The organism is Akkermansia sp. KLE1798, from assembly GCF_001580195.1.
Lineage (GTDB): Bacteria > Verrucomicrobiota > Verrucomicrobiia > Verrucomicrobiales > Akkermansiaceae > Akkermansia > Akkermansia biwaensis.
Map to the genome: position 1 here is coordinate 58,030 of NZ_KQ971097.1, position 44,277 is coordinate 102,306.

33 protein-coding genes and 1 other RNA gene (1 of these 34 only partly in view) are annotated in these 44,277 nt (G+C 58.2%); 12 read left to right on the top strand and 22 right to left on the bottom strand.

Annotated features, from left to right (window positions below; translation table 11 throughout):
* The 3 genes from nagA to HMPREF3039_RS11945 all read left to right on the top strand — a co-directional run.
* Positions 1–509, top strand: partial view of an N-acetylglucosamine-6-phosphate deacetylase gene (nagA, locus tag HMPREF3039_RS11935; protein WP_067572258.1) — the 3' end only. It extends 640 nt beyond the left edge of the window; 509 of the gene's 1,149 nt are visible here — the last part of the coding sequence; its start codon lies beyond the left edge, outside the window; it ends in the stop codon at positions 507–509.
* An 84-nt stretch (positions 510–593) separates the two neighbouring features.
* Complete coding sequence (locus HMPREF3039_RS11940; RefSeq protein ID WP_067572256.1) at positions 594–1,637, top strand: biotin/lipoyl-containing protein; 1,044 nt, start codon at positions 594–596, stop codon at positions 1,635–1,637.
* Between the two features lie 51 nt (positions 1,638–1,688).
* On the top strand, positions 1,689–2,252 hold the full coding sequence (locus tag HMPREF3039_RS11945) for a DJ-1 family glyoxalase III (RefSeq protein ID WP_067572254.1): 564 nt from the start codon (positions 1,689–1,691) through the stop codon (positions 2,250–2,252).
* A gap of 73 nt (positions 2,253–2,325) precedes the next feature.
* Here HMPREF3039_RS11945 and HMPREF3039_RS11950 read toward each other — a convergent pair whose 3' ends face one another.
* From HMPREF3039_RS11950 to HMPREF3039_RS12040, 18 genes are all read right to left on the bottom strand, one after another.
* Positions 2,326–3,432, bottom strand: a complete 1,107-nt coding sequence (locus tag HMPREF3039_RS11950; RefSeq protein ID WP_067572253.1) for a glycosyltransferase family 2 protein — start codon at positions 3,430–3,432, stop codon at positions 2,326–2,328.
* On the bottom strand, positions 3,419–4,579 hold the full coding sequence (locus tag HMPREF3039_RS11955) for a glycosyltransferase family 2 protein (RefSeq protein ID WP_067952154.1): 1,161 nt from the start codon (positions 4,577–4,579) through the stop codon (positions 3,419–3,421). The genes HMPREF3039_RS11950 and HMPREF3039_RS11955 overlap by 14 nt, the downstream gene beginning before the upstream one ends.
* Before the next feature lie 21 nt (positions 4,580–4,600).
* Positions 4,601–5,686: a glycosyltransferase gene (locus tag HMPREF3039_RS11960; protein WP_067572249.1), complete on the bottom strand. Its 1,086-nt coding sequence runs from the start codon at positions 5,684–5,686 to the stop codon at positions 4,601–4,603.
* A 693-nt stretch (positions 5,687–6,379) separates the two neighbouring features.
* Positions 6,380–7,675, bottom strand: coding sequence for a hypothetical protein (locus tag HMPREF3039_RS11970; protein WP_067572245.1), 1,296 nt, complete (start codon positions 7,673–7,675; stop codon positions 6,380–6,382).
* Positions 7,676–8,003: 328 nt separating this feature from the next.
* Entirely contained in the window at positions 8,004–10,094 is a 2,091-nt protein-coding gene (ppk1, locus tag HMPREF3039_RS11975) for a polyphosphate kinase 1 (protein WP_067572243.1), read from the bottom strand.
* Between the two features lie 33 nt (positions 10,095–10,127).
* On the bottom strand, positions 10,128–11,684 hold the full coding sequence (locus HMPREF3039_RS11980) for a Ppx/GppA phosphatase family protein (RefSeq protein ID WP_067572241.1): 1,557 nt from the start codon (positions 11,682–11,684) through the stop codon (positions 10,128–10,130).
* 164 nt (positions 11,685–11,848) lie between these two features.
* Positions 11,849–12,916 carry an acyltransferase family protein gene (locus HMPREF3039_RS11985; protein WP_067572240.1) on the bottom strand — a complete coding sequence of 356 codons (1,068 nt, stop codon included), beginning with the start codon at positions 12,914–12,916 and terminating at the stop codon, positions 11,849–11,851.
* A 21-nt stretch (positions 12,917–12,937) separates the two neighbouring features.
* On the bottom strand, positions 12,938–13,735 hold the full coding sequence (map, locus tag HMPREF3039_RS11990; protein WP_067572238.1) for a type I methionyl aminopeptidase: 798 nt from the start codon (positions 13,733–13,735) through the stop codon (positions 12,938–12,940).
* 13 nt (positions 13,736–13,748) lie between these two features.
* The gene (locus HMPREF3039_RS11995) at positions 13,749–14,399 is read right to left on the bottom strand and encodes an adenylate kinase family protein (protein ID WP_067572374.1); all 651 of its coding nucleotides are present in this window, start codon (positions 14,397–14,399) and stop codon (positions 13,749–13,751) included.
* A gap of 35 nt (positions 14,400–14,434) precedes the next feature.
* Positions 14,435–15,913, bottom strand: coding sequence for a preprotein translocase subunit SecY (gene secY, locus HMPREF3039_RS12000; protein WP_231863928.1), 1,479 nt, complete (start codon positions 15,911–15,913; stop codon positions 14,435–14,437).
* 164 nt (positions 15,914–16,077) lie between these two features.
* Positions 16,078–16,536 (bottom strand): 50S ribosomal protein L15, encoded by a 459-nt coding sequence (gene rplO, locus HMPREF3039_RS12005; RefSeq protein WP_067572234.1) that lies wholly within the window; start codon positions 16,534–16,536, stop codon positions 16,078–16,080.
* Positions 16,537–16,599: 63 nt separating this feature from the next.
* Positions 16,600–17,271, bottom strand: a complete 672-nt coding sequence (rpsE, locus tag HMPREF3039_RS12010) for a 30S ribosomal protein S5 (RefSeq protein WP_082770119.1) — start codon at positions 17,269–17,271, stop codon at positions 16,600–16,602.
* A 16-nt stretch (positions 17,272–17,287) separates the two neighbouring features.
* Positions 17,288–17,650, bottom strand: coding sequence for a 50S ribosomal protein L18 (gene rplR / locus HMPREF3039_RS12015; RefSeq protein ID WP_067572232.1), 363 nt, complete (start codon positions 17,648–17,650; stop codon positions 17,288–17,290).
* Between the two features lie 35 nt (positions 17,651–17,685).
* The gene (rplF, locus tag HMPREF3039_RS12020; protein WP_067572230.1) at positions 17,686–18,225 is read right to left on the bottom strand and encodes a 50S ribosomal protein L6; all 540 of its coding nucleotides are present in this window, start codon (positions 18,223–18,225) and stop codon (positions 17,686–17,688) included.
* A 22-nt stretch (positions 18,226–18,247) separates the two neighbouring features.
* A complete protein-coding gene (gene rpsH, locus HMPREF3039_RS12025) occupies positions 18,248–18,649 on the bottom strand; it encodes a 30S ribosomal protein S8 (protein WP_067572228.1) in 402 nt (133 codons plus the stop codon).
* A 12-nt stretch (positions 18,650–18,661) separates the two neighbouring features.
* The gene (rplE, locus tag HMPREF3039_RS12030; protein WP_067572227.1) at positions 18,662–19,243 is read right to left on the bottom strand and encodes a 50S ribosomal protein L5; all 582 of its coding nucleotides are present in this window, start codon (positions 19,241–19,243) and stop codon (positions 18,662–18,664) included.
* 62 nt (positions 19,244–19,305) lie between these two features.
* The gene (rplX, locus tag HMPREF3039_RS12035; protein ID WP_067572226.1) at positions 19,306–19,533 is read right to left on the bottom strand and encodes a 50S ribosomal protein L24; all 228 of its coding nucleotides are present in this window, start codon (positions 19,531–19,533) and stop codon (positions 19,306–19,308) included.
* A gap of 268 nt (positions 19,534–19,801) precedes the next feature.
* Entirely contained in the window at positions 19,802–20,674 is an 873-nt protein-coding gene (locus tag HMPREF3039_RS12040; RefSeq protein WP_067982108.1) for an NAD(+)/NADH kinase, read from the bottom strand.
* 149 nt (positions 20,675–20,823) lie between these two features.
* On the opposite strand from HMPREF3039_RS12040, the gene HMPREF3039_RS12045 reads away from it, so the two are divergent.
* The 3 genes from HMPREF3039_RS12045 (at position 20,824) to HMPREF3039_RS12055 (ending at position 25,749) form a co-directional block, all read left to right on the top strand.
* Positions 20,824–21,333 carry a septal ring lytic transglycosylase RlpA family protein gene (locus HMPREF3039_RS12045; protein WP_067982105.1) on the top strand — a complete coding sequence of 170 codons (510 nt, stop codon included), beginning with the start codon at positions 20,824–20,826 and terminating at the stop codon, positions 21,331–21,333.
* Between the two features lie 41 nt (positions 21,334–21,374).
* Entirely contained in the window at positions 21,375–22,829 is a 1,455-nt protein-coding gene (locus HMPREF3039_RS12050; RefSeq protein WP_067572221.1) for a bifunctional metallophosphatase/5'-nucleotidase, read from the top strand.
* Positions 22,830–23,028: 199 nt separating this feature from the next.
* The gene (locus HMPREF3039_RS12055; RefSeq protein WP_067572219.1) at positions 23,029–25,749 is read left to right on the top strand and encodes a DEAD/DEAH box helicase; all 2,721 of its coding nucleotides are present in this window, start codon (positions 23,029–23,031) and stop codon (positions 25,747–25,749) included.
* Between the two features lie 138 nt (positions 25,750–25,887).
* On the opposite strand, the gene HMPREF3039_RS12060 is transcribed toward HMPREF3039_RS12055, so the two are convergent.
* Positions 25,888–27,309, bottom strand: a complete 1,422-nt coding sequence (locus tag HMPREF3039_RS12060) for a Gfo/Idh/MocA family protein (RefSeq protein ID WP_067572217.1) — start codon at positions 27,307–27,309, stop codon at positions 25,888–25,890.
* A gap of 165 nt (positions 27,310–27,474) precedes the next feature.
* Here HMPREF3039_RS12060 and HMPREF3039_RS12065 point away from each other — a divergent pair, with 165 nt between their 5' ends.
* From HMPREF3039_RS12065 to HMPREF3039_RS12090, 6 genes are all read left to right on the top strand, one after another.
* Positions 27,475–28,491, top strand: coding sequence for a hypothetical protein (locus HMPREF3039_RS12065; RefSeq protein WP_067572215.1), 1,017 nt, complete (start codon positions 27,475–27,477; stop codon positions 28,489–28,491).
* A gap of 51 nt (positions 28,492–28,542) precedes the next feature.
* Positions 28,543–28,636: signal recognition particle sRNA small type (ffs, locus tag HMPREF3039_RS12070), an RNA gene on the top strand.
* A gap of 62 nt (positions 28,637–28,698) precedes the next feature.
* On the top strand, positions 28,699–29,913 hold the full coding sequence (locus tag HMPREF3039_RS12075; protein WP_067572213.1) for a bifunctional folylpolyglutamate synthase/dihydrofolate synthase: 1,215 nt from the start codon (positions 28,699–28,701) through the stop codon (positions 29,911–29,913).
* A 19-nt stretch (positions 29,914–29,932) separates the two neighbouring features.
* A complete protein-coding gene (locus HMPREF3039_RS12080) occupies positions 29,933–32,437 on the top strand; it encodes a U32 family peptidase (protein WP_231863929.1) in 2,505 nt (834 codons plus the stop codon).
* 229 nt (positions 32,438–32,666) lie between these two features.
* Complete coding sequence (locus HMPREF3039_RS12085) at positions 32,667–34,886, top strand: ribonuclease R family protein (RefSeq protein ID WP_067982095.1); 2,220 nt, start codon at positions 32,667–32,669, stop codon at positions 34,884–34,886.
* A gap of 269 nt (positions 34,887–35,155) precedes the next feature.
* The gene (locus HMPREF3039_RS12090) at positions 35,156–35,494 is read left to right on the top strand and encodes a cupin domain-containing protein (RefSeq protein WP_067572211.1); all 339 of its coding nucleotides are present in this window, start codon (positions 35,156–35,158) and stop codon (positions 35,492–35,494) included.
* 52 nt (positions 35,495–35,546) lie between these two features.
* Here the strand turns inward: HMPREF3039_RS12090 and pbpC are convergent, their stop codons facing one another.
* The 3 genes from pbpC to HMPREF3039_RS14435 form a co-directional block, all read right to left on the bottom strand.
* Positions 35,547–37,841 carry a penicillin-binding protein 1C gene (pbpC, locus tag HMPREF3039_RS12095; protein WP_067572210.1) on the bottom strand — a complete coding sequence of 765 codons (2,295 nt, stop codon included), beginning with the start codon at positions 37,839–37,841 and terminating at the stop codon, positions 35,547–35,549.
* Positions 37,842–37,934: 93 nt separating this feature from the next.
* Positions 37,935–43,934: an alpha-2-macroglobulin family protein gene (locus HMPREF3039_RS12100; RefSeq protein ID WP_167506747.1), complete on the bottom strand. Its 6,000-nt coding sequence runs from the start codon at positions 43,932–43,934 to the stop codon at positions 37,935–37,937.
* Between the two features lie 154 nt (positions 43,935–44,088).
* Positions 44,089–44,277 (bottom strand): hypothetical protein (locus HMPREF3039_RS14435; protein ID WP_231863930.1); only part of this gene is annotated, 189 nt, incomplete at its 5' end.

Sequence of the window (44,277 nt, forward strand, 5' to 3'; positions counted from 1 at the left end):
CCCACTACTGCAACCAGATGTCCCCCCTGCACCACCGTGAAATCGGACTCGTAGGTTCCGGACTGCTGGACAGGGAAATCAAGATCGAAATCATTTGCGATACCATCCACCTCTGCGCGGACATGCTTAAAACCGTATTCAAGAACAAGGAAACGGACCAGATGATGATGATTACGGACTCCCTGGCCTGTTCCTGGATGCCGGACGGCCCCGGCGACCTCGGCGGCCTGCCCATCATCGTGAAGGACGGCGTGGCCCGCCTGCAGGAATCCGGCGCCCTGGCCGGCAGCACCCTCAAATACGCCCACGGCCTGAAAAACGTACACCGCCTGACCGGCAAGCCCCTCAGCGAGCTGGTAAAGGCCACCTCCTGGAACCAGGCCCAGTCCCTGGGACTGGAAGGCCTCGGCAAGATCGCGCCCGGTTTCACGGCGGACATGGTCCTGCTGGACGATGATTTCAACACCTCCAGGGTGTTCATCGACGGCGTAGAAAAATATAGCGCCTGAATGCGCACACTGGTGTGATGGGGCGGCCTTGCCGCTCCATCACGCAGCACTTTCCCATATTCCAACATTCAATATTCACTCTCCATGGCCATTACCATTGAAATGCCCCGCCTTTCCGATTCCATGCACGAAGGGATCGTGCTGAGATGGATTAAAAAAATAGGAGACTTTGTGGAAGTGGGAGACCACCTGGCCGACATCGAAACGGAAAAGGCCCACGTGGAACTTCAGGCATGCGAGGACGGAACCCTGACGGAAATCCTGGTGCCGGAAGGCGCCACAGCCGCCGTAGGCACTCCCATTGCCCTGCTGCAATCGGAATTCGGTGCGGCCTCCTGTGACTGTCCCCCTTCCTCCCCCGCGGTGAAACTCAGTCCTCTGGCCGCCAAACTGGCGGCGCAAGCCGGGGTGGACCCCGCCGGCCTGCACGGCACCGGTCCGCACGGCAGAATCATGGCGGCGGATGTACGCGCCGCAGTCCGCAGGACCGAAGGCCCAGCCCGGAAGGTACAGACCCCCCTGGCGCCGAAGGATACGCGCCATGCCACGCGCGTGGACAACTTTTATCTTTATACCCTGGGGGCCAACATGTCCTACCTGGCCGCCATCAGCACGCCCATTGCCGTCCAGTGTGAAAAACTCATCGGGGGGCGCTACAGCCTGTTCGACTACGTCGTGCGCGCCGCCGTAAAGGCATGCCTCAGCGAACCGGAATGGCTGGCGGGAGACGCTTCCGCGGAACTGCTCATGGTGCTGGACAAGGGAGAAAAATACGTTCTCATTGAAAACGCCGGCGCCAAGACCATCTACAACATTGCCATGGAACGGTTCGCCGCACCCAAATCCGGTGCTCCCGCTCCGGGGACCGTGGCGCCCAACATCCTGCTCTGCGACAGCGGCGTGAATGTGGAAGCCCAGCGCTCCGTCATACGCGACATGCCCCACAGCATCATCAGCATCGGAGGCACGACGCCGAAGACGGGCATTGAAGCGGGGCGTCCCGTTTCCAAGCTCATCCTGCCCGTCACCCTGTACGTGAACGCCAACATCCTGCCGGAATGCAAGGCGTCCAAAATCGCCGCCGAATTCAAGACCCTGCTGGAAAACCCGGTCTTGCTGCTCCTGTAACGGCCGCCCGTTTCCTTGAACGTTCCATCCCGCCACTCTGTCTCATCAAACATGAAAAAAGTCGCCATTCTTGCCGCGCCCGGATTTGAAGAAATCGAACTCATTGCCCCGCTGGACATTCTGCGCCGGCTGAACATGGAAGTCCTGCTTGCCGGTGTGCAATCAGACAAGGTGGTCAGCGCCCACGACGTAACCGTCACCACGGACACCATGCTGGACAAGCTCCATGCCGACAAGCTGGATGCCCTGGTCCTGCCCGGCGGGGCGGCCTCCTGGATTCTTCGGGATACGCCGGAAGTCATTCATCTGGTAAAAAAAATGCATGAAGCGGGCAAGCTGGTGGCCGCCATCTGCGCCGCTCCCATCGTTCTGGCAAAAGCCGGACTGGTCAAGGACAGGGAAATTACCGCCTACCCCGCCCAGGACGTGTACCGTGAACTGAACGAGGCGGGAGCCCGCATCGTCAAGGATGAAAACGTCGTTCTTGACGGCAACATGCTCACGGCCAACGGCCCCGGAGCCGCCATGCTCTTCGGCTACTCCATCGGGGAATATCTGGGAGAAGACCTCCAGGTAGCCCAGCTCAAGGAGCAAATGTGCTACACCGGGGTGTAATCCCCGGTAACAGGAACAGCGGGCGCACGGCAGAAAATCAAAAAGGTCATGTTCTCTTGCGGAAGAGTATTTCTCAGGATAAACTGGATATCAGGGACTTGAGGCGGTAGTACCGCCCGCGCCTGCCGCTGCATCCCGACATGAGCCTGTTGTAAATTCCAGCAACCGGATTGGCTTTCACAGGCTCTGCGCGCAAAAGGCGGCAAAAAGCGCGGTCCCACTTGTTTAATCCCACGGGGTCAGCGCCTGTTTCCATGCCGTGCAGCCATTTCCGGCAGCGCTGCACCAAAGCTTGGCTTTCCTGCTTATTCAGCTTTTGGAAAATTTCCTCTCCGGAAGTGACGTGGGACAACAAATAACGCTTCATGATATGGGCCAGCCATCCCCGGCTCACAGCGGCATCCAGCCAGCCGATCTGCTCCCAGCAGGCGGTTACGTATTCCAGCCGGGCCATATCCAATGAATAGGGGCATCCCTGTTCCTCCCACGCATGGGAAACGGTTCCTTGCCTCTTCCTGCGGTACCAGTACAACCGGTCAGGTACCACAACGAGGCACCCGGCATACGGCAGCACCATCAGCCAGAATACGTCATCCTCCCCCCTTCTGAAGGAAGGTTCAAAACGAACTCCGCATTTATTCAGGAATTCCTTTTTATACAACTTATTGCACGTAACGACGTCCATCTTCATCCAGACGGAATCCGCATGGAAAAAACTTGACCGCGCCTCCTTCTCCACACCGAAACCGGGGGACCTGCTCAACTCTTCCAGCACGGAGCCGTTTTCATCGGAAAAACTGGTATATCCGCAAGCCACAACATCAGCATCATGCGTCCAAATTTCCTCCATCAGACGGCCATACATGGAATGTTCCACATAATCATCCGGGTCGGCAAACGCGATGTATTCGCCAGAAGCCATATCCATGCCAACATTGCGGGCAGAGGCCTGCCCGCCGTTTTCCCGGTCAACCACCCGGATGCGGCGGTCTCTTGCCGCCCACGAGTGAAGCACGGCCAATGTCCCATCCGTGGAGCCGTCATTGATACAGATGATTTCCAGGGACTCCCAGGTTTGGCGGACCAGGCTTTCCAGGCACTGGTCCAGATACGGAGCTACATTGTAGCAAGGCAGAATAACGGAAACCGTACCACTTATGGAAGATTCAACTCTCATCATTCAGCTCCTCATGCTCTTCACCGGCAGCAATTTCCAGGGCCGCAGTTTTTTCCCCTCCCTTCCCTTCCGGGAGAGACAGTCTCCAGCATACTTCGTAATAACGGCCGCGGCGCCCACGGCAACGGGAAAGGAACTTCCACGATGCGCGTGACAGCCAGCCGGCTCCTTCCGGCGGAGCGGCAAGCAAACGGCAAAAGGCAAAATCCCATTTTCCCAGGGACCGGAAAGCATCCATATTTCCCACCATCGCAAACCACTTCCGGCATCTGGCACGGAGCAAGGCCCACTCCGCCTCACTCAACTGTGGCAGAGGATAATCCTGGGCCAGAAAATGGCCCAGCAAATAAACCCGCAGTGCCTGGGAAACCCAGCCCTGAGCCAGCCCGGAATCCAGCCAGCCGACCTTCTTCCAATACTCCGTCGCATGCATCAACCGTTCCACGGCAATCATGAAAGGGGCTCCCCGCTCGTCCCAGGAGGAGGAAATGGAACCTTCCCGCTGCCTGCGGTACCAGTACAGGCGGTCCGGAATCACAGCTACGCGGGTTGCATGCGGCAGCAGCATCAGGCAAAAAACATCATCCTCCGCGGCCCGGAATGAGGTTTCAAACCGGAGATGGTGCCTGTTTAAAAAGTCTTTCCTGTACAACTTGTTCCAGACAACGACATCCGTCCGCATCCAGAGGGCGTTCAGATGGAATGAACTGGATTTCACGTTTTCCTCCACTCCGGCGGCCGGAGACCGGCTCCATTTTTCCAGCAATTTCCCATCATGGTCGGAAAAACCGGCATAGCCGCACGCCGTGATGTCCGCATCATGCCTGCGGGCCTCTTCCAGCAGGCGTGCATACATGGAATGCTCTACATAGTCGTCCGGATCTGCAAAGCCGATATATTCCCCTTCGGCCACATCCATGCCGGTGTTGCGGGCGGCGCCCTGTCCCCCGTTTTCGCGGTCAATGACCCGAATGCGGCTGTCCCGCCGCGCCCATGCACTTAAAAGGGCCGGGGTATCATCCGTAGAGCCGTCGTTCACGCAGATAATTTCAATATCCGGCATGGTCTGGTTCACTAAACTGTCAAGGCAGGCATCCAGATACGGAGCTACATTATAACAGGGAACGATGATGGATACGGCAACAGTCATGAATGTGAAAAGATAATTGTTTCATTTATGGGCGGTTAAAAGCATCCGCAGGGTATAATAGCGGCCCCGGCGACCGCGGCGGTGGGAAAGAAGTTTCCATCGGATACGGGCCATCCAGCCGGGATGTTCCGCGGGACAGCCCAGCAAATGGCAGAAGGAAGTTTCCCATTTATCCAGCTTTCCGAGCCTTTCCACGTTCCCCACCAAAGAAAACCACTCCCGGCACTTGCCGTGCAGCCATTCCCATTCCTCCCCACTTAACTGTGGAAGCGGCTTGTGCGCAGGCACCAGGCGTTTCAAAAGATAATACCACAAGGCATGCAACACCCATCCTCTCTCCAACCCGGAATCCAGCCAGCCGACTTTTTTCCAATAAACCGTTGCATGGACCAGGCGCTCCACATCCAGCGTGCAAGGGCAGCCACATTCTTCCCACGCACGTGAAATAGCGCCCTCCCTCTGCTTGCGGTACCAGTAAAGCCGGTCCGGTATCACAGCCAAACGGTTTGCATGTGCAAGCAGCATCAGATAGAATACATCATCCTCCCCCTTTCTGAAAGAAGGCTCAAAACGAAGGCCGTATTTGTCCAGAAATTCTTTTTTGTACAGTTTGTTCCAAGCTAAAACGCCCATCCTCTTCCAAACGGAATCCTCATGAAACACGCTTGACTGCAATTTTTCTTCCACTCCGGCAACCGGAGACCAGCACCATTCCTCCAGTACCATTCCATCGCCATCGGAAAAACCAGTATAACCACATGCGGTAATCTCCGCATCATGCCTGCGGGCTTCTTCCAGCAGACGGGCATACATGGAATGTTCCACGTAGTCGTCCGGGTCCACAAAGCCGATGTATTCCCCGGACGCCAACTCCATGCCGGTATTACGGGCCACGGAAAGGCCACCGTTTTCCCGGTCAATCACCCGCACGCGGCTGTCCCGTTCCTCCCAGGCGCGCAGCAAGGCCGGGGTACCGTCCGTGGACCCGTCGTTCACACAAATAATTTCAATATCCCGGAGAGTCTGGCGCACCAGGCTGTCCATGCAGGCATCCACATAAGGAGCTACATTATAACAGGGGACAATGATGGATACGGTTACCGCCATGTAATGCAATCCTCATGTAACGGATTAGAAATCCGAAGTCAAACCAAACAGCCAGGCTGAAAAGGGCATACACATTGCCAGAGGCACTTTCCTGAAAAAAGATTTTCTCATGAGCTTCTTTCCAGGGTTTAACATAATTGTCTTATTCACAACCGATAGCCTATCTTGGGAAAAATCGCCGACAGTCTTCCGAATTTCTAATCCGTATGATAAATCCACATCATAAGCGTTTTTACCGCAGAAATTTTCCCATACTGTGAATAACGGAGAAAAGCAGTTGCAGACGTGTTTCAGACTTTCTCCACAACGCACCGGAATTCATCCTCATTATGAAACCGGGCTTCCTTCTTTCATCATTTCCTGCATAAGGCTTCTTCACAGACAACAGGACTTTCTCCCTGGCGGACATTCCGCCTTCATGGAAGGGGCGGAGAGGGAAGGCAACAGGCGGAAATCCGCCGTCCGGGCTGAGGGCAGACAGGCGGCAACAACAGGCAACCAGAGAAAATACAGCAGTTTCATGTTCTGGGTAGCCAGGGTGAGGGGCATGAAAGAAGAGCGGGCCTTCTTCCATCCCAATCCCGGTAACACATCAATCCCCGCATGACAATTTGTTTGTTACAAACACATCCTGCGTACCGGCGCAGAACGCCCGGAATCAGAATTCATGGAGAAGGAATGAGCCTGCCCCGTTCAGAAATGGAAACGGACGGCGGTGAACCAGGTCCAGCCGTCGAAACATTTGGCTCCGCCGCGCGCGCCGCTGGTAGCGGTATATTCACCGCCCACCATGAATTTCAGCATGTCCGGGTCTTTCGGGAACACATAATAATTCAACCCAAAGTAAAACGAGTTCATCGTACTCACCCATTTGGGATAAGTCGTCACGGCGGGAACGTAGCGGACAAACATTTTGACCGCATCCCTTCCATGGGAAAGCTGATACCGGAAGATGCCCTCCAGATGGGGGGAAAACCTGTAGGAAGGCAGAAGGACAAGCCCGTAAACATTCTCTCCGTAGGCATCCCCCACCACGCGGAATCCGGACATCAGCTCCGTCACCATGGAAAACTTCCCCTGGGACATTACCCAGTCCATCGTCACCACATCCCTGGCCCCCAGCCCCGAATAGTAGGAGTCTTCCGGCAGGGCGCGTCCCGCGTAATGGGTGAAATTATGCGCATAAGTCAGCCAGACACGGCTTTTCTCCCCCGGCAGAAAGCCACGGGCATCCATATGGACGGAGGCTTTCGCAAAGGCACTGTCCTCCGTATTGAACTGGATTTCATGAGCCAGGCTGGTACTGGTGTCATTCAGGAAAACAGCCGCTTCCCACCCCACGGGAACATCCTGCCGCGGATTTTCCAGCACGACGCCCCAGTTGGAAATGCTGCCGAGCTGGTTGACAAGGTCCGAACGTTCCAGAGTCTTGATCTCGCTGGCCGTCTCCCGGAATTCGGTCATCATCTTCGTAGTGATCTTTCCGGCGCGCACAAAAAAGGAAGGGTTGATCTTGTACTTGAGATAAAGCTCAAAAATGCCCCAGTCCGTCTTTGTCCGGCTCCATCGGCCGTTTTCCAGCTTGTACATGCCGTCCGTCTCCCCCATGTTGGTCAGACTGTGCAGAGTCAGGCGGTTTTTCAGGAAAACGGCTTCAAAGCCGATCTGAAGGCGCCGCCACTCATCCTCATGGCCGCCGGAACCCTTCCGGAATTTGTTGGCTCCGGACGGAGCCACCCACGCCGCCTGATACTGCCCGGTCAGCAGAAGCTTGAACTGGTTCAGAAATTCCGAATCCTTGTTCTTGTAAAGATAGGGCATCTCCTTCAACCGGGCATAAAGCCCGTCCTCCGCCGGATGCTCGGGAGCCTTCACGGCAGCACCTGGCCCCGCAGGGCCGGAAGCTTTCCAGGCGGAGCCGTCGGCCTTTGCGGAAACAGGCCCCAGAACCAGGGCCGCAAGAAGAAAACAGAAGATGCGGATATACATGTCTTCCTAGGAAGACATGTCCACGCCCTTTCCCTGTTGAACGTATGCCGGAGGATGCCAGGCTTCCCGGCCTGAGAAGTCCGGACAAAATTCTCCATTTCCGCCCTGCCATCAGGAAGGAGAAAATCGCCCGGCAGGCACGGTCTTACGGAGGCGAAGACGGACATTCTTCAACGGGACGGCATCAAGGCCGGATATATCCAACATACTCATTATCAAAATAAAAAAAAGGACATTCATGCCGGCTCCCGTGTACCTGCAAACAGACGGAAATAAGGCAAGCGCGCTTCCTCTCTCCCAGCTCTTGCGAAACGCGTGGAATCATTCGCTACTCATGCGGCTTGTGCGGCTCCAGCATTTGCTGGCGCTCCCGCTCCTTGTCCTTGGCAAGCCGACGCGCCTCCTTGGTCAGGTACTGCTGCAGGCGGAAGGCCTTCTGGCCCTTTTTGCGCACAACGTGCTCGGAAGTGCCGTCCGGCAGAATGTTGCACGCCTGCACGTTATCCCTGAAGCAGGCATCCAGAATGGACTTGAGGCGCCGCGCCAGCCTGCCGTTGATCACCGGAACCATGAGTTCCACCCTCTTATCCAGATTGCGGGTCATCCAGTCCGCGCTGGCGATAAAGAGCTGATGGTTGCCGCCGTGGTGGAAGAAGAAAATGCGGGCATGTTCCAGATAGCGGTCCACAATGCTGACGACACGGATGACTTTCCCGTTGGGACGCGGCCCCGTTTTCAAGCAGCAGATGCCGCGCACGTTCAGTTCAATGTCCACTCCGGCATCGGCGGCCCTGTACAGGGCGTCAATGATTTCCACATCCTGAAGGCTGTTCATCTTGGCGGAAATTCGTGCGGGTTCGCCCTGCCGGGCGCGCTCCGCCTCCCCCTCAATCAATTCAATGAGACGGGCCTTCATCAGCGCCGGAGAGGGGTACAGCTTGCGGAACCGCATGAGTTTGGTGCGGCCCGTCACGGAATTGAAGAACTGGGAGGCGTCCGCCCCGAGCTGGTCATCGCAGGTGAGGTAGGAAATATCCGTGTAAATCTTGGCCGTGACTTCATTGTAATTTCCCGTGCCGAAATGGCAATAGCGGCGCAGCATGCCCTGTTCCCTGCGTACGACCAGGCAGATTTTTGCATGGGTTTTCAGCCCCTTGACGCCATAAACCACCTGCACGCCGGAGCGCTGGAGTTCCTCCGCCTTTTCCAGATTGCGCGCTTCGTCAAACCTGGCCTTCAATTCCACCAGCGCCGTCACCTGCTTGCCGCTCTCCGCCGCCTTTTTCAGTGCGGCCACGATGCGGGAATTCCTGGCGGTACGGTACAGCACCTGCTTGATGGCGATGACGTCCGGATCTTCCGCCGCTTCCTCCACCAGACGCAGGACCGGCTCAAAACTTTCATAAGGATGGTTGAGCAGAATGTCCCCGTTGGCGATGTTTTCAAAGATGCTGACGGCGGGATCCACCGCGGGCGACGGCTGCGGAGACCATTGCTCCACCTTGAGCTGGTCATTGCCGGGGGCAAAGGCCATTTCCATGAAGTCGGAAAGCATCAAAGGCCCCTTGAGGTCGTAGGTCTCCTCCTTGCCTGCGCCGACGATCTGCATGATCCGGTCATGAAGGGGAACGGGAGCGGAAGATTCTATTTCCAGCCGTACGCACTCGGAGAATTTACGGGCCACAAGCACTTCTTCCATTTCATCCGCCAGGTCCAGCGCATCTTCCTCCTGCACGGCGATATCTCCATTGCGCGTGACGCGGAACACGGCGGCGGAAAGAACGGTTTCTCCCGGGAAAACGGAACCTATGCATTCCCGCACCAGGTCTTCCAGCATCACGTAGCGCTCCGTTTCCGCAGAAGGCACGGGAACGCGGCGCGGCAGGCCGTCCGGGAGGGCCACCACGCTCACGCGTACGTCCCCGGTCTCATTGTCCCGCAATTCCACCCCCATCAGGAGCTTGAGGGACGGGAGGGCCGGAGCTTCCGGCGCATCCATGTCCAGCGGCGTCAGGAGGGGGAAAATCTGGTTGTTGAAATATTGTTCCAGCGTCAGCTTCTGGGAGGTGCTGAGGTCTTCCAGAGCCAGGGGATTAATGCCGTTGACTTCCATCCACGGCAGGATTTCCTCATGGAAAAGCCGGTACTGGTCTTCAATCATGCGCCCCACACGGGTACGGATGGCTTTCAACTGGCGGGTCGGAGTCATTCCGGAAATGTCCTTCACGCGGGAACCGGAATGCCTGAGCATTTGGAGGCCGCCCACGCGCACCATGAAAAATTCGTCCAGGTTGGAGGCGGTAATGGCCAGGAACTTGAGCCGTTCCAGAAGAGGAAGGTCCGTCCGCACGGCCTGGTCCAGCACACGCTGGTTGAATTCCAGCCAGGAAAGTTCTCTGTTGATGTATTCGTTAGACATGGGAAAAAGGAGATGAGAATTACTGCAGCAGGGTCACCTCTGCGGAACCAGCACGACGTCATAGCCGAAAATGTCCGCAAACAAGTCGCCCTTCAGCCGCAGGGCCAGGTCTTCCACGGCGGTTTCCCGCACGCCCTGAAGTTCCAGTTCCAGCATCCGGCCGCGGATATGGGCCCTGACGCCGTTCACGCGCTGGGCGTGCCCGCGCTCCAGGGCATCCGCCACGCGCAGGATGGCGGCCATTTTCGCCACGCGCATGCGGTCCGTGAGTTCCAGCTCCCCGTACATGGGATCGGAATTGGAAGGGACTTCATGCCGGTGGTAACGGGCCAGCAGGGCCACGGTTTCCACGTCGTCGCGCGAAAGACCGAAGATTTCACTGTTCAGAATGATGTATTGGGAATGAAGCTGGTGGTTCTGCTGGCTGATGAAAGACCCCACTTCATGGAGGATGGAGGCTACCTCCAGCAGCAGCCGGTCATGCTCCGAAAGGCGGTGCAGGTCCTGAAGCTGGTCGAACATTTCCATGCACAGGTGCGCCACATGTTCCCGGTGCCCCTTGTCCGCCTTGTACCTGTCCGCCAAAATGCCGGCAAAATGCAGAACTTCCGCCTCCAGATCCTCCGGATGCCGTTCCGCGCGAATAAGACTGCCGAGAAATTCCTCGTCATAGCCGCTGTCGGGAATGATGACGTCATTCAGGTCCAGGCTGCGGGCGATCATCTCCGTCATCAGCACGGCGGGCAGCAGGGAATCCACCCCGGCAAAGTCGGCGCCGTAAACGTTCATGCGCTGCTCCATGGTCGTGCGGGACATTTTTTCGGCTTCCGCCACCAGCGCGGGGCAGGAAACCTTGCCCTCCGCAGACGGATTCAGGCGCTCCCGCAACTGCTGCATTTCCTGCCCGATGACAACCAGGCCGGCCAGCCCCTTGACGCCGCCGTAATCCAGGCAGATCTGGTCCACCTGCCCGCGCATGTGCTCCCGGAGCAGGGAAAGTTCCGTGACGTCGTCCCCGTATTCGATCTCTCCGACGGCCTCGCCCGTGCGGTGCGTTCCCAGACGGTAGCAGGAATAGCGCATGATGCGCCCCTTCTGGAACAGAAGCACGCGGGTATTTCCCGGTCCGGTATGGACCACCAGCACCTTCTTCTTGCTGAATCCGGGATACCGTGCCAGTGTTTCCTGCACCTTCACATAAATGAGGCGTGTCATCTTGCCGTCGTCAATGCGGCGGCCGCGCAAGCCGTGGGCCACGTGCATCCGGTTTACGAATACGTCCACATTGTCCGCTTCCGAGATGATGTTGGAGATCATCAGCCGGACGGAAAGCCGGGCGCCTGTTCCATATTCCTTGAGAATTTCCAGGTAATCCCCGATGATCTGCACGCAGCGGTCCATCGTATGGCGGGAAATGCGGTGAAGGCGGAAAATATCCCGCGCCATGGGAACGGGCTGCTGGAGAAAATCCAGCATGCGCATCCTGTCCTGAACCACCTCCGCCACCATCAGGCTCATGGAACTGGGCCCCAGGTAGATAACCGCCTGCGTTGATATTTCAGAATCCTGAACCTGATCGCCTTGCATCATTGCCTTACCATGTATTGTTTCCCCTGCCGTACGACAAGAACGGCGGCGTGACAACAATGTCACGCCGGCCCTTCCAGCAAATGGAAGAATAAGGGATTTGCCATTTGACGGCAAGAGATAAGCGCGGCTCCTTTTTCCGGCGGGGCCCCGGCTTTTCCGGGGGCCTACTTCCCATAGGCGGCCAGCACAGGCACCAGGCGCGGGACAAGCCGCCTCATGCAGAAGAACAGCCCCGCCAGTACGCTGAAAATGACAGGCACCAGGCAAAGCCAGAGAACGTCCCAGGAGGTTCCCTTCAACGTGATCCAGCCGCTTTCCCGCAGCAGAATGATGACAATGTAATGCGTCCCAAAGATGAAGAAGCAGGCCGGAGCAAGCCCCGCGACCCAACGGGCGGCGCGCGGGAACCACTCCGTGAACAAAATGGCGAGGGACATCAAACCCAGCATGCCCAGCGCAATGAGCATGGAATTGTGCTGGTCCCTGTGGCCTACCAGCCACCAGGTAAGCACCAGCGTACAGAGAAGGAAGGATACGGCGTACCGGCGCACGGCGGCCGTCAAATCCGTCAGGGGATAGCGGGAAATGAACATTCCCAGCAGAAAAAAGCCGAGACTGTTGGCAATGGGATAGTCATGGTCCGCCAGGTCCAGCGCAAAATAATTCAGGGAAAGCATGAGCAGCCCCACCCAGAGCAGATAGCTTCCCAGCCGGTGCAGGAGAGGAGCCACGGCGGTATAAATGATGATGTCCCGGAGGAACCACATGGGGGCGTCCACAGGATGCCCCGCAATGCCCATGCAGCGCGCAAACGCCGCCAGAGCAGGCCAGAAGCCGCTTCCCGGCTCCCCGCGCAGCCACGCGTACAGGGGAACGTAGGACTCATAATATTCATGCAGAGGAGACCAGCCGATCAGGACGGCCGCGGCCATTCCCCAGATCAGATAGGGACGCAGCAGAAACCAGCTGCGCTTCCACAGGAAAAGACGTCCGTCCAGGGAACCGAACGAACCGCGCCCGACAAAATATCCGGCAACCAGCAGAAAGAAAGGGGTGCGCGCCGCCAGAAACTCCGCCCAGACCCAGCGGTAGAGTTCCGCCGAATAAAAAGCCATGTGATTGGCAATGATCAGGATGCAGGCAACGACCCGCGCCACGTCCACCCAGACCATGCGGTGAGTGGCCGTTTTTTCAAAAATCACGGAATCGGGAATGGGGGCGGCAGGCGTCATGATTCCCTTTCCGTCAGGATTTTAGAGGGGAGCAATCCCGAGCTGTTCGGGAAGCGCAATCCGGGGGCGCTCCGTCACAATGAGGGGTGCGCCGTCTGTCACGATGACGGTATGTTCAAAGTGGGCGGAGGGCTTGCCGTCCGCCGTGATCACCGTCCAGCCGTCATCCAGGATTTTGACGGAAGGTCTGCCGGCGTTTACCATGGGTTCAATCGCCAGAGCCATGCCCTTTTTCAGGCGCGGCAGTTTGTAATGGGGGCGGTAATTCGGAATCTGGGGCTCCTCGTGCAAATGGCGGCCTATGCCGTGGCCGACAAAGTCCCTCACCACCGTAAAGCCGCGAGGCCGCACAAAGGCTTCCACCGCGCCGCACACGTCCGCCAGCAGGGCTCCGGGCCTCACCAGTTCGATGGCGCGGAACAGGGATTCCTCCGTGGCGGCCAGAAGGCGGAGCGTTTCAGGAGCCACCATGCCCACGGGCACGGTCATGGCGTTGTCTCCATACCAGCCGTCCACAATAGCGCCCACGTCCAGGCTCACAATATCACCGTTTTCAATACGGCGGGGGCCGCCGCTGCCGTGCACGACTTCCTCATTCACGGAAATGCAAAGCTGGCCGGGAAAACCGCGGTACTGGTAAAAGGCGTTGCCTACCTTGTGCTTCTTGAAAATCTCACGCGCAATGTCGTCTATTTCCCGCGTCGTACGGCCCGCATGGACCTCCGCCCCGATCTCCATCAAGATTTCCGCCGTGACGGCCCCGGCTTTCTGCATCTTGGCGATTTCACCGGGAGACTTGATGTGGATTCGTTCTGCCATGAGATTCGGTTTTCTATTGTCGGTATTCCTCCAGCTTGCGGGCCAGATCGCGGGAAACCTCGGAAGGCTCCCGTTCCTCGGTCACGGTCATCTTGACCACCATGCCGCGCGCTTCGTAATATTTGGCCACCGGGAGGGTCATGGCCTCAAAGTCTTTCCATCGGCGCGCGAAAGATTCCAAGTTGTCATCCTTGCGGGAGACCATCTTTCCGCCGCACCTGGTGCACACTTCATCGGGGGTCTGTACCACGTAGCCGCAGGTGGAGCATTCCCGGCGGCGCAGGATGCGCTGTTCGATGAGCTCCCTGGCTACGTCCATCCAGACGACCACGTCCACGGCGGTTCCGCGCTGGGTCAGGAAATGGTCCAGGGCCTCCGCCTGGGCGACGGTACGGGGATAGCCGTCCAGCAGCCAGGCATCGTTGTCCACCTCGGAAAGCCAGCCGCGCACCATGTCGTTGACGATCTCGTCCGGCACCAGCATGGCCTTGTCCATATAGCTGAGCGCCTTGCGGCCCAGCTCCGTGCAGGATTCAATCTCCCGCCGCAGCATGGAACCCGTGCTCAGGGAATTCAGATTGAAAGTATCGGTCAGGAACCGTCCCTGGGTTCCTTTGCCGGATGCGGGAGCCCCAACCAGAATAAAATGCTTGAGATCCTTCATGTCTGTCACTTTCAGAAAGGTTGTGAAGCGCTGCTTCAATGCATGGCATTATATGCTACGGCCCCGGCCAGTACAAGCACGGCGATGACGATCCACATCGCAGCGACCGTACGGCTGCCTGCGGCGGAGCCGGTGCCCTGGACATGGCCGTATTTGCCCTTGAGCTTGCCTTTCTTCAGGAAGCCATCGTAGTTGCGGGAAAGGAGCGTGGTTTCCACCTGGCGCATCATGTCAAGCAGCACGCCGACGAGAATCAGAAGGCTGGTGCCGCCGAAGAACTGGGTAACCAGATAGGGGATGCTGCCGCCGATGTTTAGCAGGTACGGCAGGAAATAGATGAGGGTCAGGAAAGCGGAGCCGGCAAAAGTCAGCCTCTGCATGGTCTGGTCCAGGAAAAGGGCGGTGGGGGGGCCGGGACGAATGCCGGGGATATAGCCGCCGTTGCGTTTCAGGTCTTCCGCGATCTGGGAGGGCTGGAACATGGTAGCCACCCAGAAGTAGGAGAAGAAGAAGATCATGAGGGCTGAAATGATGTAGTAGCCGGAGGAAGCGGGGTTCATCCAGTCGTTCATCTTGGTGGCAATCCACTGCAGCGTGGTGTTGTAATGGGCGATCTGAGAGAAGAGTACCTGCGGCAGGGACAGAATGGCCGTGGCAAAAATGACGGGCATCACGCCGGAGTAGTTGAGCTTGAGCGGCAGGTACTGCGTGGCCCCGCTGAACATTTTGTTGCCCATGACCCGTTTGGCGTACTGCACGGGTATTCGCCGCTGGGCCTGCGTCACCGTGACGACGAGGGCCACGACGATGATCAGGAAGGCTATCAGGGCCACGAGCAGCATGGCGCCCATGGGGACAACCGCTCCGTCCTTGTACACGAGGGTCTTCCACGCCAGGGTGACCGCGCCGGGGAGGGCGTGAATGATGTTGACGGAGATAATGAGGGAGACGCCGTTGCCTACGCCACGCTCCGTGATCTGGTCACCGATCCACATCAGGAACATGGTGCCGGCCACCATGATGAGCACGGTCATCAGCGCAAACTGCATGCCGGGATTGATGACAAGCTGGCAGTCCGCGGGAATGTTGAGACCCAGGGATTTCAAGCGGTCAGGATGCTCCAGGGTGCCTACCAGGAACCAGCCCTGCACGATGGCAATGACGATGGCAATGGCACGCGTCCATTTGGTCATTTTCTGGCGTCCGCCTTCCTCCCGCACCATCTTGGCCCACTGGGGAACCACGGCGGAAAGAAGCTGGGTCATGATGGAAGCGGAGATATAGGGCATGATGCCGAGGGCAAAAATGCCGCACTGCTGCAAACCGCCGCCGGAAAAGATAGTCAGGACGGTAGCCAGTCCCGCGCCGGGGCCGCTGGCATTGGCGGAGGCTTCAATCACCTTTTGCAGCTCCATGACGTCAATGCCCGGCAGGGGTATCTGCACCCCGAGGCGGACAACGACGATCATCGCCAATGTGAACAAAATCCGGTGCCTGAGCTCCGGTACTTTCATGGAGTTTGCAAATGCGGATATCATGGTCCTGTTATATAAAAGTTGTCGCGCAGCTTTAAGTCCCTGTCGCGGCGGCTTGTACCCGGGGCATCCATGGGGGCCGCAACAGTAAACACAATGATGCGAACCGGGTCAAGCTGCATGACCCGGTTCGCCAAATGTGATTAGGCCTCGCTAAGCGCAGTGACGGAGCCACCGGCCTGGACGACCTTTTCGCGGGCGCTGGCGCTCACGAAGTCCACGATCACGTTCAGGCTCTTGGTCAGAGTCCCGTTGCCGAGAAGTTTCACGGCGTCACAGGGGCCCTGGACGAGCTTGGCGGCGCGCAGGGAGTTTTCATCAACCGTGGCACCGGCTTCAAACACGCGTTCGAGCTGGGAGAGGTTGACGATGAGGATTTTGTCCTGGAAGCGGGTGTTGTTGAACCCCTTCTTGGGCAGACGGCGGTGAAGGGGCATCTGGCCGCCTTCAAATCCCGGGCGGATGGTGCCGCCGGAACGAGCCTTCTGGCCCTTGTTGCCTTTGCCGCAAGTCTTGCCAAGACCGGAGCTTTCCCCGTTGCCAAGACGCTTCTTGCGGTGCTTGGCGCCCGGATTGGGCTGGATAGAATGAAGCTGTAACATGTTATTTACAATGGTTGGGTTGTCGTGGAGGCGGCGGCGCGGGGCTGCCGCCTCCTTGTCAAATTAGATGGCCTTTTCCTTCTTCTTGCCGCGGTCGGCAAGCACCTGGTCGCTCGTACGCAGGGAAGCGAGAGCCTGCAGGGTGGCCTTCACCACGTTGGCGTGGTTGGAGGAGCCGAGAGACTTGGCAACAATGTCGCGCACGCCGGCTGCTTCCAGCACGGCACGGATGGTGTTGCCGGCGATCAGACCGGTACCGGGGGAGGCGGGCTTCAGGAGCACCTTGCCGCCGCCGAATTCGGAATAGACTTCATGCGGAATCGTGCCGTTGACGATGGACACGGGACGAAGCTGACGCTTGGCGGATTCCGTAGCCTTGCGGATGGCGTCGGCCACTTCGTTAGCCTTGCCGAAGCCGAATCCTACGCGGCCTTCCATGTCGCCGCTCACGACGAGGGCGGAGAAGGAGAAGCGGCGGCCGCCCTTGACGACCTTGGCGCAGCGGTTGATGAACACAACCTTTTCAGCCAGCTGGGGACCTTCTTCAACAGGAGCTTCAGCCTGGGGGCCACGGCGTCCGTCACGGCGCGGACCACGGGGGCCGCGTCCATTCTGACCGTCACGACGGGGACCGCGGGGGCCGCGGAAGTCGCGACCGGCAGGTGCGGTTTGCTGCGCTTGGGCGGGAGCGGGAGCTTCCGTGGCAGGAGCAGTGTTTTCCGTTTCGTTATTCATTTAGGGAATCTTTCAATTAGAATTTCAAACCAGTTTCACGGGCGGCGTCGGCCAGGGCCTTCACCTTGCCGCAGAACTTGAACCCACCGCGGTCGAAGACGACTTCGGTGACGTTGGCGGCCTTCGCACGTTCGCCGATCAGGTTGCCCACCTTGACGGCGGAAGCGCAGTTGGCGAGCTTGGAAGGGTCGGCGATGGAGGCATCGGCCGTGGACGCGGAGCAGATTGTCTTGCCCACCGTGTCGTCGATGATCTGGGCATAGACGTGACGGTTGGAGAAATAGACAGCCAGCCGGGGGCGGGAAGCCGTACCGGAGAGCTTTCTGCGGATGCGGCGGTGCACCTTGGCGCGGACGGCTTTGCGATTGATAGTACTCATCGTGTATAAATATGTTGCAATAGTTATTACCTGAATTACTTACCGACGCTCTTGCCTTCCTTGCGGCGGATAACTTCACCGGCGAAGCGCACACCCTTGCCCTTGTAGGGTTCCGGGGGATAGTACGCACGGACTTCAGCGGCAAACTGGCCTACGACCTGCTTGTCGATGCCTTCGACCGTCACTTTCGTGTTTTCGGTCACGGTCACCTTGAGGCCTTCGGGAATCACCTGGTTGATCGGATGGGACTTGCCCAGGTTCAGGTCCAGTATGTTGCCCTTGACGGCGGCACGGAAACCGACGCCGACGATTTCAAGGTTCTTGACGAAGCCTTCGGAAACGCCGATGACCATGTTGTTCAGAAGAGAACGGTTCGTGCCGTGCAGGGCGCGAAGCTGGCGGCTTTCGCCGGCGCGGTCAACGGACAGCTGATTGCCTTCAACGGTAGCGGTAATGCCTTCCGGGAGAGTCCAGGAAAGCTTGCCCTTGGGGCCTTCCACCTGTACGGAGGAGCCGTTAACCTTTACCGTTACCTTGTCCGGCAATGTGATGGATTTTTTACCAACTCGGGACATATGATTTAGGAAATGTTAATGGTTACCAGACAAGGGCGAGAAGTTCGCCGCCGATGCTCTGCTTGCGCGCCTGCGCACCAGTCATCACACCACGGGAGGTGGAGACGATGGCAATGCCAAGCCCACTGAGGACGCGGGGAATGTCCTGGGAAGAAACGTACTGGCGGCGGCCCGGCTTGGAGCTGCGCTTCACGTCGGTGACAACCGGCTTGCCCTGGGGGGTAAACTTGGTCTTCACCTTGATTTGCTTCTTCACACCTTCACCGATCACTTCGTAGCTCCAGATGTAGCCTTCTTCCTGAAGAATACGGGCGATTTCCACCTTGATGCCGGAGCAGGGTGCGGTAAATTCCTCATTGCCGGCCAGGCTGGCGTTCTTCAAACGGGTGAGGAAGTCGGAAATAGGGTCACTTAATACGGCCATAATAAGAAATAGTTAAGCGTTAGCGGTTTGAGTTTCTTCAGCCTTCTTCGCTTCGCGCATGGGCACGCCCAGGGCACGGAGCAGGTCGCGACCTTCATCGTCCGTGGGAGCGGACGTCACGAAAATGATATCGAAGCCAATCTGGCGCTTGATCTGGTCAAGTTCGATTTCAGGGAAGATGGACTGGTCGGAAATACCAATAGCATAGTTCCCGTTGCCGTCAAAGGACTTGTAGGGAAGTCCGCGGAAGTCGCGGATATTGGGGGCGGTGATATTGATGAAGCGGTCCAGGAATTCCCACATGCGGACGCCGCGCAACGTTACGCGGGCACCCAGAGGTTCGCCTTCGCGCACCTTGAAGTTGGCCACGCTCTTGCGGGCATAAGTGATGGACGGCTTCTGGCCGGTGATTTTTGCGATTTCGTTGACGGCATCTTCCACGGCCTGCTTGCGGTCCGGGTGCTTGCCCATGCAGGAGGTGACAACAATCTTCTCCAGGCGGGGAATCTGATGCACGTTCTTGTATGCATGCTTCGCTTGAAGGCCGGGAACGACCTTTTCACGGTAGTATGTTTGCAGTGTTGGTGTACTCATTGTTTTAGCGGGTCAGCTCTTGATAATGATTTATGGCTTAAGCGCAGGGTCAGGCAAAAAGCCTAGCCTACTTTCTTCACGTTGGAGATGTGAATCGGGCCGTTGATCTCCTGAATGCCGCCTTCCGGATTCTGTTCGGTCGGGCGCACGGCCTTTTTCAGCGTGCGGGCGCCTTCTACGATGACAGTACCTTTAGCAGCATTTACGGCGAGAACGGTGCCGCGCTTGCCCTTGTGGTTACGTCCGGTGATGATTTCTACTTCATCACCTTTTTTCACGTGGGTCTTCATATATGACTATTTCTTATGCGTTTATGCGATTAAGATCTACCACCCCCTTGGTGGCAGGGCAGGAAGAGTATTATAGGATGGGGCTTTTCGTCAAGCCCGCATCCTAAAAAAATCGTTTTTAGTTCTTGAACACGAAAAACGCACGCAGAAAAAGGAAGACTCCGCCCGTCCGTTCCAATTCCTTTTTTCCAGCTCCGTTTTTCATGGAGAGGATACCTTCCCGCAACGGACGCACGCCGCCGGATCATGGCCGGCCGCTTTTGCTGCATCAGTCCTCATCGGAAGGAATTTCCGCACCCTGCCAGCGCAGTTTGGCGCGCAGCAGAGCGCCGAAGTTCTGCTCCCGGAGATGCACCAGGGTCAGACTTTCCGGAGCCTTGCGGATAAGCAGACTTTCCCCCACTTCCATGGGATAGGCGGAACGGCCGTCCAGGGAATACACCATGGAATCGAAGCGGCCGCGCCGTTCCCTCGGCCTCAGGCGGATGGTCATGGTATCCGGCAGGACCACGGAACGGTTCGTGAGGCTGTGCGGGCAGATGGGCGTAACGCACACCACGCGGGACATGGGCCATACCAGCGGACCGCCGGCGGAAAGGGAATACGCCGTGGAACCGGTAGGGGTGGAAACCAGCACGCCGTCCGCATGGTAGCGGTTCAGCAATTCTCCGTCTATTTCCGCATCCAGGTCCACCATTTTTCCCGTCTGCGCACGGATCAGGGAAACCTCATTCAGGGCCAGCTTGCGTATGGATTCCGGAACGCCGTCCACCCTGATTCTGGTCACTTCCAGCATGGCGCGCTCATCCGTCTGGTAGGACCCCTCCTGGAGGGCATACGCCAGCAGCGGAAGCTCCTGCACGGAACAGGTAGTCATGAAGCCCAGCCTGCCCAGATTTACTCCGGCCAGGGGAACATGATGCATGGCCGCCAGCGAAGATACGGTGAGCATGGTCCCATCCCCCCCGAACGTCACGAGCATGCTGCACCGGCCGATCGTCTGTTCCAGCACTTCCGGCGTCTCAATAACGCAGGAGTTCAATCCGTGACGGGAAAGTTCGCGGCGCATGATGCGCAGCGCTTCCACCAGGCCGGGTTTTTCCGCCAGAGCAACCAGGCCAATTACCTTGGGAGGGTTCATACGCGCAATGTACTCCATTTCCCTTCCCTGCTCAACTGGTAAACCGCAGTCGGGCAAAGATTCCCGCCAGCCCCGGAAAACCACTAAATTCCAATTCCTCGTTCTTTTTTGTTATACAGGATTATAAATATGTGCTAAGGGTGAAAAACGTGAAATGGCCCATCCTTATTCTGCTGTCCTGCCTGCTGCCCGCCTGTTCCACAACAGGGAAAAGCCCGCATGTCCGGAATACGGATCCGGCCGTGCAGGCAACGGAGGCACATGTAAAAAATGCTCCCTACAAAGTCGGAGGAAAGAGATATGTTCCCATGAGCGTGCAGGAAGCCCTGAACTACAAGGAAACGGGATATGCCTGCTGGTATGGCGGAACAAAACACCGCCTCAGGACTTCTTCCGGAGAATATATCAATCCCCGGACCTCCCTGACGGCGGCCCACAAGACACTCCCGCTGCCATGCAAAGTAAAGGTTACCTGTCTGAAAACCGGGAAATCCGTCATTGTGAGGATCAACAACCGCGGACCATTTCACAGCAATCGCCTGATCGACCTGACCTCAGCGGCCGCGCACCGCATCAATCTGAACGGCCGCGGCGTAGGAAAGGTTCGTCTGGAAGTAATCTCCGTGGGCGACGGCAACTATGAAATCTTCGCCCGTTAGCCATACATTTCCATTACTTTTCTCCGCATTTCCGTTCATCCATGATCTCTTCCCGCATTCTCCTTGCCGGACTGTTCTGCCTGTGTCCATTTTCCCTGGCACAGAAAATTGAACCGGACCCCAAACATACGCTGATCATCATCTCCACCAGCGACATCCACGGCAATCTGGATAAATTCCCGAAACTGGCCACCTTGGTGAAAAAATACCGTTCCAAATTCCCTCATGTGCTGCTGATGGATTCCGGAGATTATTTCATGGGCAATCCCTTCGTGGACGACTGGGAAAAACCCGGACTGCCCATCACCATCCTGATGAACAAGCTGGGATATGACGCGGCGACCATCGGCAACCACGACATGGATTACGGACAAACGGCCCTCCGCGACCACATCAAGGGAATGCCGGGAACAAAATTCGTCGTTACCAACCTTTCCCCCTCCCCGCCTCTGGAAAACTGCTTCCTTCCCTATGCCTCCATTCCCATCAAGGGGACTCCCATCTCCGTAGGCGTCATCGGGCTGGTGGACATGCAGACCACGGATATCCTGAAGATGGACGGCATCACCTGGAAACTGCCGAATGAAACGGACTACAAAGGCGTCATGGACAGGTTCCGCCTGCATCACAACACGATCAATGTCATCCTCAGCCACATGGGGTATGATCACGATCTGAAAATGATGAAATATTCCCCGAACATCGACGTCATTCTGGGCGGTCATACCCATGTCATGCTGCCCAAGGGCCATCTGCGGACCGGCTCCCTGCTCAGCCACACGGGGCACAAGCTGAGCTACGCAGGAGTCACCAAAATCATCTTCTCCACGGATAAAAAGCCGGCCGTCCTCTCCAAATCCACGGAAGCCGTATCTCTGGACCACCTTCCGGACGACCCGGAAGTGAAAGAGATTGTCAGGCAGTTTACCTCCAACCCGTTTTTCAACCAGCAAGTTGCCATTGCCAAGGAAGAAATCACGCACGTCACCATAGGCCGGTATTTCTGCAAAGCCATTCAGAAAGCGGCAAACGCGGACATCGCCATTTACAACCGCGGCGGAGTCCGGGCCAAAACCCATCTTTCCAAAGGCCCCGTCACCATCAAGGACGTCTATGAAATGGAGCCGTTCCGGGAAACGGTCGTCACCTGCAAAATGACCAAGGCGGACATCGAACAACTGATCCTGACCAAATTCATGGCTCCCATGGAAAAGGAAGGCGGCATGCTGGAAGTTTACTGCGCCGGCTTTTCCTACCAGATCATGGACGGCATCAACCCAAGCATCACCAGCACATTGAGGGACGGAGTGATATACACCGTCGCCATGGGCGACTACCTGTGCAACAACTTCAACTTTCCCCAGCAGGGAGAAGGTTGCGCCGTCGGGAAATCCGTACGCCAGGCGTTAATATCCTACCTCATGCAGCTCAAGGAACTGGTGAATCCCCCGCCTACCCAGCTTCCCATCATTCGGAAGACGACATTCTCCCTGTAAACACGGAAAACATGCCGGAGGAAATGGGACATTCCTCCGCTTTCCGGCAAGCTGCGGCATCAAACACACATGCGGCGCCGGAATCATTTTCCGAACGCCATTTCCGCAGTCGAGAGACTCCGGCCTCAGCATCTTTTCCCAGGCCGCGTTTCCGTCTCCGTTCTTTTTTGCGGCAGCCTTGCAGAAACACAGGGAGCGGTTGAACGCACCGCAGGCCCATGTTATCATCAAGGCAGCCATGCAGCCGGAATCCCATCACGCAACGCCGGAGCGGAACAGGAACACGGACGATCTCCATATCCTGCCATCCGGAGCGCCTGCGATGGCCAGTCCGCCTTTTGACCGGCTGTTTGAAGCAGGCGCCGGCCAGGGATTGTACGCTCTTGCCACTTCCAACTGGGAAACGCCTCTCGGTACGGCGGCCTTTTTCCTGAAAACCATGGGAAGGCAGGCCCTCACCCGCATGGCCCATGCCGCCGCCGAACGGCCCGACGAAGTGGACAGCGTGCTGGACCACCTTCTGCCCAATGCAACGGAAAGGGTTTCCCTGACGGAGCAGTTCCCTCCCGTGCCGGGCGGCGAATACATCACGCCCACTGTCATCTCCCGATGGTTTGAAGACTTCCGCCGCCTGGTGAAAAAGGAAACCGGCGCACGCGGCATCACGCCCGCCGCCTGGCTGAAGGCCCTGGGAGCGCCCTGGGATCAGATCGGCAAGGTGTTTTTTCATCTGGCGGAAAACCGGGACGATTCCACGGGACTGCGCCCTTTCGCCTTCATGGCCACTTTCGCGCACCAGAGCGCGGCGGACAATCAGATACGGCACCTGCCCCTTTCCTCCGCCCTGAAACTTCACGAAGGCAACCATACGGCCCTGCTGGCCGTCCTCCAGCCTTTGCAGGAAGCCGCCCGTGAAAGCCGGCTGCTCCAAAACCTGCTGGAAAGCGGAAAAGTATACTCCCCCCTGGCCTGGAGCGCTTCGGAAGCCAGGGACTTCCTGCAGGACAGCCCTCTTTATGAGCGGGCGGGAATCATGGTCCGCATGGTGAACCTGTGGAAAAAGGCGCCTCCCAAACTTCAGGTGAAAGTTACGGCGGACACAGCGGACGGAGAAAAAGCCGTTCATTCCTCCGGTCTTTCCATCCCCGCCCTGTTGAAATTCTCCGTTTCCGCCACGCTGGGAGGCAGGGACCTCACCCCGGAGGAACTGGAAGAACTGCTCAATAACGGAGACGGCCTTATCCGTTTCAAGGGAGAATGGGTGCGCGTGGACGCCCAGAAGGTGAAAGACCTTATGGAACGCTGGAGCAGGGCGGCGCGCATGATGAGTTCCCTGGGCATCCCCCTGGTGCAGGGACTGCGGCTGCTGGTGAACGGCCCCGCGGACCGCCTGGCGGAACTCCCGGAACCGGACGAAGACTGTCTGATGGAACCGGGCGGCAACCTCCGCAGCATTCTGGACGTGCTGACAGGAGATTCCCCCGTACCCGTGCCGGAACTCCCGACGCATTTGGCCAGGATTCTGCGGCCTTACCAGAAGGAAGGCTTCTCTTTCCTGTACAGAACCACGGAAAAAGGGTTCGGCGCGTGCCTGGCGGACGACATGGGACTGGGAAAAACCCTTCAGGCCATTGTATGGCTGGACACGCTGAGACGGCAGGGAAAACTGGAGACCGTCCCGGCGCTCATCGTCGCCCCGGCCTCCCTGCTGGGCAACTGGAAGGAGGAGGCGGAACGCTTCGCCCCGGAACTTGTCCTGCGCATCATGCACCCTTCCGCTCCGGATTCCTGGCAGCCGTCCCCAACACGGATGGACACCCCATGCCACGCCGTTATCACAACCTACGGCATGGCCGTGCGCACTCCGGCCCTGGAGGACCTGCATTTTCCCGCCATTGTTCTGGATGAGGCGCAGGCCGTTAAAAACGCTTCTTCCGCGCGTTCCCGCGCCATCCGCGCCCTGCACGGGGAGAGGCGGATTGCCCTGTCCGGAACTCCCGTGGAAAACACCCTGAATGAAATCTGGAGCCTGATGGAATTCCTGAATCCCGGACTGCTAGGAAACAGAAAAAGTTTTGAGAAATTTACCCGCTCCCTGGAACGGGGATATGCCCCCCTCCGCCGGCTGATTCGCCCCTTTATCCTGCGCAGAATGAAAACGGATCCGGCCCTGCTTCCGGACCTGCCGGACAAGACGGAGATTCCCGCCTACTGCCAATTGACCCCGGAACAGGCCGCCCTGTACCATCACCAGATAGAGACCCTGCACGCAATGCTGGACGAGCCGGACCCGGCCAAACGCCTCATGCTCGTTCTCCCCGTGCTGGCGCGGCTCAAGCAAATCTGCAACCATCCCGCCCAATTCCAGGGCACGGACGACTATCTTCCGGAACGCTCCGGAAAATTCCTCCGTCTTCAGGAACTGTGCTCCTCCATCGCGGCACGGCAGGAAAAAGCCATTTTGTTCACCCAGTTCCGTTCCGTCATCCCCCACCTGCATGACCTGCTTTCCCGGGTTTTCGGCCGTCCGGGCCTCACGCTGCACGGAGGCACGCCCATTCCGGAACGTCAGAACATTGTCTCCTCCTTCCAGAAGGAATCAGGTCCTCCCTTCTGCATTCTGTCCCTGAAAGCGGCGGGAACCGGACTGACGCTGACGCAGGCCTCCCACGTCATCCATGTGGACCGCTGGTGGAATCCCGCCGTGGAAAACCAGGCGACCGACCGCGCCTACCGCATCGGACAGCACCGCAACGTTCTGGTGCACCGCCTGATTTGCCGCGGCACCATTGAGGACCGCATTGACGCCATGCTGACGGAAAAACGCCGCATGGCGGATGACCTGTTCTCCGGAGGACCGGAACAATGGCTGATGAACATGAGCCCGGAAGAATTGAAGAAACTGCTCTGCCAATCCTGAACAACGGCTTTGCCGCCGGCGGCGGACAAGCCGGGCATTCCGTTATTCCGCCTGCGCGAATAGGCAAGCCTCATGGCCCGCATGATGGCGTCCATGAGGCTTATTCCTATGTGGCGATGCTCCGGAAAAACGCCCGGTTCAGGAAATAACCCCCAGCGGAGCCGTGGTCTTCCAGCCGCCGCGGGTGAAATCCGGGAACTCCACGGGAACGCCGCCCTGCGCGATGGAATGCGCCGTCAAGGGCAGCAGGGAGGACCAGTAGGCTCCTTCATAAACGTTCTGATCCATCGGCTCTCCGCGGCGCAGGCATTCCACCATGCGGTACAGCATCACGAAGTCCATGCCCCCGTGGCCGCCCATCTTCATGGCCAGATCCCCTATGCGCTTCCAGAGAGGATGGTCATATTTCTCATAAACAGCTTTCAGCCCGTCCTTCCCCTGAATCCATTCGTGATAATTGCCGTTGCCCAGCTTCTCCCCGGCTACGCGGGTGGGAAAACCCGTCAGGGTGCCGGCAGTTCCCTGAATCAGATTGGAACGCGAATAGGGGCGGGGGGACGTTTCGTCCAGTTGAACGACGATGGTCCGTCCGAGGTTCGTTTTCACAATCGCCGTATTCATGTCTCCGCACACAAAGGGCGTGCGGTTCCAGCGGTGGTCGGGAGGAAGATGCTTTTTGGCGTAGGCCGTACGCCCCAGAGCCGGGGAGGCAAACGCCGCCAGACGGCTGAAATTGTCGTCCTTGCGCGCCAGGCTCATATACTGGGCTACCGGACCCAGACCGTGCGTGGGATACAGGTTGCCGTTGATTTTGGTATGGTACTCCGGCCGCCAGGCTCCCTCCCCGCGGGTATCCCCCAACTGCGTCACCAGGCAATGGATGTAGGAGGCTTCCCCGTGAAGCAGATCCCCGATCACTCCCTGCCGGACCATGTTGAGGAACATAAGCTCGTCGCGCCCGTAATTGACGTTTTCCATCATCATGCAGTGCTTCTGCGTCGCCTCGCTGGTATCCACGATCTTCCAGAGTTCTTCCAGGGAAACGGCCATGGGCACCTCCACAAAAGCGTGCGCTCCGTTCCGCATGCTGTCGCATGCGATGCGGGCATGGGAGCTCCAGTCCGTGCTGATAATAACTGCATCCGGCTTCAGTTCGCGGAGCATGGAGAGGTACTCCCTTTCACCGCCGGAATATCCCGCAGGCTTTTTCCCCGTTTTTTTCAGCACTCTGTCCACGCCGCGTTCCGTCAGATCCTGCTTCAAGTCGCACACGCCCGTGATCTCCACCCCGTCCATCACGCACATCTGCGCCAGATGGGAGAAGCCGCGGCCGCCCACGCCGATGAAAGCTATCCTGACCCGGTCCAGCGCGGGAGCCCGGAACCCGCCCATGTACACGGAGCCGGAGGGACGGGAAGGCGCCGGAACGCCGGTACTCCAAAGACGCTCCTCCGAGGGAATGTCCAGAGCCTGAGCCGTGAAACCGTTCCCGACCGCAGCCGCACCGGCTGCCAGCCCAAGGGATTTGAGAAATTCTCTGCGAGATGAAAAAATAGACATAATCTGCAAGTATAATTCAATGGAAGATACGCCTATCCCATACCGGATTTATCACCTTTCCGGAAGAGAAGGAAAAAAGAGGTGGATGCCTCATTTTGTGATTTGCAAAGTCCGGGCAAGCTTCCACTATGACAGAACCTACTGCCCACTGTCCTACTTCAAGTTATGCGCTACTTCCTTCTCATTCTGCTGCTCGCCGGAGGCTATTACGGCTGGAATTATTATCAAACCGACCTTCTGCCCCGGCATGAGGAGATCAAGGCCATGGAAATGGAACCCTATCCGGAACTGGATGCGGCCCAAATGCGCTTTGACGAACTGGCGGAACTCCACGAACAGCAGGCGGCGCGCCTCCAGTCGGCCATCCAGCGCAAGGAGGAAGCCGTCCGGAAATACTGGGACGGCCAGATGGAAAAGGCGGACAAAGCCGCGGCGGTTTCAAAAACGCCCCGCGCCGCTTCCGGGACGCCCCAGGCCCGTACTGCGGAAGACCGGATTGCCCGGCTGCTGCAACAATACGACAGACGCGCCGCGGACGTGGAGGAACTCCAGAGCAAGCTGAATACCACCAAACAACAGCTTTCCGCCGCCCAGGCGCGCCTTCAGGAACAAATCCGCCAGGTGGAAACCCGACTGGATATCGACCGCATTCAGCGCGCGGAAGCCTCCAACACGAAGAGCAGGGAATTCAAGGTGACGGAAAACAGACAGGAATTGCTCAAGCTCCAGACCAGTCTTCCCCAGGAACTGGAACGCATTACCCGGAAGGGCGAGGCCATGATCCGGGAGCAGACGGAAGCCTGGGAAAAGGCGAAAAGAGAACTCTCCCTGTTCCAGAACAAGGTGGACAGGCAGATTGCCAGCATCAGGGACACGATGAATTCCCCCCTGGCGGAGGAATATGACGATACGGCCATTCTGGCGGAGGACCCCGAATTCCAGGCCATGATCGCCCCGTTCGACCGGGCTGTAAGCCATGAAGAGAGCCTGACCATGAGGACGGAGGCGAACGTGGAGGAACAGGCCAAGGTCGTGCACAACCTGCAGCGGATCAGGGACGGGAGCATTGAGGAAGACCGCAGCCGCCTGAAGCAGGAGGAACAAATTTTCTTCACGGCTGCCACTGTTATCGGCGCTGTTCTTCTGGTCTCCCTGCTGCTCTCCTTCACCAGGAGGAAATGAACTCTTTGATGGTTGACACTGCACGGCAAACCTAGTTTACTGTCCAAGCCGCCGGGAACCCGTGGAGGCACGACTGGCAAACCCCGCCAGGACCGAGAGGTAGCAACGGTAGCTTGTTCGTGTTTGCCGCGTCCGTTCCCGGCGGTATTTTGTTGAACGGCCCACGCCGGGATTGAACCGGGGCCCTCTCATGGTAGAATGCCGCCCATGAACGCGTCCGCCGCCCTTGACTGGCTGTTTTCCACCCAATTCTTCGGAATCAAGCTGGGACTTGAAAACACCCGGAAACTGCTGACGGCGGCAGGCGCAGACCGGCCGGACGCCACCGTGGTTCACGTGGCCGGCACCAACGGCAAGGGCTCCATCTGCGCCATGATTGAAGCGCTGGCGCGTGCAAAAGGCTATAAAACCGGCCTGTTCACTTCCCCCCATCTGGTGGAATTTGCCGAACGCATCTGCGTGAACGGGGAAATGATTCCCCGGGACGCTCTGGCGGCAGAAATCTTCTTCATGAAAAACCTTGCGGAAGGATGGGAACAGCCCCCCACCTTCTTTGAACTGGCCCTGGCCGTCGCCCTGCGCCACTTCATCAGCAACGGGGCGGATTTCATCATTCTGGAAACGGGCCTGGGCGGCAGGCTGGACGCCACCAACGCCCTGCGCAAGGACATCTCCGTACTGGCTCCCATCGGGCTGGACCACCAGCAGTATCTGGGAAACACCCTTGCGGAAATTGCCGGAGAAAAGGCGGCAATCATCGCCCCCGGAAAACCCGTCGTTACCGCTGTTCAGGAACCGGAAGCCATGGCCGTCATCGAACGGACGGCACGGGAACGGCTCTCTCCGCTCACCGTGGCGCGGGCGAACTCCGGAACTCCCCGCCCCTCCCTTCCCGGACCGCACCAGATTGAAAATGCAGCACTTGCACTGGAAACCATGAAACAACTGAATGCCCTCCCGGAAAGCGCCCTGATAGAGAGGGCCCTGAAGTCCTTGCAGTGGCCCGGCAGGTTCGAGCGCATCGGCGCGCCCCCCCTGGTGCTGGACGGAGCGCACAATGAACACGCCGCACGCGTTCTGGCCGCCACATGGAACGAGGAGTTTCCCGGACAAAAGGCGGCCCTGGTCTTTGCTGCGGCCGCGGACAAGCAGATTCGGGACATGATTCCCGTTTTCCGGGAAATTGCGGGAGAATGGCACCTGGTGCCCTGTTCATCCCCGCGCATCATGCCTGCGGAAGACATGGCCGCCCTGCTGAAAAACCTCGTATCCGAACCTGTTTTCATTCATTCTTCCCTCTCCGAAGGGCTCCGCAAGGCAGTGGAATCCCCGCTGCCCGCCTTGGCCGCCGGGTCTCTCTTCCTGCTTGGAGACTTGAAAGCCCTGCTCCACCGCACGGAAAAGCGCACTACCTCCCAGTAAACAGAACTTACCTACGGCTGTGATTCCCGAAGACGACACCACCCTTTCCTCCCTGCGTCCCGGCGATGTTCGCCCCGAACTGCTGGCCCCCGCCGGAGACATGGACTGCGCCCGCGCCGCCGTCGCCAACGGCGCGGATGCCATCTACTTCGGCCTGGACCGCTTCAACGCCCGCCTGCGCGCCAACAATTTCACACTGGATTCCCTGCCGGAACTGATGCGTTTTCTCCATGCGCACGGGGTAAAAGGGTACGTCACGATGAACACGCTCATTTTCACCTCCGAGCTTCCGGACGCCCTCGCCTACCTGGGGCATCTGAATGCCGCCGGGGCTGACGGCGTCATCGTGCAGGACATGGGGCTTGCCCGCTGCCTCACGGAATGGAGCCGCCGGGACCCGGCCATGAAACTGGAATTGCACGCCTCCACCCAGATGACGCTTACCTCCCCGGAAGGGCTGGAGTTTGCCTCCCGCTTTCTGGACCTGAAACAGGCGGTGCTGGCAAGGGAACTGAGCCTGAAGGAAATCGACCAGTGCGCACGGCACACGGACATTCCGCTGGAGGTCTTCGTTCACGGCGCTCTCTGCGTGGCTTATTCCGGGCAGTGCCTTACGTCGGAAAGCCTGGGCCAGCGCAGCGCCAACCGGGGGGAATGCGCCCAGGCGTGCCGCCTGCCCTATGCCCTGATCGTGGACGGCAGGCACGTGCCGCTGGGGGAAAAGCGTTATCTGCTCAGCCCGCAGGACCTGTGCGCCATTGACCGCATTCCGGAACTGGTCCGGATGGGAGTCAAAAGCTACAAGATAGAAGGCCGCTTGAAGAGCCCGGAATACGTGGCGGCGGTAACGGCGGCCTACCGGAAGGCGCTGGATGCCGCCTGCGCCGGAATTCCCGTGGACCGCATGGTCACCGCACGGGACCGCTACGCCCTGCAAATGGTGTTTTCCCGCGGATTCTCCTCAGGCTGGCTGGACGGAACGGACCATCCGCGCCTGACTCACGGCCGCCACGGCAAAAAACGCGGAGCCTATGCGGGCGTCATCACCGCCTGCGGCCAGGGCTGGCTGGAAATACGGCAGGAATCGGACATTCCGCTCGCTCCCGGAGACGGATTCGTCATTGACGCCGGAGAAGACCGTAACGAAGAACAGGGCGGCCGCATCTGGAAAGTCCAGAGAAACCGCCTTTTCTTCCACGGAAAAGCTTCCCATATTGACTGGAACAGGATCATGCCGGGCCAGAAACTCTGGAAAACGGACGATCCGGCGCTGAATGCGGAATTGAAGAAAATGCGGGAACATATGCCGGAAGCGGAAACGCCCATTCATCTGGTTTGCACCGGAGCCGCCGGAGAGCCGCTCACGGTATTTTGCCCGGAATACGGATGTTCCGTGCAGTCCTCCCAACCCCTTCAACGCGCTGAAAACCGCCCCCTGACTTCTGAAACGCTGGAACGGCAGCTTGGCAGGATGGGCGGCACGGGATTCCGGCTCCTTTCCTGCGAAAACCGTCTGGAAGACGGGGTGATGATTCCGTTGAGCACCCTCAACCAAACGCGCCGGGCCCTTGTGGAGCGGCTCCAGGCCGCGCAGGCTTCTTCCGGAGGAACCCGCCGGGCTCCCGCACCCTACAGCATCCCCGTCATGGCCGCGGAACGGGACGTCCGGGAAACACGGGGGAAACTTTCCGTGCTGTGCCGCAGAATGGACCAGATTCCCGCCGCGGTGGATTCCGGGGCGGATGCCGTTTATCTGGACTTTGAAGACATCCGGGACTATGCGGCAGGCGTCCGCGCCGTGAAGGAGGCAGGCAACCGGATTCCTGTCTTCCTGGCGACGCCGCGCATCCAGAAACCCTCGGAAACGGGCTATTTCAAAGTCATGGAGAGGGCGGAACCGGATGGCGTGCTCATCCGCAACCTGGGAGCGGCCGAATATTTCCGCCATTCCCCTCTTCTGCGCATCGGTGATTTTTCCCTGAACGCGGCCAATCCATGCAGTTCCGCCATTCTGAAGGAACAGGGGAATCTGGAATACCTCACCATTTCCTATGACCTCAACGCCACCCAGGTAACGGACCTGCTCCATGCCGCCCCGCCGGAGTGGTTTGAACTCACCATTCACCAGCATATGCCCATGTTCCATATGGAGCACTGCGTTTTCTGCACTTTTCTGTCGGACGGCACCAGCTATAAAAACTGCGGAAGACCCTGCGAACAATACCGGGTTCAGCTGCGCGACCGCGTGGGCCAGGTCCATCCCCTTCTGGCGGACGTCGGATGCCGGAACACCCTGTTCAACGGGAGGGCCCAGACCGGAGCCGGCTTTTTCCGGGAATTCCGCCAACTGGGCCTCTTCCGTTTCCGCGTGGAACTGCTGGACGATTCCCCCGCCAAAACGCGTCGCCTCGTCTCCCGCTACCGCGGCCTGCTGGACGGGTCCTGTTCCGCCGCCCAGCTCGTCAGGGAACTGGATGTCGCGGAACAGCTCGGCACGACGGAAGGAACGCTTCGCCCGAAATAGCACGCCGCGCCGTCCCCCTCAACTGAAGGGATGTTTCGGAAAACAAGTCCCGGAAAAAACGGGAATGAAAAATGCACCGCCCGTGTCTTGAAGCCCGGCGGAAACGGCATTATCATGGTAAAAAAGGGAGTAATGGAACTTTCGGAGGATGATTAAATTCCCTCCTTTTCCATGCTTCCGACCCTTTTGCAGTATGAGCACCTCCCTGAAAGACCGATTGATCCGTCACATGAAAGACGGGCATTATGAACCGCAGAGCAAGTCCGAATTGGCACGCGCCCTGAATGTGGATTCCCGCCAGCGCCTGGACCTTCGGAATCTGGTGGACCAGTTGGAGGAAGAGGGCATGCTTGTACGCCTGCAAAAGGGCAAATACGCCCTGAAAAGGGAGCGGCGCGATTTGGTACAGGGCAAAATCCGTATCCTGCGTTCCGGTAAAATTCTTTTCCTCCCCCAGAAGGGAGATTCCGCAGCGGCGGCCATGGGCTGGGATCTGGATTCCATTCCGGAGCTGGAGCTCAAACCCGAACGGCTGAATACCGCCCTGGACGGAGACCAGGTGGCCGTGCGCGTGGAACGCAAGGCAGCCAAAGGCAGGCGAAACGACCGCAGAAGCGGTTCTTCCGCGTCAGACGCAAATTGGAAAGCGCGCGTGGAAGAAGTGACGAAACGCGCCAGATCCCGCTGGCTGGGTGTTTTCCGCACCGGAAAGAACAAATTCGGGCGCGTCCTGGGAGACGGTTCGGGGTCTCCGGCATACATTGAGGTGACGGAAGCCCCTGCCATGGAGGTACTGCCGGGGCAGCTTGTCTCCGTGGAGCCGGTCTCCTACGGCGGCGACAAGAAGTCACCGCGCGGGAAAATCGTGGAAATGCTCGGTTATGCGGACGAACCCCATGTGGATATGGAAGCCGTCATCAGAAAGTATGACCTGCCCGTGGAGTTTCCCGCCGAAACGCTTCAGGAAGCGGACGCGCTTCCCGCAGAACCCTCCCCCAGGGAACTGGCCAGGCGGGAAGACTGGACGGACCGCACCGTCATCACCATTGATCCGGCAAGCGCCAAGGATTTTGACGACGCCATTTCCATCAGGACCACGCCGGAAGGCTGGGTGCTGGCCGTCCATATTGCGGACGTCTCCCACTTTGTTCAGCCCGGCGGCGCCCTGGACCGGGAAGCGCGCAAACGGGGCAATTCCACCTACCTGCCGGACCGCGTGCTGCCCATGCTTCCTCCGCGTCTTTCCGACGATTTGTGCAGTCTGAGACCGGGCGTTGTGAGGCTGACGAAGGCATGTGAAATGAAGTTCAATAAAAAGGGGAAAATGCTTCACGCCCGCTTTGCGGACGCCTATATCCGCAGCAGCGCCCGGCTTACTTATCAGGAGGCGTTCGCCATGATGAACGGCCGCGACAAGGCGGAAATTCCCGCCCTGGTCAGGGAGGCATGGAAGCTGGCCTCCATCCTGCGCCGCAACCGTTATGCGAAAGGGGCGCTGGACCTGGACTTCCCGGAAGTACGCGCCGTCATGGACAAGGACGGCCGCGTAACGGACATTGTCACGGAGGAATACGACGAAAGCCACCAGTTGATTGAGGAATGCATGCTGGCAGCCAATGAAGCCGTGGCCCTGACCCTGAAAAACCGCAATCGCCCCACAATTTACCGTGTTCATGAGGAACCGGACTCCGCCAAATTGTTCGAATTCGGCCAACTCTGCAAGCTGTACGGCCATCCGGTTCATGACATCGGCCAGCGCCAGTACCTGAATGAACTGATGCAGTCCATCAAGGGTTCCCCGGACGAACAGCTTCTCAAGCTGGCCCTGCTGAAAAGCCTGATGCGCGCCAGATACGATACGGAGCCCCTGGGGCACTACGGACTGGCCACCCCCAATTACTGCCACTTCACCAGCCCTATCCGCCGTTACGCGGACCTGGTGGTGCACCGTTCGCTGGATCCCCTGCTGGCCAACCCGCCGAAAGGGGCAAAAGGCCCCGGCAGTGTGGCGGCTCTGGAGGAAGCGGCGGAACATATTTCCGAAACGGAACGCGTTTCCGCCAGCGCGGAAAAGGATGCCAACCGCATGAAACTTTTTGAATGGCTGGAAGGCCAATGCTTCGCAGACCATCCGGAAGTGCACGACGCCCTGATTACGGACACGCGCCACTTCGGCATTCTGCTGGAAATTCCGCGCCTCCAGATCAAGGGGCTGATCAAGCCGGACAAGCTTCCGGGCGGACGATGGGTGTATGAAGCCTTCGCCAACCGCTGGAAGAACGATCAGGGGTTCGTTCTGTGTGCAGGCCTGCGCGTGCCCGTAATTCCCGTGAAGGTGGACCGGGAACAGCAGTGGGCTGACTTTGCAATCGTTCCCAGGGAGAACCAGGAAAGTCCGGGCAAGAAAATTGTGAAGAGAAAAAACGGGCGGCACCGCCCCCGGAAATAATCCGGCAAGCCTTGTATCCGGAGCCTTCCGGCCCCGCCTGCGGCGATTCTTCAGAATTAACTTGAAACAGCGGAGTTATTTTGTGTATAAGGCGATTGCTGTTTACTAACTACCGACCCCACGCCTATGAAATCAGGATGTTGAATCTGTAAGCACGCACCATATGAATGCTGAATGCCAAGGCCCGCTCTTGGGTCAGGAGCGGGCCTTTTTCCAAAAAGCTTCGTCATGAAGGAAACAGGGAAGAGCCTTGAAAGTGTCCAACCTGCATGACGGAAATGCAGCATATCCCTGAACAATCGCCTTTTAATTATGCGGATCTGATTGATTACCGTGAGGGGCAGATCACCAGCCTGGCCCTGTTGCGCTCCAAGGGAGTCAACATAACCATTCTCGCCTTTGACGATGAACAGCTCCTGCCGACCCATCAGACTCCGGGGCCTGCTCTCGTCCAGGTCGTGGACGGTACCGCCTACTTCACCATCGGCAATGCGGAAGCAGATTTGTCCCAAGGAGAAGCGCTGATGATCCCGGCCGGAGTTCCCCACTCCGTCATAGCCAGGGAGCGCTTCAAAATGCTGGTTACCTCCATTCTGCCGCTGGACTGAACGGCATCCCGGCCGGGAGGGCCCGCGCCGGGAACCATTAAATGTGATCAAGTCACAATTCCCTGACGGAAAAGGTTGAACTTTGTTCCAGATTCAATTCCGGATGCCGCACGGTAATGACGTGCGTACCGGGCGCCAGCACCGCATGGGCTTCATCCCCGTATTGCACGATTTCCAGAGTGGGACATGACCAGAGCGCTCCCGTGGGCAGGTTGGACCGCAATTTGAGCATGCGGCCGCCCCCGGGCATTTCCGGGTCCAGAATCAGGCGGGAGCCGTACAGGGGAACGAGGACGCGGGGCGGTTCTCCGGACCAGTACTCGGGAAGCAGGCACCAGGCGTCCGCCGCCGTACAGGACGGACTGGTGAACCATTCCGTATAACGGCTGTCCAGATATGCCCTTCCCCGCGCATCGTAATCTCCGGGGGAAGCTTCTCCCGGCATGTTCGCCGGGGATGCCCACTCTTCCCGCACATAGGCGACGGGTATTTGCATGGCCCCGGTGCGCTTTCCGGTGCGGGAATCAATGCGGATGCGCACCAAGTCCGCACCGGGCTGCGGAAAGGTCGCTTTCCTGTTCCGGTGCGCCAGTTTCATCACTCCGGCAAAAATAGGCCCCGCGCCCGTCATTCCCCCTACCTGCCTCATGGGGGAAGCGTCAAAATTGCCCACCCAAACGCCAACCGTAATTTCACGGGTAAAGCCCACGCACCAGTTGTCGCGGAAATCGGAGGAAGTGCCCGTCTTGCAGGCGTAACGGAAGGGAAGATTCATCAATTCATGATCTCCGAAGGTAGCCCGGCGCGCTTCCCGGTCCGCCAGAATGTCCGCTACCAGAAAGCACGAAGCCGCGGACAACACGGACCGCTCCGGAGAAGATTCTCCCGCCGGAGCCTTCTCCAGATTCAAAGTGACGGCCTTTCCCTCGCGGGCCAGACAGGCGTATGCGGCCGTCAGGTCCCTCAGCGTCACTTCCGCATTTCCGATAGCCAGCCCCAGGCCGTAATGCAGGGCATTCCCGTCAATGCCCTGCATGCCCAGGTCCTTCAACAATTTCAACAGGCGGGACGGGCCGCCGAACGAGCCCAACGCCCGCATGGCGGGAATGTTCTGGGAGCATGCCAGCGCCTTTCTGATGGAAATGGGCCCCATGTACGTCTTGTTGTAGTTCTGCGGCGCTTCCAGGCCGTGCGCACTCCTGTACGTGGTCGGAACATCCGGCAGAACGGTTCCCGGATACGCCCCCAGGGTGAATGCCTGAGCATACACGAACGGTTTCAGGGCGGACCCGGGGGAGCGCGGCATGGATGTTCCATCCAGAAGCCCCCCCTGCGGATGCTTTCTGTTCGCGGAACCAACCAGGCAGAGAATGTCTCCCGTAGCGTTTTCCACCACCACCACGGCAGCCTGGGTCACATGGTGATCCTCAAGGTTGGCCAGTTCCCTCCCTACGATTTCCTGAACTCCGCGCTGCAAGGCGGAATCCAGCGTGGTATGGACTTCTCCGGTCCGGAAGGCTCGGAGAAAGGAGGCCGTCACGTGGGGAGCCAGCGCCTGACGGCGCTTTTCCGTTCCGGAACTGAACAGGGGTTCCTGCAAGGCGCGGTCCAGCATCTCCGCAGGAAACATGCCTTCCTCCTTCATTCTGCGGAGAACGCGGTTCCGGCGTTCCAGGGCCCGGTCCGGGTAGTTGAGGGGATTCAGACGCGACGGTCCCTGGGGCAGGCCCGCCAGCAGGGCACATTCCGCCAGGGAAAGATGGTCCATGTCCCTTCCAAAGTAAAAACGGGCCGCAGCCGCAGGTCCGCGGCGCAAATTGCCGTAATCCAGACGATTGAAGTAAGCCTCCAGAATCTCCTCTTTGCTCATGGTCATTTCCAGACGCCGGGCCTGGAAAAATTCCCTCATTTTTGCGGCCAGATTTCTTTTGCCCGGAGGATTGGCATTTTTGGCAAGCTGCTGGGTGATGGTGGATGCGCCGGACACGATTTCCCCGCCCGCGGCATTCGTCACGACAGCGCGGCTCAATGCCAGAAAATCCGCCCCTCCGTGGCTGTAAAACCGCTTGTCTTCCGCGGCTAACGTGGCTTTGACCAGCATTTCCGGCACGGCACGCAACGGGACAGGTTCACAGTGGTAATAATCCCGTCCCGGCAGGGTGGCGATTCTGCTTCCGTCCCTGTCCAGCACGACGGCTCCCGGCTTTTCCGGATGCTCCAGACCTTCCGGTCCGGGAAAGAACCACGGAAGCACGTACCAGACAAACAGCCATGCAACGGCAAGACCAGCCACCGTGCAAAGCAGTTTTTTTCTTTTCAAAAGCCTTCTTGCAACCAGAGTCTTCATGGCCCCTTTCACGGCAGAGGGGTGCCGCGATGACGGCACCCTTCCGGGTTATTAAGAAAAAACGGGCACAGGAGCTTATTCCCGCAGCGATGTTTACTTCTCCTCACCATGCAGCACAGTCAGTTTCTGGGGAATGCTCAAGCCGTACACCTCCGGCCTGTACATCAGCTCCGCCTTGGCGGATGGGGCAATGACAACGCCGGACTTGGTCACCCGCGCCAGGTAGCGGGCCGTAAAACGTTCACGGCTCCAGGTATCGGCAAAGAAGCGCACCCTGTCTTTCAGGAACTCCCGGTGCGATACCCAGGAATTCCAGTAGAACCAGCGGTCTCCCTGGCTGGCAGCCTCGTTCTCCCGGCCTCCCGGTATTTGGGAAAGCAAAGCCGGATTGACGGCTTCCAAGGCGGAAGGGAGATAATCTTCCATCACCACATAGGAAAGTGGGTTGGGCCCTTTGTCCACATGCAGCGTGATTCTCACGAGGTCTCCCACCGCAAATTCCGCCGCAGGTTCCCATTTGCCTTCGGAATTGAGTTTCTCATACACGCGGGAAACGGCAAAGCCTCGGTTGACGGCGGCGCCGTCTTCCTGGGTCTTGCTGCGCCCGTGGGCTTCCGCAGTACCGTAGACGGTGGAACCGGCATCAGGAAGGCTCAGCACGGCCTTTTCTCCCACTGCCGTACGGAATTGCGCGGGGGAAGCCAGGGAGCATGTTCCGCTCGTCACCTGCGCCCCCCGGTCCACCCGGAAGGGTGCGGAAACGGAAGATTCCTTCACTCCCTTGAGATACTCGCCCAGCAACATGACGTCCCATCCGGAAGACCAGGTCGTGTACAGAGGTCTTTCTCCAAAGGGGCGCGACGTCCTGTCCATGATCAACCGGGCCAGGCGGATCCGGGCGGCGGCATCGCCGGAAGACAGGGACATGTCCGCCAGACCTCTTAAAAGCTGAACATGGGACGATTCCTTCTTCTCCGGTTCCGTATTTATCAGACGAAGCCCCAGCGTCCCGGCATCCGGCCGTGAAGACAATGCTACGGCCAAAGCCAGATACATCCGGTTTTCCGGACTCAATGAACCGGACCTGTCCAGCAGGCGGTTCAACAGGGAGTCCGGCAGGCGCTTTGCCCGCGCAAGAACCCATGCTCCCAGCAAATCCCCCTGGAGATTATTGGACAGGCTCCTTGCCAGATAACCGTATAACTTGTCCAAGGGCTTTTCCGGAACGTCAATTCCGCTTTCCCGTGCCAGAGTAAGCACCAGGGCGGCATAGGGGCAATACTCGCTCACCGAAGTTCCGCCCTGCCAGTAGGCCAGTCCCCCGTCGGGAAGCTGGTTTCTCAGAATCTTCTGGATGCCTCCCCTCAGGGCCTTGCTGCGTTCTTCCTTCGTCTTTCCTTTGAAATCGGGCAGATATTTGGCCAGCAGCGGTTCGTAAATCCAGGGCAAGGTGGAGGAAGAAAGCTGTTCCAGGCAGCCGTAGGGATAACACAGCAGGAAATTCACGCTTCCGTCCGCATAAATGAGCGGCGACGTGCTGAGAGTCACCTGTACGGGAGTGCCCGGCAGGAAAGGCGTGGACAGCATGCCGGGAACATCCAGCGTGCCGCCGGAGGAAAGGGAGAAACAACGGAGCTCACGCAAATCCGGGAAGGGAGGAACCACCTCAAACGTATTGGCTGCGGCATCCCGCAGCAGGGAGTAAACACCGGAGGAATACGGCACTCCTTCCGCATCCGCGGCACGGATTTCCCATATCAGCCGGGCCTTTCCGGACTTATTGAATTTAACATTGAAAATCAGTGTTTTCGGCTGATTCCCGTCCAGCGCCAGCGTCTGGGTGGGCTGGGAAACGGTGGCGACATCATTGGATTTCAGCGTTACCGTCCACTTCCCTTTCCTGGTACCCGTCTGGCTGACAGTCACCGGAATATTCAGGGAATCCCCTACTGTGGCGGTGAAAGGAGGAGCGGGTTCCAGCATGATGGGCTTGTTTACCACATAGGCCCCTTCTCCGTTGCCGAAGTCGGAATTCCCCGCCAGAACGACGGCCATGACCCGGTAGCGGGTCAGCGTGTCCGGATTCCTGTACGAAGCCTTGAAACGTCCCTGTTCATCCGTCCGGATGGAGGAAAGCCAGACCGCGCAAGGGTTGAAATCCTCCCTTAAATACACCCCCTGCTGCGCCGCTGCGTTCATGGGTGAGCCGAAAGCGTCTTCCCCGCCCCCGATGAACATGCCCTTGTTATCCGTGGAACGGCTTCCCCAGTCCTCATCCAGAATCTGCTCCAGCGTCGTCCAGGTGCCCACGGACAAGGGACGGTCCGCATAAAAATACCGGATGGGCTGCGGCGTCCGGTAACCGATGACCTGAAGGGTGCCTTCATCTTCCGCAAACAGGCACACGTCCGCATTGCGGACAGGCTTGCCACGGTGGTCCGTGACCACGCCGCTGACCGTGGCGGTGGAACCCGGCAGGGACGTGCCGGCGGGAACTTTCATCTCCACGTTCAGAATATTGTCTGCCGGCTGCACCTTCAGAGCGGCATATCCCAGCTTCAACTGGGGATTTTGAACCTTGCGGCTGCTCAAATCCGCCCCCTTGACCAGAAAAACGGACACATAAACATTCGGAGCATCCATGCTTTCCAGAGGAACTTCTATAACGGGATTGTCCAGCGTCAGCGTCCTGGTAAAGCTCCGCAGTACTTTCTCGCGTTCCACCGTCACGACGACCTCTCCTTCAATCGGCGTCTGGACCAGCAGGCGCGCCGTATCTCCCGGCTGGTACAACTGTTTGTCCGGAATAATCTTCACCTTCAGGCCGTCATGATATTCCCACGGGGAAACGTCGCTGCCGTACACCCAGTACTTCACGGCAGTCCGGAATTCCCTGCCTTCCGGATCACGTCCGGACAGCGTTACTTCATAAATACCGTCCTGTCCTGTGGGGATGGATACGGGCTTGCCGCCTTCCTGAAGATTGGCGGAATCCGACGGAGCGAGAATCAGTTCCTTCTTCTCAACGGTGCCTGTCAATGGCTCGCTGCGCACGGTGGTGGTATGGTCTCCATCATAACGCGTGGACTGGAAGGCGGTGCGGGTTACCTCCAAATTCAACGGCAAATCCCCTCCGGCGTAAGGCTTGCCGTCCAGACCCACGGCAATCAGCCGCAAATCCAGCGGCGTACCCTGGCGGCAGATGGAGGAAATATTCTTTACGCCCACGAATACGGAGGCGGGATTCCACGTGGCATTGCGCGCAGCCTTGATCAACTGCTCATTCCCGTTGGTAACGGAAGCGGTCAGTATCAATTTCCGGACGCGCGGAAAAGCCTGCCCGTCCAGGGAAAACTCCACGGCATTCTTCCCGTTCGCGTCCAGAACAGCGGACTGCTGCTGCATGCCTGACGGGGGACTTCCTCCGGAATAACCGTAATAAGCGTCCCAATACCCGTAATCCTCATTCCGGTAATCACCGAAACGGTAATCCTTGTATCCTGCCGGATAAAAATTGGAAGAAATGCTGCGCAGCCCCCAGTTCACCTTGCCTCCGGAAACGGGCGTTCCGGTGAAATTCGTGGCTTTCACGTCGGCCTTCAACACCTTGTCGCCGGGTTTGAGGTCATGAATCACGGATTCCACTTCAAACTCATTGCGCTTGAACTCCGCCACCTCCACGGAATAGCGAAACTCCCGGTTCCTCCGGTTGAACTCCCTGCGGTAATAGCGGTTGCTGTCGTACTCGCCGTCGTTGTCTTCATCGGAATCTTCCTCCGCATCTCCTTTCAACCGCAATTTGGCGGTAATGGAATACATCCCCGTTTCTCCTTCCGGGAAGGTGAAATCCAGATCAAACGTACCTGCATCCGACGGTTTTACCTGCCTGACGGCAACTTCACGCTGCCGGCCGTCCCGGATCGTCAACTGCACCTCTTCCACGGGCGTCACGCTGAGCTTGTTATCCAGCAGGGTACGCATGATTCCTTTCAAATGCATTGTCTCCGCCGGACGGTACAGATTCCTGTCCGAGAACATGAACACCCTGTTCTCCGCCGTGGTGGCAGGGTTCAGGCCAAGTTCATTCCACCAGTAAGGCAGCGTCTCCACGTCAAAAGACCACAGCCCCACGCGGCCGTTCCAATCCTTCAAGGGACTCAGGTAACTGTCCGCCCCGGACTGGACGCGCAAATAGGCGGCCTTTCCGCTCATGGGCAGGCGTACCGTGCCCTTCTCCACGGAGGCGGATGCAAGAAGACTGCCGTCCGCATCCAGAAGCTGTGCTTCCGCCTTTTCCACCGCCTTGCCCGTAGCCAGAGAATATACGTACACGAACATGTCATCCGCCGTCTTCTTGTGCAGGACGCCCAGGTCCGTCACCTGCACGACAGCCTGTACGGCGTAGGCGGCCTGCTTCTCCTTGTTGAACTCCTTCCTGGTCCCGTCCGGTCCCGGCACGCCGAAAAGCTTGTACGCAGCCAATACCGGATCGCTCACCTGCCCTTCCAACTCAATGAAGTACATGCCCGGGTCCGCCCGTCCGCCGAAAAGCTCGTCCAATCCGATCACGGCTTCCTTCTTGCCGCGCACATCCATCTTCATCACTTCCTTTCTGTCCGCGGAAAGGAGTTCGGCAGGAAGAAAATGCCTGTCGTCCTTGTCCGTGACGGTACGCGGCAGCGGAGCCGCCTGGTCCCGTTCATAAATCTTCTTGTAGGCTGTGAGCGTCCGGTGCTGCGCATCTTCACGAATGCGGTAGCCGCGTACGGTCAAATCCTTCAAATTGCTGACGGAAGCCTTCAACTTGCGCGACCCGGCGGACATGATGCCGTTATTCCCCGCATCCAGAAACAGGGAGGGATTTTCCGGGCGCACTTCGCAACCCACATAATCGGAGGCATTTTTGCCCAGCCTCTGGCCGTCCACGGAACGGACGTTTTTCCACCTCCACTTCAACTTAAAAACGGGATTGCTTCCGCATATCAGCACGGGCACGGAACCGTACCAATCCGGCCGCACGAGCTTCATCCTGGCCAGACGTTCACGGTCCAGGCGGATCACTATCTTTTGATCCTGCCCTGTAGCCTCATTCTCTACCATGGCAGTAAAGCCACGGGCCTCTTCATCATAAGGCATGGGATCGTTATTTTCCCCGATGACAAACTCGGCATGGTCACGAAAAAATTGATCCATATTCTCTATTTTTACCGGCTGCGTCCATCTTATGGTCAGACGGCCTTCCCGGTCTGACACCGTGCCGTAATACGCGGAAGAGGAAAATTTGGCCACCTTGCCCAGCCTCGCATCCCACTTCTCAGACTCTTTGCTCTGCGGAGAGGCCTCTCCAACGTCCGGGATGACGAAATGATAAACACCGCCGTAAGAAAACAGGGTTTCCGGTTCCACCACGTACACGCCTGGAACGGGCGTATCGTTCGGCTTGCCCTGGAACTCCCTGTCCCGCACGCGGGACCTCACTCGGTACGCCTCCGCCTCCTGCACCTCCTTTAACAATGCCGGCCTCATTCTGGAGGCAATCGTATGGGGTTCCACGCCGGCTTTCTTCTGCTTATCTGTCGGAATCGTCGTAAAATAAGTTTTATTCAGCAGGGCCTCTTCTCCCGGAACATAATCGGGGAGCACGAGGAAGAAACTTTCCCAAGGATAAACTTCATCATTCCTCCAATAACGGCTTGTGGATTCCAAATAGGCATTCAACTTCCTGCGTCCTGTCAGGCGGACGGCATCCTGCGGAATGGGGGAGCCGTCCTGAAAACGCGCTCCTTCCTCCGGCTTCCATTCATAACTGGCCCTGAAAGGGATGGTATCCTGCGGACGGCATTCCAAAACATTGGGGGCAATCCATTTGGAAGAAAACTTCAGATCTGGAGAAACACTCAGCAAGCCCGGTTTCAAGGACTTGCCAACCTCGGAAGGCGCCACCACGGCCTTGTCAAACACGAGCTGGAACGGCTGTCCCGTCACCAAATGGGAAGGAACGGAAGACGGATAGCGCACCGTTGTGGCGGCAAGGGAGGAGGCGATGCTGCAAATACCTAATAGGCAAGAAGCGATAAAAGAATGAGAGTTCATGCAGTGAGGGGATTCTATACACTCCATTTTCTCCCCCTTTCAGGTTCTCAAAACAAGAAGAAAATCCGTGAATGGCAAAAAACACACGCAGCAAAGCATGAGCTATTTGTTGGATGACATCAGCTCCTTGTTCCACTCTCGTGAAAGGTTCCTCTTAAAGCACGTTGAAAATTGCCAGTTCAACACCAATTAAAAGGGATATTTTACAATTGCTCCAGTTCATACAGTTCCCGCCTTGTTCAAAAATCTGCTGATAAGAAAAAGCTGTTTTCCTAGTGTCCCTACTTCTCCCAAAAACCTGGACATTCGCACGTAAACGTATAAGGCGTGGAAACCCTTGTGG

Excerpts from the sequence above, each read along its gene's own strand:
- HMPREF3039_RS12100 (WP_167506747.1), bottom strand. The coding sequence starts at position 43,934 with ATGAACTCTCATTCTTTTATCGCTTCTTGCCTATTAGGTATTTGCAGC.
- HMPREF3039_RS11940 (WP_067572256.1), top strand. The coding sequence starts at position 594 with ATGGCCATTACCATTGAAATGCCCCGCCTTTCCGATTCCATGCACGAA.
- HMPREF3039_RS11955 (WP_067952154.1), bottom strand. The coding sequence starts at position 4,579 with ATGACTGTTGCCGTATCCATCATCGTTCCCTGTTATAATGTAGCTCCG.
- rplO (WP_067572234.1), bottom strand. The coding sequence starts at position 16,536 with ATGTTACAGCTTCATTCTATCCAGCCCAATCCGGGCGCCAAGCACCGC.
- HMPREF3039_RS11960 (WP_067572249.1), bottom strand. The coding sequence starts at position 5,686 with ATGGCGGTAACCGTATCCATCATTGTCCCCTGTTATAATGTAGCTCCT.
- HMPREF3039_RS12075 (WP_067572213.1), top strand. The coding sequence starts at position 28,699 with ATGAACGCGTCCGCCGCCCTTGACTGGCTGTTTTCCACCCAATTCTTC.
- pbpC (WP_067572210.1), bottom strand. The coding sequence starts at position 37,841 with ATGAAGACTCTGGTTGCAAGAAGGCTTTTGAAAAGAAAAAAACTGCTT.
- HMPREF3039_RS11995 (WP_067572374.1), bottom strand. The coding sequence starts at position 14,399 with ATGAAGGATCTCAAGCATTTTATTCTGGTTGGGGCTCCCGCATCCGGC.
- rplF (WP_067572230.1), bottom strand. The coding sequence starts at position 18,225 with ATGTCCCGAGTTGGTAAAAAATCCATCACATTGCCGGACAAGGTAACG.
- HMPREF3039_RS11970 (WP_067572245.1), bottom strand. The coding sequence starts at position 7,675 with ATGTATATCCGCATCTTCTGTTTTCTTCTTGCGGCCCTGGTTCTGGGG.
- HMPREF3039_RS12065 (WP_067572215.1), top strand. The coding sequence starts at position 27,475 with ATGCGCTACTTCCTTCTCATTCTGCTGCTCGCCGGAGGCTATTACGGC.
- rpsE (WP_082770119.1), bottom strand. The coding sequence starts at position 17,271 with ATGAATAACGAAACGGAAAACACTGCTCCTGCCACGGAAGCTCCCGCT.
- ppk1 (WP_067572243.1), bottom strand. The coding sequence starts at position 10,094 with ATGTCTAACGAATACATCAACAGAGAACTTTCCTGGCTGGAATTCAAC.
- rplR (WP_067572232.1), bottom strand. The coding sequence starts at position 17,650 with ATGAGTACTATCAATCGCAAAGCCGTCCGCGCCAAGGTGCACCGCCGC.
- HMPREF3039_RS11980 (WP_067572241.1), bottom strand. The coding sequence starts at position 11,684 with ATGATGCAAGGCGATCAGGTTCAGGATTCTGAAATATCAACGCAGGCG.
- HMPREF3039_RS11945 (WP_067572254.1), top strand. The coding sequence starts at position 1,689 with ATGAAAAAAGTCGCCATTCTTGCCGCGCCCGGATTTGAAGAAATCGAA.
- HMPREF3039_RS12090 (WP_067572211.1), top strand. The coding sequence starts at position 35,156 with ATGACGGAAATGCAGCATATCCCTGAACAATCGCCTTTTAATTATGCG.
- HMPREF3039_RS11985 (WP_067572240.1), bottom strand. The coding sequence starts at position 12,916 with ATGACGCCTGCCGCCCCCATTCCCGATTCCGTGATTTTTGAAAAAACG.
- HMPREF3039_RS12085 (WP_067982095.1), top strand. The coding sequence starts at position 32,667 with ATGAAAGACGGGCATTATGAACCGCAGAGCAAGTCCGAATTGGCACGC.
- secY (WP_231863928.1), bottom strand. The coding sequence starts at position 15,913 with ATGAAAGTACCGGAGCTCAGGCACCGGATTTTGTTCACATTGGCGATG.
- map (WP_067572238.1), bottom strand. The coding sequence starts at position 13,735 with ATGGCAGAACGAATCCACATCAAGTCTCCCGGTGAAATCGCCAAGATG.
- rplX (WP_067572226.1), bottom strand. The coding sequence starts at position 19,533 with ATGAAGACCCACGTGAAAAAAGGTGATGAAGTAGAAATCATCACCGGA.
- rpsH (WP_067572228.1), bottom strand. The coding sequence starts at position 18,649 with ATGGCCGTATTAAGTGACCCTATTTCCGACTTCCTCACCCGTTTGAAG.
- HMPREF3039_RS12060 (WP_067572217.1), bottom strand. The coding sequence starts at position 27,309 with ATGTCTATTTTTTCATCTCGCAGAGAATTTCTCAAATCCCTTGGGCTG.
- HMPREF3039_RS12040 (WP_067982108.1), bottom strand. The coding sequence starts at position 20,674 with ATGAACCCTCCCAAGGTAATTGGCCTGGTTGCTCTGGCGGAAAAACCC.
- HMPREF3039_RS12050 (WP_067572221.1), top strand. The coding sequence starts at position 21,375 with ATGATCTCTTCCCGCATTCTCCTTGCCGGACTGTTCTGCCTGTGTCCA.
- HMPREF3039_RS11950 (WP_067572253.1), bottom strand. The coding sequence starts at position 3,432 with ATGATGAGAGTTGAATCTTCCATAAGTGGTACGGTTTCCGTTATTCTG.
- rplE (WP_067572227.1), bottom strand. The coding sequence starts at position 19,243 with ATGAGTACACCAACACTGCAAACATACTACCGTGAAAAGGTCGTTCCC.